The sequence below is a fragment of the Ruegeria sp. YTSC002 genome, assembly GCF_059609845.1.
In genome coordinates this window covers 1-56541 of the sequence record NZ_JBXWML010000011.1, presented here as the reverse complement: position 1 = coordinate 56541, position 56541 = coordinate 1, and the positions used below count along the sequence as shown (strand labels likewise).

Here is a 56541-nt window from a genome sequence, read left to right as displayed (position 1 = left end):
GATGCAGTTCAGCCTTTCGCGTTTCTTGTCATTGCCTTCGACGATGTACCACGGGGCCTCGGGAATATTGGTTCGGAAAAGCATATCCTCTTTGGCCTTCGTGTAGGATTCCCAGCGGATGCGGGATTCCAGATCCATCGGCGACAGCTTCCATTGTTTCATCGGATCGTGAATACGCATGAGGAATCGCAACTGCTGTTCCTCGTCCGTGATCGAGAACCAGTATTTCAGCAGAATGATCCCTGACCGCACCAGCATCCGTTCGAATTCGGGGACGTCCTGAAAGAACTGTTCAACCTGGTCCTCGGACGCAAAACCCATCACCCGCTCGACCCCCGCCCGGTTGTACCACGAGCGGTCGAACAGAACGATTTCTCCCGCCGCCGGCAGATGCGGTACATAGCGCTGGAAATACCACTGGCTTTGCTCGCGGCGGCTGGGTGCCGGCAACGCGACCACGCGCGCCACGCGCGGGTTCAGACGCTGGGTGATCCGCTTGATCACGCCCCCTTTACCGGCACTGTCACGGCCTTCAAACAGGATACAGACCTTGGCCCCGGTATGCTGTACCCAGTCCTGAACCTTGATCAGTTCAGCTTGCAGGCGCAGCAGGTTGCGGAAGTAAACCTTGCGATCCAACATGTCCGGATGCTGTTCCCGATAGATTTTCCGGACTTCCATCGACAGCATCGGCTCACTGAATTCTATCTCGAAATCTTCGTCCAGCGTATCCTCGAGCTCGGCTTCCAGCCAGTCTTTGGGGGCGCCAGTTTTTTCGTTGTCCAAGGTCAGCTCCTTCTCGGTCTTCGGGTTCGGACCATATCGGGCCCGTGTAACCACCTGATGTCATCAGATAAATTGATGCGAGGGTCACGAGTCCTGCGGCTGTTGTCACGCCTGCAAATCAGGTCCAGCGCGGGTATACGGTCTTTCCCCTGAATTTGTACATCTGGCCCGCGGGATACAAGCGTCTGAATTGACGCAATGCATTGCGCTTCACCATGGCTGCTTGCATTGCCTCGTTTTGGTGCGGCATCACGGGGTGCGTGAAACAGATGAGACGATTGTGACATTCCTTCTTTCCGCGTTGCTCGCGATCTGGCCCTGGCTTGTTCTGATATCAGCGCAATTGATGGCGCTGGCCCGGCGGACAGGCATCGGCTTGTCGTTGCTGGTTTTGTTCATCAGCATTGCCTCGGTGACAGGATTGATGTCACCCGGGGTGATCGCTGCCAGCCTGCTGTTCGGACTGGCCCATTTCGCCGGAGGTCCGGCGCTCGTGGGTTTTGCTTCCATTCTCGGGCTGGCCTGCGGATTGGGATACTATGCAACCAGGCGCCTGTGGGTACCTGTTGCGATGCATTTCGGCTTCAACCTGACCCACCTTTTTTTGTTCACCTATCCCGGACCTTTATGACAATCAGACGGGCAAGGCAGTGGTCTTGAACACGGTACGCAGGGCAAACGAGCTTTGCATTTGCGCCACCCTGGGCAAGCGCGACAGGTATTGGCGATGGATGCGGGCGAAATCTTCGGTGTTTTCCGCCACGACTTTCAGAATGTAATCCGCCGTACCGGCCATCAGATGGCATTCCAGCACATCCGGGATCCGGGCCACCGCTTTTTCAAACGCATCCAGAACCTCTTCGGCCTGACCCTGTAGCGTGATCTCGACAAAAACCGTTGTCGGCACGTTCATCTTCCGCGCATCCAGCAAAGCCACGTAGTTGCGAATGTAGCCTTCAACCTCCAGCCGCTGAACACGCCGGTGGCAAGCGGACGGAGACAGGTTGACCTGTTCAGACAATTCCGAATTCGACATCCTGCCGTTTTTCTGAAGTGCCGCCAGAATCTTTCGATCAGTCGCATCCAAGCTCATTTATGCAAGTCCTTTGCAAGATTTCGACACGTTACGCGAAATTCTTCCAAAGAAAAACGTATTGACACGTTTTCTTTCACAGAAATTGCGCTGCGAAATGCACATAATTTAAGCAGTTTAGGAACGGAGACCCCCATGAAAATCGGTTGCCCCAAGGAAATCAAACCCCAGGAATTCCGCGTCGGGATGACGCCCAATGCTGCTCAGGAAGCTGTTGCACGTGGTCACGAAGTCCTTATCGAATCCGGTGCAGGCATCGGCGCAGGTTTCGACAATGACGCCTATGTCGCGGCAGGCGCGCATATCATCGACACTGCGGAAGAAGTATTTGCCACCGCCGACATGATCGTGAAGGTCAAGGAACCCCAGGCCGTGGAACGCAAGATGCTGCGCGAAGGGCAGCTGCTGTTCACTTATCTGCATCTGGCTCCGGACCCGGATCAAACGCATGACCTGCTGGAATCGGGTTGTACTGCCATCGCCTATGAGACCGTAACCGACGCGAACGGCGGCCTGCCTCTGCTGGCACCGATGTCCGAAGTCGCCGGTCGCCTGGCCCCTCAGGTCGGGTCGTGGACACTGCAAAAGGCCAATGGCGGGCGCGGCGTTCTGATGGGTGGCGTACCCGGTGTCGGCCCTGCCAAAGTGGTCGTTATCGGCGGCGGCGTCGTAGGAACCCATGCGGCGAAGATCGCTGCCGGAATGGGCGCGGATGTCACCGTTCTGGATCGCTCCTTGCCGCGGCTGCGCTATCTGGATGACGTCTTTGGCGGAACCTTCAAGAACCAGTATTCGACCGCAGGCGCCACGGCCGAGCTGATCCAGGATGCAGATATGGTCATCGGTGCCGTTCTGATCCCCGGCGCTGCGGCTCCGAAACTTGTCTCGCGAGCTCAGCTGTCGACGATGAAACCCGGTGCCGTACTTGTCGATGTTGCCATCGACCAGGGTGGGTGCTTCGAGACGTCAAAAGCCACCACCCATGCCGATCCGATCTACGATGTCGATGGCATCATGCACTACTGCGTTGCCAACATGCCGGGCGCCGTTGCGCGCACCTCGACCATCGCCCTGGGCAACGCCACGATGCCGTTCATGCTGTCTCTGGCGGATAAAGGCTGGAAACAGGCGTGTCAGGACGATCCGCATCTGCTGGAAGGCCTGAACGTCCACGCTGGCAAGCTGACCTACTATGCGGTCGGCAAGGCCCTTGGTATCGACGTTGTTTCACCCAACGTGATCGTCAAGTCGTGAACACTCCCGCCCCTGAAATCGCTTTTGAAAAGCGATTTCCAGCGTTGGGCATAGCGCCACGCCGCAGGCGTGGCGCGGTCGGACTCGAGGCGACGGTTTGAACAAAGAAAAGGGCACCGCGCCCTTGCGCGGTGCCCGGCCCAACGGGAGGAGGGCATTTTCGAATGCCCGATCGACGGGCGGGAGCCGTCACCCCTGTTTCTGGATCTCCACCGAATGGGGATAAGGGATCGAAATACCTTTGTCGTCAAAGGCTTCCTTGATCGTTTTCGTCAGCTCGAATTTGACATCCCAATAGTCTGGTGCCGAGCACCACAGCCGTGCCGTCAGATCCACCGAACTGTCACCCAGGTTCGTAACCCGAACCCATGGTTCCGGGTCGCTGTGAATGCGACTGTCCGCTTTGGCCACATCCAGAATGATCTGCATGGCTTTGTCCGCGCTGTCCCCGTAGTCGATTCCGAACACCAGATCGACACGGCGCGTGTCATGGGCAGAGTAGTTCGTGATGATCGAACCCCATGACTGACCGTTCGGAACGATGATCTGCACATTATCAGGCGTCACCAGCTCGGTCGTGAACAGGTTCAGGTCCTTTACGGTGCCCGACGTGCCGCCGATATCAACAAACTGACCCAGCTTGTAGGGCCGGAAGACAACCAGCATCACACCGGCGGCCAGATCGCTGAGCGTGCCTTGAAGCGCCAGACCGATGGCCAGCGATGCGGCACCCAGAATGGCGACGATGCTGGTGGCTTCAATTCCGAAGATACCCAGAACGGCAACCAGAACCATGGCGAGAATGGCCCATTTGACCAGGCTTGCCGAAAAGTTCCCAAGCGTCGGATCAATATGCGGCGTCGAATTGATCCGGCGGCGAACCATGCCGCCGATTGCACCAGCTACGATCCAGCCCAGGATCAGAACGACAAGCGCCTTGACGGCACTCATGATCAGCGGGGCATATGCTCCCACCTGTGTTACGACCTCATCCACGCCCATCTCCTTTCAACAGCAAGAAACCCGCGAGGTTTTCGCGGGGGTCACCAGATTGTGAGCCAAGTTTGATTTCCGGTCTAGGTGCCAGTTTCACTGGAATTCCCCTCTGTTCGCCAGAAAACACGGCCTGACCGGAAATGCACATTGCAAAGGGCTTAATTTAATCAGGCGTGGCCCCTAGCTTTTACACAGACACCCAAACAGGAGCCCCCAATGCTGGACAACAACCCTCATCCGATCATGGCGCGTTGGCCCGCGCAATCCCCGGACAGGATTCAACTGTATTCCTATCCGACTCCAAACGGCGTAAAGGCGTCGATCATGCTGGAGGAAACCGGCCTGCCCTATGAGCCCCATCTGGTGACGCTATCGGATGCGGATGTCAAAAGCCCCGCGTTTCTGTCGCTGAACCCAAACAACAAAATCCCCGCCATCATCGATCCCAACGGGCCGGACGGTAAGCCGCTGACCCTGTTCGAAAGCGGAGCGATCCTGCTGTATCTGGCCGAGAAATCAGGCAAGTTGCTGGGACAAAGCGCAGCAGACAAGCATCGCATTACACAATGGCTGATGTTCCAAATGGGGGGCGTGGGACCAATGTTTGGTCAGCTTGGCTTTTTCTACAAATTCGCAGGCAGCGAAATCGAAGACCCCCGACCGCGCGAACGCTATATCAACGAGGCCAAACGCCTTCTGAACGTGGTCAACATGCAACTGGACGGGCAGGACTGGATCGCAGGCGATTACTCCATCGCCGATATCGCTCTTGCCCCCTGGCTGGATGCTTTGGACTTCTATGGCGCGAAAGAGGTTGTTGGCTGGGACGACTACGCCAATGTCGTCGCCTATGTCGACCGTTTCATGCAGCGCCCGGCGGTGCAGCGCGGCAAGACCATACCCGCACGCGCTTAAACGGTTTCGCGATAGGAAGGGTGCCAAAGCTGGCACCCTCTTCGCAAAGCTCAGCCCGGCAGTGCGCCCGTCAGCACATACCGCAGGATTTCGACCACCTGCGCGGGCTTTTCCGCCACGGCCAACGCGGCCGCATCAACTTCTTTCAACGCGTGCTGATGGTCGGGACCGTGCAGCACGATGATGGATTTGCCCAGCGCTGCGGCATAACCCGCATCAAAAGCCGCGTTCCACTGTTTGTACTTGTCGCCAAACCGTACAACCACAACGTCAGCATCCGAAATGCCCTTGCGGGTCCGGATCGCGTTGACCATCGCACCCTTGTGGTCATGCCAGTATTTGTTCGGCTCTTCCCCCAGAATGGCAACGCCGCAATCGTCGCTTGCCGCGTGGTCCGTCACCGGGCCGTTGAAGGTGATATCCAACCCCTGTGCGCCGTCGATGATCTGTTCGCGCCAATCGGTATGGATTTCGCCAGAGAGGTACACGTTCAGCATCTTTCGTCCTCCGTAAACACGCAAAAGGGCGCCACCGCCCCTTCATCTTTTCTGAAATACTCCCGCCGGAGGCGGCCCTGCATCAGCCCCGCAGAACACCGCCGGTCGCCTTGGAGACTTTGGCGATGATCTTTTCGGCCACCGCTTCGATGTCCTTTTCCTTCAGCGTCTGGTCCGTGGGCTGCAAACGTACCGTGATGGCCAGCGATTTTTTACCTTCACCCAGGCTGCCACCGATGAATTCGTCAAAGACACGCACATCTTCGATCAGCGCCTTGTCGGCGCCTGCCGCCGCGTTCACCAATGTCAGCGCCTCGACGTTTTCATCAACGACAAAGGCAAAGTCACGTTCGACCGCTTGCAAATCACGCAATTCCAATGCGGCACGTGTGGCACCGGACTTGCGGGGCAAGGGAACCTCGTCCGGCCAGATCGCAAAGGCCATTGCCGGACCCTTGATATCCATCGCCTGCAACACGCGCGGGTGCAGCTCACCCAAGACACCCAGCACCTTTTTCGGCCCCAGGCAGATCTTGCCGTGACGACCCGGATGCCACCAGGCATCGCCGTCGCGCAGAATCTGTGCCTTGGCCGGTGCTCCGATCGCCGCAAGAACGGCCTCGGCATCCGCCTTGGCATCAAAGACATCCACCGGGCGCGAGGCCCCGTGCACATCCTTGGGGCCGTTGCGGCCAACCAGCAGGCCGGCGATCTGGGTTTTCTGGTCGCCGGGTTCGCCATCATGGAAAACGGGGCCGACTTCGAACAGGGCGACATCGGCGTATCCGCGTGCCTGATTGCGGGCCGCGGCCTGCAACAATCCGGGCAGCAGATCGGGGCGCATGTGGCTCATCTCGGACGAGATCGGATTTTCCAGCATGGTCGCATCGTCACCGCCACCGAACAAAGCAGCCGAAGCCTGATCGATGAACGTATAGCTGACGCATTCGTTGTAACCCAGCGCGGCGCAGGTGCGGCGCGCCATGGACTGGCGGCGTTGCATCGGTGTCATCACCGGCTTGGGAATACCATCGGTGACACGCGGCAAGGGCTTGCCCTGCAATTTGGTCAACGAGGCGATTCGTGCGACCTCTTCCACCAGATCGGCCTCACCCATGATATCGGGGCGCCAGCTGGGCACGTGGGCCATCTCGCCCTCCAGACGGAAACCCAGCCGGGTCAGCGTCTGACGCTGTTCGCTTTCGGGAATGTCCATCCCGACCAGAGACTGCACCCGTTCGGCATCCAACTTGTACGCGCGCGCGTGGTTCGGCGCTTTGCCCGCCTCGACCACTTTGGACGCTTCACCGCCGCAGATGTCCAGAATCAACTGGGTTGCGTGCTCAAGCCCTTCCAGCGTGTATTCAGGGTCCACGCCGCGTTCGAACCGATACCGCGCGTCCGAATTGATCTTCAGCGCCCGACCCGTCAGCGCGATCTGCACATGATCCCAGAACGCGCTCTCCAGGAACACATTCACAGTGTCCTCGGTGCAGCCGGTTTCCTGACCGCCCATGATGCCTGCGATGGATTCCGGCCCTTTGTCATCGGAAATGACCATCATGCCGGGCTGAAGCGTGTATTCCTTTTCGTCCAGCGCCACCAGGGTTTCACCGCCTTTGGCGCGATGAACGCGAAGGTTGCCCTGCACCTTGTCCGCGTCAAACACATGCAGCGGGCGGTTATGGTCAAAGGTCATGTAGTTGGTGATATCCACCAGCGCCGAAATCGGACGCAGCCCAATCGCCTTCAACTGATCCTGCAACCACTGCGGGCTGGGGCCGTTCTTGACACCCTTGATAAGGCGGCCCGTGAAATGCGGGCAACCATCCAGCGTATCCTCATCAATCGATACTTTGATCGGGCTTTCGAAATCGCCCGGCACCGGCACGTAGTCGCGCTGTTTCAGAGTGCCGATCCCACGCGCCGCCAGATCACGCGCGATGCCTTCCACGCCCAGCGCATCCGGCCGGTTCGGAGTGATCGCGATCTCGATCACCGGATCGATCTTGGCGGGGTCGTTCTCGGCAAGCCAATCAACGAATCTGTCACCGACCTCGCCCGAGGGCAACTCGATGATGCCGTCATGTTCGTCCGACAACTCCAGCTCGCGCTCGGACGCCATCATGCCAAAGCTTTCGACACCGCGGATCTTGCCGACGCTGATCGTCAGGTCCAATCCGGGGATATACATGCCCGGCTTGCAGACGACGACGGTGATCCCTTCGCGGGCGTTGGGCGCGCCGCAGATGATCTGCAATTCGCCTTCATCCGTGTCCACCTTGCAGACGCGCAGCTTGTCGGCGTCGGGGTGTTTTTCCGCGTGTTTCACATAGCCCAGCGTAAAGTCCTTGAGCTTGTCAGCCGGGTTGATGACCTCTTCGACCTCAAGGCCAAGGTCGGTCAACGCCTCAGTGATCTCATCAACCGACGCATCGGTATCGAGGTGGTCTTTCAGCCAGGACAAAGTGAATTTCATTGCTCGGGGCCTTTTTTGGCAAACATCCAGTCGGCACAGGCAATGACAAAGAATGCGCCAAGGTGCAAGCGCTGCGGGTCACGGATAGGTGGGGGTGCGGCCCAAAAGCTCGTCCAGTTGCCGCCCGATCCAGCCATGGGGGATGAAATGCCCACCCGGATGGGTGTCCAGCACCACCTGCCCCTGCACACAATCGGTCCATTCCACACGGCTGAGCGTCAGAAAGGGCTTCACGCTCCAATCCCCTCGCGGGGTTGCACCGTTGCAGTTGTATTTCTCGCGCCACAGCGCCACCGGATAGGTCTTGTCGCCGCCCGGCCCAAAGGGGAAATCCATCACCGTGTCGTCCAGCCCGTGCACATGGCGCACCTCGCGCGGGGCTTCGGGGCAATCTTCGGTCTGGCGGATGCTGCCCGCAACGGCCAGCAAGGCGGAGATGTCATTGCCCGACTGGCAGACATAGCGCCACGCCATCGCACCGCCATAAGAATAGCCTGAGACATAGATGCGATCGGGATCAATCGGATAGCGCTTGGCGACATCCTCAATCACCGCATCGGCAAAGGGCACATCGCCGGTCTCCGACGTCCAGAAATCCCAGCTTTTGCCCAGCCCGTTCGGGGCCACCAACAGCACACCCCGCAGCTTGGTCGCGCCCGCGATGCGTTCGTGGTTCACCACAACGGTCCCCTGCCGCGCCCAGCCGTGGAAATGCAGCAACACCGGCAGAGGCGTTTCGCCATCCCATCCATCCGGTTCCAGCACATGGTAAGAGCGGTCGCCGACTTCACAGGCCGTATCGCCATGGCAATCCGACTTCCATGGTCCCATGGCGAAAGCGGGAGTTGCGGTCAGCAGAAGAAAAAGCAGTCGATGGATCATGCGCTTGACCCTACCCAGCCTGAGCGCCAAGTCACGTCACAACCCTGTGGGAACCTGTAACAAGCCGCGCTGTCACCCGTCTGTCAGGCTAGATAACAAGCCGCGCCATCGCCAGACCGCGGGATGGCGATCTTCGGGGAGTGGTGGGCAATTTATGCTGGCCAAATCCGTGTGCCGTTCAAACGGAGAGCTAACGGAGACAAATCGCCAGCCCGTGCGGACCGGACATCAAGCGAAAAGCTTGAAAACAATCTGAAATAGATAAGCAACTCCAAAAAACATGAGAGCGGCTATCAATGTGTTGATCCACCATGAAAAGCGACGAACTGTCCAAAATGGAACTTCATTTCCTATGCACTCAGCACATTTAACAGATGCGACAAAGGCCGCCCGTTGGTTTAAGTATACGCAATCGACAATAACCAACTCACGAGGGGCCATTTGCGGTATCGTGACCAAGCAATGTCCTTTTTCGACATTTTTGTATTCTACATTTCGCGGTTGCCAAACTGAGATGTCCGCTGGAAAATCCGACAACACAAACTCCACGTTTGTAGCTGGCTTACTTCCAACATTCTGGAGAAAAAACTTTTCAGTATAGATTTCTGTGTGGTTGCCGTTGCTGGTGTTATCCTCCGTTGGCACAGAAATGATATTGCGGGAGTTATTGGCGCGCCCATAAATCAGTTTCACGCGCGGCCTAAACAAGAATAGCACGCAAGCGGCCAATAACGTGAAAGCTAGCCCGATTAGTTCGTCGTGAATTGGATCAAGAGTCGCCCAGATTGACGAGGCTACTTCAATCACCGCGACAAACCACCATGCAGGTTAGGCATATCCAGCGCCGCAAACCCATAGTGCCTCAACCAGCGCAGGTCGCTGTCAAAAAACGCCCGCAAATCGGGAATACCGTATTTCAACATCGCCAGACGGTCGATGCCGATGCCAAACGCAAAGCCCTGATAGACCTCGGGGTCGATCCCTCCGGCGGCGATCACCTTGGGGTGGACCATGCCGGAACCCAGAATCTCCATCCAGTCGTCACCCTCACCAATCTTCAGCTGACCGTTATCCCACGAACAGCGGATATCAACCTCGGCCGATGGCTCGGTGAAGGGGAAGTGTGAGGCGCGGAAGCGCAGCTCGACATCGTCGACCTCAAAGAACGCCTTCACGAACTCTTCCAGAACCCATTTCAGGTTCGCCATCGAGATGTCCTTGTCGATGGCCAGCCCCTCAACCTGATGGAACATCGGCGTGTGGGTCTGGTCATAATCGGCGCGGTACACGCCGCCCGGGCAGATCACGCGGATCGGCGCGCCCTGTTTCTCCATCGAGCGGATCTGGACCGGAGACGTATGGGTGCGCAGAACATGCGGCGGGCGATTATCGCCCTCGGCGCGGTGCATGTAGAACGTGTCCATCTCGGCCCGCGCGGGGTGGTGTCCGGGGATGTTCAGCGCGTCAAAATTGTACCAATCGTCTTCGATCCGCGGCCCTTCGGCCACCGAGAAGCCCAGTTCGGCAAAGATCGCGGTCAGTTCCTCGGTCGCCTGGCTGACCGGGTGGATCGAGCCCTGACGGCGCGGGCGTGTCGGCAGGGTGACATCCAGCCATTCGGTGCGCAGACGCTCATCCAGCGCGGCATCGGCCAGCGCCGCCTTCTTGGCGGACAGGGCCGAGTTGATCTCATCCTTCAGGGCATTCAGCGCGGGGCCTGCCACCTGGCGTTCCTCGGGCGTCATTTTACCCAACTCGCGCATCTTCAGCGCGACTTCGCCTTTTTTGCCCACGGCGGCGACGCGGATCGCCTCAAGCGCGTTCTCGTCGCCTGCCTCGGCGATTTGGCCCAGATATTTTGCCTTAAGATCGTCCATGACGCCCTCTGAATTTGGTCGCCAACCTGCTATCGGGCCAGCCCCGCGAATGCAAGCGGGACCGGGCGGATCAATAGCTGTATTCGGGGAAAATCCGGGTCAGATCACCGTTCCAGTCGCCGTTGTAGTGTTCCAGCAACTCATCCGCAGGCACTTTCCCGCTTTGGATGCTGTCCTTGAGCGCGTTGAGGAAATGGGTCTCGTCCGGCACCAGTCCACCGGCCCCGGGATAGGCGCGGGCTTTCAGGCCGGACTCGGAGATCGCAACAACCTCACGCGCCAGATCGTGCATGTTGATGTTGCCGACCTGTGCCTGAAGCCCGTCCTTGGCCGCCGCGACACGCAGCGCCTCGCGGGTCTCGGTGTCCCAGCCTTTGACCAGATCCCAGGCCGCGTCCAGGGCCGTCTGATCGTAAGTCAGGCCAACCCAGAAGGCGGGCAAGGCACACAGGCGCCGCCATGGTCCACCATCGGCCCCGCGCATTTCCATGAATTTCTTGATCCGTGCTTCGGGAAAGGCGGTGGTCAGGTGATCGGCCCAATCGCTGAGCGTGGGTGTTTCCCCCGGCAAGGCGGGCAGTTCACCTTTCAGGAAGTCGCGGAAAGACATGCCCAGCGCATTGATGTACTGGCCGTCGCGATAGACGAAATACATCGGAACATCGAGCGCGTATTGCACGTAACGTTCGAACCCAAAGCCGTCTTCGAACACGAAAGGCAGCATGCCCGTACGCGCATCGTCCAGATGCCGCCAGATGTAACTGCGCCAGCTTTTCTGGCCATTTACCTTGCCTTCGAAAAAGGGCGAGTTCGCAAACAACGCCGTTGCCACCGGCTGCAAGGCCAGCGCCACGCGCAGTTTCTGCACCATGTCGGCCTCGGACCCGAAATCAATGTTGACCTGAACCGTGCAGGTCCGCCGCATCATGGCGCGGCCCATGGTGCCGACCTTTTCCATATAGTCGTTCATCAGCCGGTAACGCCCCTTGGGCATCAACGGCATTTCCTCATGTGTCCAGGTCGGTGCCGCGCCCAGACCGATGAAACCCACGCCGATCTCATCTGCGATGTCTTTCACCTCACGCAGGTGGGTGTTCACCTCATCGCAGGTTTCGTGGATGGTCTCGAGCGGAGCACCCGACAGCTCCAGCGCGCCGCCCGGCTCCAGGCTGACATTGGCGCCGTCCTTTTCCAGACCAATCAGATGACCTGCTTCGCGGACTTCAGCCCAGCCATGGCGATCCCGCAGACCTACCAGCACGGCCACAATCGAACGGGTGCCCTCGTAGGGCAACGGTTTCAGCGTGTCCTTGCAGTAGCCGAATTTCTCATGCTCGGTGCCGATGCGCCAGTCTGCCTTGGGCTTGCAGCCCGACTCCAGATATTCGGCCAATTGCTCGTGGCGTTCGATCGGACCGCCGCCGGACTGAGGGATGGACATGAACCGTGCTCCGATCCTGATGTGTCTGTCTTTTGGCCAGTCGTGGGGGCAAACCGCGCCGGTGTCAATGCAGCCGAAGGTGTGCAGGGCGCGAGGGCGTACGCTCCCAGATAACGACCTTATGCGGCGATCTGCCGTTGAGTTCAGACAGCATTTGTTCGGTTTTCAAGCCCGGCAGGCTTGAGAAAACGTCGAACAGAGCTTCGGCTCCTTCAGCGTTCACAGGAATGTGAAGCGTCGGTTGCCCAGGCTGATCCAGAACCCAATGCGCCGGACTGGAGGTCGGATCAAGTGCAAGCCGTTCGATTTCTCGTGTCGCAACAATGCCGCCATCCAGAGGGCCGAGATAAGTGATTTGCCCTTCATCAACCGTAACGACGCCCTGCCCGCCTGCGCCGGTTCTGAACCGTGCGCGCTGTATGCCGATCACGGCCAAAGCCGCGGACACGACGATCAGGAACCAACCGACCCAGGCCAGCAACCCACCCGGCCCGCTGACCCAACTGACGCCAAGGATCAGGACAAAAACCGAGACCAAAACTTCACGCCAGCGCCAAAGTGCCAGTTTTGCCTCGGGTCGAAAAAAGCTCATTGAGCGGACTCCGTTTGATCGTTGAACAGAACCAGTGAGACCGAACCGGCCGGCATGAATCCAATCGCTATGTAAGCACGAGCGGCCGCATTTGAAGCGGCAAATAAGACGGCTCGGTTCACACCTGCCTCGCGCGCCTCTTTCAAATGCAAAGCGACAGCGGTGCGCGCATAACTTCGCCCGCGCAGCTCGCGAGGGGTAAATACACCACCTACCTGAACGACATCCGAAAGCGCCGAATTGAAGCCTGTCATCGCAACCGGCTGTCCTTTGTAGATAAGGGCTCTGTGACTGTCGCGCTCCAGATAACGTTTCAAGTCTTCTCTGGCCTGCTTGTCCAGTTCCTTGTGAAGCAAACCCGGCGTTTCCTGAAGGTATTGCCTCCGCCAGGCAATCACTTGATTGCGATCCACTCCGGCCAACGGAACAAGGCGCACATCTTCCATTTGAGGAACAACAAGGTTGTTCAGGTTAAGTGAGAATGCCGGTTCATCGTCATTGAGACCCGTCAGCCTGTCTCGCCAACCTGCGATTTTGACGAAGTCTCTAACCTGCGCCGTTTCACCGATGATTCCCGAGACAGCTCGGTTTTGGATCAAATCCCAGGCGGCAAAAAGCTCTGCACGCTTCACGTTGGGGCATTGCGGAAAGACCATTCCTTCATTGGTGATACCCAAGACACCGCGCAGCGGTTTACCCAGCAACCAAAACGACATGCCCCGAGGATGGGAACCACCCAGACCGAAATCTTCCAAATTGCCCAAAGGAAACATCGAGCTTTGGAGGTGGAGGCGCAAAAACCGCTGAACTTCTGGAACATCCTTCTGTAGTGCTGCGCGCCACATTACGCCCAATCCCCCAGCGCCTGCTGCCACATGGTCAGTGCAGCGACTGCCGCCGTGTCGGCCCGCAGGATACGCGGACCAAGACTGACGACATGCGCGAATGGCAACCCTGTCAAACGCGCGCGTTCCTTGTCAGAAAACCCGCCTTCCGGGCCGATAAGAATCGCCCACGGGTAACCTTTTTCATTGGCGGCCAATCGCAAGGCCGATCCAACCTCAGCTTCGTTGCAGAACATCAGTTGCCGATCTTCGGGCCATGCATCCAACAGCCGATCCAACCGCTGCAAATCGGCGACCTCGGGCACGAAGGTTCCGCCGCATTGCTCGGCCGCCTCGACGGCATGGGCCTGCAACCGATCTTGTCGGATGCGTTCGGAATTGGTGAACTCGGTCTGCACCGGCATGATACGCGCCGCGCCCATTTCGGCGGCTTTTTCCACGATGAAATCGGTGCGGGCCTTTTTGATCGGTGCAAACAGGAACCACAGATCGGGCGGCATCTGCAACGGTTTCGTCTGCTCAAGGCAGGTCAGCGTCCCGCCGCGTTTTCCCGCCTCCGAGACTTCGGCCAACCACTCTCCGTCCTGCCCGTTGAACAGGGCGACCTGCCCTTTGACCGCAAGGCGCATGACACCAAACAGATAGTGCGCCTGGTCGCGCGTCAAAGGAACCGATTGCCCCTGACCCAAGGGCTGCTCTACATACAGTCTGATCTTCGCACTCATGAGACCCTACATATGCAAGGCAATGCCCCAACACCAGATGGTCAAGTCGCTGATGCCGTCAGTGGCAACTGGGTCGACACCCGTGCCCCGGCCTTTGCCCGCCCCTATCTGCGCCTCAGCCGCGCGGACCGGCCCATCGGGACATGGCTGCTGCTGATTCCCTGTTGGTGGGGGCTGGCGCTGGCGATCCTTAACGACGGTCAGCCACGTTGGGAAGATCTTTGGATCGCCATGGGATGCGCATTCGGGGCCTTTCTGATGCGGGGCGCCGGTTGCACCTGGAATGACATCACGGACCGGGAATTCGACGGGCAGGTCGAACGCACTCGCTCGCGCCCGATTCCTTCGGGTCAGGTCAGTGTCCGGCAGGCCGCGGCGTGGATGGTCCTGCAATGCATTCTGGCGCTTGGCATCCTTCTCAGCTTCAATCAGGCGGCAATCGCCATGGGCGTATTGTCCCTGCTGCCCGTGACAATCTATCCGTTTGCCAAACGGTTTACGTGGTGGCCTCAGGTGTTCCTGGGGCTGGCTTTCAACTGGGGCGCCCTTCTGGCCTGGGCGGCGCATAGCGGTTCCGTGGGATGGCCAGCGGTGACGCTGTACCTGTCTGGAATCGCGTGGACCCTGTTCTACGATACCATCTATGCGCATCAGGATGCCGAGGATGACGAACTGATCGGCATCAAATCAACCGCCCGGCTGTTCGGAGCCGATACAGCGCGGTGGCTGAAGTATTTTTTGGTGGCGACCGTGTCGCTGATGGGGCTGGCCATCGTCGATGCAGGGGTGCCGGATGCCTCGATGCTGGCATTGGGTGTTGCGCTCTGTGGGCCTTGGGCAATGGGCTGGCACATGATGTGGCAACTCCGCGCGCTGGACATCGAAGACAATGCCAGGCTGTTGCAATTGTTCAGGGTCAACCGCGACACTGGCTTGATTCCGCTGATCTTCCTCTGCGTCGCCCTGTTGCTCTGATTGCACCTGCTGAACGGGGCCTGTAAAGATCGGCCCAACCGCCTGAGGAGTGTCAAACCCAAATATGCGTCTGCCGTATTTTATCGTTGTTTCCCTGATCTTTCTTGTGTCAGCCGGGCTGTCGCTTTTGGCAGCCAGCTATGCCGTCACAAAGATCGAAGAGACATCGGAATTCGCCGTGCGCCGGGCGCTTGACCTCAAAGGGCACGACTGGGCCGAGGTTGAATCCGATGGCTTGCGCGTGGTCCTGACCGGGATTGCACCGGATGAGGCGACACGGTTCAACGCACTGACCGCAGCCGGAACCGAGGTCGATGCGTCCCGCGTAATCGACGAAATGGAGGTCGAAGCGACCTCTGCCCTCGCGTCACCACGCTTTTCGGCAGAAATTCTGCGCAATGATCACGGTATCTCGATCATCGGTCTGATCCCCGCCAGTGAAGACAGGGACGACCTGATCAGACGGCTGAGCAATCTCGACCGCAACATCGCGGTCTCGGACCTGATGGAAACGGCGGATTACCCCAAGCCCGACGGTTGGGATGCAGCGATATCCTATGCCATCGAGGCTTTGGCCAGCCTGCCGCGTGCCAAAATTTCCGCAAGTGCGGACTTGGTCAAAATCACCGCCATTGCGGACAGCCAACAGGAAAAACAACGTCTCGAACAAGATCTGACCCGCGCCGCACCGCCCAGCCTGCGGATCGGGCTGGCGATTTCGGCCCCCCGGCCCGTCATTACGCCCTTTACGCTGCGTTTTCTGATCAACGAAGACGGTGGGCAATTTGACGCCTGCTCGGCACAGGATGCAAAAGCGCGCGACCGGATCGTGACCGCTGCGCGCGATGCCGGCTTGACGGGGCCATATTCCTGCACCATCGGTCTGGGCGAGCCCTCGCCACGCTGGCCCGAAGCCGCCGAGAAGAGCATTCGGGCACTGGCCAGAATCGGCAAAGGCTCGGTCACGATGTCGGATGCGGACATCACCCTGGTCGCGGCACAAGGCACCGATCCAGCCTTGTTTGACCGGGTTGTAGGTGAACTTGAAACAGCGTTGCCTCAGGTCTTTGCCCTGCATGCCGTGCTGCCGGAACCTGAAACCAGCGAACAGACCGGGCCCATCGAGTTCTCGGCGACCCGCAGCCCCGAAGGACTTGTGCAACTGCGAGGGCGTCTGGGGGATGAAACGTTGCGGGACATGGTCGACAGCTATGCCCGCGCGGCCTTCGGCTCGGATCAGGTCTATACCGCGACCCGCATCGCGCCGGGGCTTCCGGCAGATTGGCCGGTGCGTGTTCTGGCCGGCCTGGAGGCGTTGGCCCAGCTTCACAACGGGGCCCTGACCGTAACACCAGGCTCGGTCGAACTGACTGGCCTCAGCCATGAAGAGGATGCCAAGGCCCGGATCGCAGGTCAGTTGTCGGACAAGCTGGGCGAAGGGCAGGAATTCACCCTGACGATCACTTATCAGCCGCCGCCAGAGCCCGAAGACGCGCTGCCCGATCCTGAAGTCTGCGAAGCGCAGATCGCCGAAATCCAGACCGTCAGCAAAATTGCGTTCGAACCCGGATCGGCAACGATCGCATCCGACTCGCGCGATACGGTGAACCAGATCGCCGACATCCTGCGCGACTGCGGGCCGATCCGGCTGGAGATCCAGGGCCATACGGACAGCCAGGGCCGCGAAGAGATGAACCAGCAGCTCAGCCAGGCACGGGCGCAATCGATTCTGAACGAGCTGCGCGGGCGGCGCATTCCCACCAGCAGCTATACTGCCGTCGGGTACGGTGAAACACAGCCCATTGCGGATAACGACACCGAAGAAGGCCGCGAGGAAAACCGGCGGATCGAGTTCCGGCTGATCCGCCCCGAGCCTGTCGAGGCCTCGGAAACAGGTCTCGAAGCGCTTGAGGCTGAGGCCGAGGCTGACGCGCCTGAAACGGATCAGACCGAAACGACCGCACCTGATGCGGATGCAGAGGACCAGTAAGTTGAACAGAACCGAATTCATCATCGCCACAGCCGTCATTCTGTTTGCGGCCTTCTGCATGGGTTGGTTTGCCAACTGGCTGGCACACCGCCTGTCCCGCGTCCGCCAAAGCGACGTCGCTGATCTGGATCGCATGAGCCAGGAACTGCACGAAGCGGAAGAAACCCGCGATCAGGCCATAACCTACCTTCAGCAGCGCGAAGCCGAGCTGACCAATCAGCTGACCCAGACAGAGGCAGAACTGGCCGCAGCCATGGACGGTCTGCGCGCCGCGCGGCAAGAGGCCGAGGAAATGCGCGGTCGGATCAACAACGCCGACTGAGCAACCGCTGTCCCGGACGGCTCAAGGACCTGCGCCAAATCCGCAATCAGGTCTTCGGGGTCTTCCAGACCAACCGACAGCCTAAACACATCATCCACTGCGCAATTCCCATAACGTGCCAATTGCGCCCCTTCCAATCGGAAGGACGATTGCATCAAAGCTTCGGTTCCCATCCAGAATATCAGACTGCGATGGTGGCCAAGCGACACGGCATAGTGAACGATCCGGAGTTTATCGATCATCTGCCGGGCAAACGCACCGCTGGTCGGGGCCAGGCTTTTTCCGAATGAATTGTCTGTGTCGCAAGGCCTTAGTGATTCAATCCGTGGTGCTTGCCGCCATCCTATCGATCCATTTTCACGGATTTGGTGCAGGCTCGTGAACCGGCGTTCAGAGAAGAATTGAAACCGCTCGGATCCCAGAACCACCGCGGTGGCCGCGCGACGCTACCAGCGGGTCAGAGCGTCTTCGTCCTGATCTTTGGCCGCAACCCATTCGGCGCCGGAACGGGTAGTTTCCTTTTTCCAGAACGGCGCGCGGGATTTCAGGTAGTCCATCAGATATTCGGCCGCCTCGAACGCGTCCTTGCGATGGGGCGCCGCCGTGGCCACCATCATGATCTTGTCACCCGGTGCCAGACGTCCAAAACGGTGAATGACCAGCACATCGCCCAATGCCCAACGCGCCTGCGCCTCTTGGGCGATCTTGGTCAGGGCACGTTCGGTCATACCGGGATAGTGCTCGATCTCCATCACATCCAGATCACCGCTTGCAAGGTCACGCACAACGCCGGTGAAAGTAACGATGGCCCCGTTGGCATCATCCCCGGCGGCAAAGGCATTGGCCTCGGCCCCCAGATCAAATGCCTCTTCCTGAACCGCGATCCGCATCGGTCAACCGCCCGTCATAGGTGGGAAAAACGCAACTTCCCGAACACCTGCCAGCGAAGCATCGAAATCTGACAGTTCCTGATCCAACGCGACGCGAAGGGCGGACAAATCGGCAAACGCCGCGGCATAGCGATCTTCCCGAGCGCTCAGTTCAGCCACCAGGTCGCTGACCGTGGCCGCTTGCGTTTCGACCTTTTCTTTTGGCAAGCCGATGCGTTCGCGCACCCAGGCGAAATACAGAACATCCATCGGTTAGCTCTCCTTCAGATGAGGCATGGCTTTACGTAGATAATCATAGCCGGTGATCAATGTAAGCGTTGCTGCGATCCACAACAGCCACAGCCCGACCTGACCCGCCCAGTACATACCATCGACATTCAGGCGCAGGTGGTTCACGTCTTCGACCTGCCCCGCAATGATCTGCTCGACCAGCTCGGCATCCATGCCAAAACTCGCCATCACGGCATAGTGTTCAAAGATACCCTGCGAAAACAGAACCGCGATGGCGACCATCTGGGCCGTGGTCTTCCATTTCGCCAGTTTGGTGACTTTGAGCGTGCCGGCCACATCGCCCAGGTATTCCCGCAGGCCCGAGACAAAAACTTCGCGAAACAGGATCACGGTTGCAGGAAGGACAAGCCACGGTGTCCAGTGCTCGGTCGAATAGCCCACAAGGATCATAAGCGCGATCACTACCATGGCTTTGTCGGCGATCGGATCCAGCATCGCTCCGATTTTGGTCTCCTGCTTCCATGCGCGGGCCAGATACCCATCAAACCAATCGGTAATCGCCGCTGTCAGGAACAGGATCAGTGCAAACCAGTCCGCATAGGGACGGGTGAAATACAGAAACATTACAGCCAGTCCGGGCGCGGCCAGCAGGCGCAGCACAGTCAGGAGATTGGGTAAATTCCACTTCATGGCTTGGACCCTATATTGCTGGTCCGGAACAGAAAAGCCAATCAGGCAAAAAACTTCATCACTCACAATCGCTTGGTCAAAGCGCCGCAGGCCTGACGTCTCAGAACAGTACCTCTTGGCCTTTCCCGGCTTTGCGGTCAGATTGCCGCGCAAGCCCAGCCGGAAAGCACCAGATGACAGCGCATATTCAAACCGACACACGGTCAAACATGATCGGCAGCCTCTGGATGGTCGCCGCGATGGCCGGTTTTGCGCTGGAGGATGCGTTGCTGAAAGCCGCCTCAGCCGCGCTGCCGATCTGGCAGGTTCTGGTTCTTTTCGGCGCGGGCGGGTCCGTGGTATTTGCCGCGGTGGCCCTGGCGCGCGGGCAGCGGCTGCTGCACCCTGACGTTCTGTCCGGCCCGATGAAAATTCGGGTGCTGTTCGAGGTCTTTGGTCGGTTGTTCTATGTTCTGGCCATCGCACTGACTCCGTTGTCTTCGGCCACTGTGATTCTGCAAGCCACGCCTCTGGTCGTTGTTGCAGGCGCGGCGCTGTTCTTCGGCGAGACAGTGGGTTGGCGGCGCTGGAGCGCCATCTTTGTCGGCATGATCGGCGTCGTCGTCATCCTGCAACCCACCGGAGACAGTTTTTCGCTAATGTCGATATTGGCAGTGCTGGGAATGCTGGGATTTGCCGGGCGTGATCTGGCCAGCCGCGCAGCACCCGCCACGCTTGGAACCGAAGTCCTGGGGTTTTACGGCTTCCTCAGCATCATCGTGGCCGGCGTGGCCTATCGGTTTTGGGAAGGCGCGCCGATGGTTTCACTCAGCGTGCACACAAGCCTGCACCTGACCGGCGCGGTGCTGATGGGCGTAATGGCCTATGCGTCGCTGATGAAGGCCATGCGCACGGGTGAAGTGTCTGCCGTGACCCCGTTCAGATACACCCGGCTGTTGTTCGGCATCGGGTTGGGGGTGGCCATGTTTGGTGAAAGCCTGGACCCTACCATGTGGATCGGCAGCGCGCTGATCGTCGCGTCGGGCCTCTATATCCTGTCGCGGGGTCGGCGCGCCTAGCCCTTGTCGTGGAAGAAGTCGTAAACCTTCTGCGCCAACCCGGCCGAGATCCCTTCGACCGCTTTCAGATCGGCCAGATTGGCCCGGCTGACGGCTTTGGCGCTGCCGAAATGGGCCAACAGAGCACGCTTGCGCGCAGCCCCTACCCCTGGGATTTCATCCAAAGGCGTAGCACCCACGGCCTTGGCGCGTTTCGCACGATGGGTGCCGATGGCGAACCGGTGCGCCTCATCCCTTAAGCGTTGAATGAAATACAAAACAGGATCGTTGCGTTTCAGCGCAAAGGGGCGCTGGCCGATCCGGTGGAACTCTTCCTTGCCGTGATCGCGGTCGACCCCTTTGGCAACGCCGACCATGGGAATGTCTTCGACCCCATGTTCGACCATGATCTGATGCACCGCGCTTACCTGCCCGGCACCGCCATCGATCAGCAGAAGGTCGGGCCACAGCCCTTTGTCGCGATCCGGGTCTTCCTTTTGCAATCTGGTGAAGCGGCGGTTCAGCACCTCTTTCATCATGCCGAAGTCGTCACCCGGTGTCAGGTCATCACCGCGAATGTTGAACTTGCGGTAAGCGTTCTTCATGAATCCCTCGGGGCCCGCAACGATCATGCCGCCGACAGCATTGGTGCCTTGGATATGAGAGTTGTCGTAGACCTCGATCCGTCCCGGCGGACCGTCCAGTTCGAACGCCTCGGCCAGCCCGCGCAGCAGCTTGGCCTGCGTGGCACTTTCCGACATGCGGCGGGCCAGAGCCTCGCGTGCGTTGCGCAAGGTACCGGCAACCAGTTCCTGTTTTTCGCCACGCTGCGGCACAAGGATTTCGACCTTGCGCCCGGCTTTTTCGGCCAGCGCCTGCTGCATCAGATCCACGTTTTCGATTCCGTCCGACAGGATCAGCTGCCGCGGCGGTTCCTTGTTGTCGTAGAACTGGCCCAGAAAGGCCTCCATCACCTCGGCAGGTGAAACATCCGGCCCGACGCGCGGATAGAAATCCTTGTTGCCCCAGTTCTGGTTCGCACGGATGAAAAACACCTGCACGCAGGCCTGACCGCTGTCCATATACAGGCCGATCACGTCCGCCTCGGCCACACCGCGCGGGTTGATGCCCTGAGAGGTCTGCACCTGCGTCAGCGCCCGGATGCGGTCACGCAGACCGGCGGCGCGCTCGAACTCCATCGCCTCGGATGCGGCCATCATCTGCTCGGCCAGTTCCTCCTGTACCTTGGTCGAGCGACCCGACAGAAAGCGTTCGGCGTCCTTCACGCTTTCACGGTAATCCTGCTCCGAGATCAGGCCGACACAGGGCCCGGAACACCGTTTGATCTGATACAGAAGGCATGGCCGCGTTCGGCTGTCGAACATCGAATCCGAGCAGTTGCGCAGCAGGAACGCTTTTTGCAACTGGTTCAGCGTCCGGTTCACCGCACCGGCACTGGCGAAGGGGCCGAAATAGGCACCTTTTTCCTTCTTCGCCCCTCGGTGTTTCTTGATCTGCGGAAAGTCATGATCCTTGGCGACCAGTATGTTCGGAAAGCTTTTGTCGTCCCGCAACAATACATTGTATTTCGGCTTGAGCTGCTTGATCAGGTTCTGCTCCAGCAGCAGGGCCTCGGTCTCGGTTCGCGTGGTCAAAAACATCATCGAGGCCGTCGCGGCGATCATCTTTTCGATCCGCCCCGAATGACCCGGCCGTGTGTAATTCGACACCCGTGCCCTGAGATTTCGGGCTTTGCCGACATACAGAACCCGGCTGTCTGCATCGAGCATGCGGTAGACACCCGGAGAACTGTCCAGCGTTTTCACATAGCGCTGAATGCAGGCATAGCCGGTAGGGGATGATTCGCTGTCGCTGGTCATGATCCTGAGATATGATTCTCTGGCAATGGCTGCAATCTCATGCCTTTCAGATCAAGAGAAAACAAATCCACGGTTTCTGTGGATAAGTGTGAAGATAAAATTCCGGAAGATCGGAAATCCCCTTGTTTCCTTGCCCTTTCCTTTACTTGCACAAAAAATAGGCAACTTATCAAGGACTTGTTTTTAAAGGATATTTTTTTGCATACTTAGCAAGTGTATGAAAAAAAAGACATTTTTGTAACGCACATGTAACAGAATTGAGAGCGGTGCAAAACTTGCAGCAAAATTGCTTATTCAACACCCAGAACATCCGGAGTTTTCCAACCCAGATGCTGACCGCCGTCCACACATAAAAGCTGTCCGGTGACCGCGTGTGCATCCAGAAAATACCCAAGCGCTGCGGTTATGTCAGACGGGTTGGATCCCCGTTCCAGAACGGTATTTGAACGCTGTGCCTGGAAATGCTCTTCGCTTTGGCGGTGGCCCTGCATCGTGGGGCCCGGCCCGATCGCATTGACGCGGATCGTCGGAGACAATGCCTGCGCCGCCGTTCGGGTCAGTGCCCACAAACCCATTTTTGCGATGGTGTATGACATGAACTCGGGTGTCAGTTTGCGCACACGCATGTCCACCATGTTGACGATGAGGCCGGTTGCAAGCGGTTCGCCATTCTCATCTGCGCCAGCGCTCAGCCCCTGATCTGCCATGGCCTGCGTCAGCACAAAGGGCGCGCGCAGGTTGCTGTCGAGATGTCGATCCCAGCTTTGCCGGGTTGCCGTGCGGATGTTGTCGTATTCGAAGATCGATGCGTTGTTCACGAGACAGGTGATCGGCCCGCCCAGCGCCTCGGCCGCTTTGGGCAGCAGCGCCTGAACCTGAGCTTCATCCAGCAGATCGGCCTTCAGGGTCACGGATTTTCGGCCCAGGGCCCGTACCTCGGCCGCTGTCTTTTGCGCCGGGCCTTCGGATGAGGCGTAATGCACGGCCACATCGAAACCACGATCCGCCAGATACAGTGCCATGGCCCGGCCCAGACGAATACCGGCGCCGGTGACTAAAGCTCGGGTCATGCTTCACCTCGTTTGGTCAGATCACACCAGCAATACGATGACATAAAGCACATAGAGGAAAGTCAACACCAACCCCCAGACGCGCGAGATGTCGCGTTTGAGGAATACAAACGGAACCAGCAGCAGCGACGAGCCCAGCATGACCCACAGGTCGAACCGAAGGAATTCCGGATCGACCGGAATGCGTCCGAACCAGGTTGCGATCCCGATGATGGCCAGAAGGTTGAACATGTTCGAACCGATCACGTTGCCCAGCGCGACATCGGCCTGTCTGCGCAATGCCGCCATAAGCGTCGTCGCCAGTTCGGGCAAAGAGGTTCCAACCGCGATCAGGGTCAGGCCGATGACCGTTTCGCTGACCCCATAGGTTCTTGCGATGACGGTCGCGTTGTCGACAAGTAAGTGCGCACCCATCGGAAGCCCCACCAACCCCAGGATCAGGTAAATCGATACCTTCCAGTAGGGCATGTCAGGGTCGGCTTCCTCCAAGCCTTCAAGCTCGTCGTCATCCGCGCAAGCCTCACCACAGGCCTTGCGATGTGCTTTTGCCTCACGAAAGGCAGTCATCAGGACAAGACTCAACGCCGCCAGCAGGATCAGACCGCTGAAGAAGGTGAATGTTCCGCAAAAAGCCAGCCCGATGAACAGAACCGTCGCCATCAGCATGAAGACGTAATTCCTGCGGCTGTCACATTCACTTGTGTGAAGCGTTGCCAGCAATGCGGGCAGTCCAAGAACCAACAGGATGTTGGCCGTGTTCGATCCGACAACGTTGCCCAGCGCAATACCGGGCGCGTTCTCTTTCAATGCGCTGATGGCGATCAGCAACTCGGGCGCAGACGTGCCGAAGGCCACAATCGTAAGGCTGACGATCAACGCCGGAACACCCAGACGCAGGCTCAGGTTTACAGCACCGCGCACAAGCGCATCGCCTGCAAGCAGCAGGATCAACAGCCCAAGACCAGACAGCAGCCAAGTGGTGATCAAGTCCGACCTCCTTTTTCGCAGGCGCAGGGGCCTTTGCCTATGCGAAACCGTCCGCAGCGCGGACACTTGGCGGAACTCAGTTTCTTCTGCCCCGGAAAGCGCAGTTTGCCGAACATCGCCAGGACACCCATGCCAATCAGAAAAAGTGTGACAGCCTTGATGATCACGTCACAAACCAAAACGCGCGTAGGCCGCACGCTCCTCTAATCCGGCGATGGCATCCTGTGCCAGGTTGGCCCCGAACCGCGACCAGATTGGTTTGCGCAAGCCATAACGGCGGAACTTGACCTTGTCGCCAAAGCGTTCCTGCATTTTGGGTTTCAGATGGGCGATACCATCGATCAAACCCAGTTCATGCGCGCGACGCGCCAGCCAGACTTCACCCGTGAACAGATCGGCACTGTGATCCAGCTTGTCACCTCGGCGGGCTTTGACATGCGCGATGAAGTTTTCGTGGATGTCACCCAGCAGCCCTTGCAAGCGCGCCACATCCTCTTTCTTTTCCGGCGAAAAGGGATCCAGCATCGATTTCGATTTGCCCGCTGTATGGACGCGCCGCTCGAACCCCTGCCGCGCCAGGAAGACATGCGCGCCAAAACCTGCCGAAATGACTCCGATCGAGCCAAGAACCGAACTGTCGTCGGCCCAGATCTCATCCGCGGCGGCCGCCAGCCAATACCCTCCGGATGCCGCAACATCTTCGACAAACCCGATCACGGGCACGTCCAGCTCTTCCGACAAGCGCCGAATTCGGGCGCCAATCAAAGAGCTTTGTACAGGCGACCCGCCCGGAGAGTTGATCTCGAGCGCGACAGCCGCAGGTTTACCCTTTCGAAACGCCTTGTCGAGAACCGGGGCCAGGGTGGTATCGTTCAAGGACCCGCGACCGGCCATTCCAATGGAACCGGACAAACGGACAACGGCCACGCAAGGGTGCTTTTTTACGAACGGCAGGCTGAGCTTCATGGGTGCCGATGTAGAGTGCCCCCAACCCGTAAACAAGGGACTCTGCCGGCGTTAAACGCGACGTGAACCAAATTCCCACACCCGGCGGGCAAAAATGCAACGCCTTGGCGAGGGTCAGCTGCGAATGCGCCAGCCGGTTTTGAATATCCAGCCGATGACCGCCAGGCACAGCCCTGTAAAAGCGACGATGGCAACAAGGCTGAAAACGATCGGCACATCTGCCAGCCCGTAAAAGGACCAGCGGAAACCCGAAATCAGATAGACCACGGGATTGAACAGCGTGATGGTCTGCCACAATGGGGGCAGCATAGAAATCGAATAAAACGTACCCCCCAGAAAGATCAGTGGCGTTACCACCAACTGCGGCACCAGCGACATCTGTTCGAAGTTGCTGGCCCAGATACCGATGATGAATCCCAGCAACGAAAAGCTGAGACAGGACAGGATCAGAAACGCCGCCATGGCGAATGGATGCTCGATCCGAATATCGACAAAAAACGTCGCTGTGACCAATATCACCAACCCAACAAACAACGCCTTCGTTGCGGCGGCACCGACATATCCGATCACGATCTCGATGAAATTGACCGGAGCGGACAACAGCTCGTAGATGGTGCCCAGAAACTTGGGAAAATAAATCCCGAACGACGCGTTCGAAATCGACAATGTCACCACCGACAACATGATCAGCCCCGGCACGATGAACGCACCGTATGAAACGCCCTCGACCTCTTGGATACGGCTGCCTATGGCGGTGCCAAACACCACGAAATAAAGCGAAGTTGACAGAACCGGCGACAGAAAACTCTGTGCCAGAGTGCGAAAGAAACGGGCCATTTCGAACCGGTAGATGGCAGCGATCGCGGTCCAGTTCATGCGGCCTCTCCGGATACCAGATTGACGAAAATCTCTTCCAGGCTTGATTGCCTGGTCTGCACGTCGCGCAACACCAACCCGGCCTCGGACACGTCATTCAGCAAGGTCGTTATGCCGGTACGATCCGCATGGGTGTCGTAGGTATAGATCAGGCAATCCCCCGCGCCATTGAGGGCAAGATTGTGGCTGGCCAGACTGTCGGGGATCCGATCGATGGGTTCGGTCAGCATGACTTCGATCTGCTTTTTACCCATCTGCGACATGAGTGTGGCCTTGTCCTGCACCAGCAAAAGCTCTCCCTTGTCGATGACGCCAATGCGATCCGCAATTGCTTCTGCTTCTTCAATGTAATGGGTGGTCAGAATGATGGTGACACCGTCCCGTTTCAGTTCCGCCACAAGCTCCCACATGTCCTTGCGCAACTCGACATCCACTCCGGCAGTTGGCTCGTCCAGAAAAAGCACCCGGGGTTCATGGGCCAGGGCCTTGGCGATCAGCACCCTCCGCTTCATGCCGCCGGACAATTCCTTGATCGCGTTGTTGCGCTTGTCCCATAGGGACAGCTTGCGCAGAATCTCTTCGATCCGCGCGTTGTCCTTGCCAAGGCCGAACAGCCCGCGCGACAACCGAACCGTGTTCCAGACCTTTTCAAAGGGTTCCAACGCGATCTCTTGCGGTACAAGCCCGATCATCCTGCGCGCTGCGCGATAGTCGGACTGGATGTCATGTCCACCGACCGTGACCACCCCCGAAGTCGGGTTTGTTATCCCGCAAATCGTCGAAATCAGGGTTGTCTTCCCGGCGCCATTTGGTCCCAGAAGCGCAAGTATCTCACCCTCTTCAATATCCAGAGACACACCCTTCAGCGCCTCGAACCCATCGGCGTAAGATTTGCGAAGATCATTGATGGACAAAATGGTCGTCATATCCGTTCCCCGTTCCGACCGAGACCCTATCGCGCGGAACCAGCCTGTAACAGGGCAATTCCGCACAACGTGCTGCGCATTTTCTAGTGGTTGTCAGAACCATGCTCAATTCCAACTTGCAATCCGTCAACCCACCCGCAAACTCTGCCACAACGGAGGGCGCTGATGCTGAATGGAATACGTATTGTCGAAATCGAAGGGCTGGGCCCCGGCCCGTTTGCCGCCATGCAGCTTGCTGATCTGGGCGCCGACGTCATCACGATCCATCGCAAAGGCCAGGCAGTAACACCGGGCATGCCGGACCGCTCGCTTCTGGACCGCGGCAAACGATCGATCGCGCTTGATCTGAAGGATCCCGAAGATCTGGCGACCGCCCGCCGCCTGATTGACACGGCGGATGCACTGATCGAAGGCTTTCGCCCCGGTGTGATGGAGAAGCTGGGTCTTGGCCCGGATCTTTGCCTGACCCGCAACCCAAAACTGATATACGGCCGCATGACAGGCTGGGGGCAGGATGGTCCGCTGGCCGACACGGCAGGACATGACCTGAATTACATCGCCTTGTCCGGTGCGCTCTGGTACGCCTCTCTCCCGGATCAGCCGCCTCAAACCCCGGCAACCCTGGTCGGCGATATCGGCGGAGGCGCCATGTACCTTGTCGCGGGCATCCTGGCAGGTTTGATCAACGCGCAAAGAACCGGAAAAGGCACCGTGGTTGACGCCGCCATCTACGACGGCTCGGCCCATATGATGAACCTTCTGATGACCATGCGCCAAACCGGCAACCTGTCCGAGACCCGCGGCCAAAGCCTGCTGGACGGCCCGCATTGGAGCCGAACCTACGCCTGCGCGGATGGTGGATTTGTTTCGGTCCAATGCCTCGAACCAAAATTCTACGCCCGATTTCTGGAAATCCTGGGCCTGTCCCATGACCCGGCGTTCCAACAACAATACACCCGCAAGTTCTGGCCCGACCTGACCCGGCGCCTGGCCGAGATCTTCTCATCCAGACCGCGCGACCATTGGGCCAAATTGTTCGACGGGTCAGATGCCTGCGTCGCCCCGGTTCTCAGCCCCGACGAGGCCGCAGCCCATCCGATGAATGCGGCCCGTCAATCCTGGCGCAAGACAGACTGCACCCTACAGGCCGCCGCCGCCCCACGCTTCTCCACACACCGGTGGCAACCGAAGCCCAGCCCGGCTCGCGGCCAGCACACAACCGAGATCCTGAGCGACCTCCAAGCCCCCGAAAGCACCTGACGTACGCTTCATCTGGCCGGAAATATCCCGGGGGTGAATTGGCCAGCGGCCAAGAGGGGGCTGGCCCCCTCCCACGCGCCCTACCCGCCGCGCACCGTGTCGATCATCAGCTGAACATTCTCAGGATCTGCATCCGGTGTGATCCCATGGCCGAGGTTGAAAATATGCGGCCCCTTGGAAAATGCGCGCACGATGCGCCGGGTCTCATCCACCAGCGCCTGCCCGCCCGTAACCATGTGCGACGATGCCAGATTGCCTTGCACACAGCCATCAATCTGCACCTTCTCAGCTGCCCATTCGGGCGACACGGAATTGTCCAGCGCCACGCAATCCACGCCGGTCGACCTTGCAAACCCTATGTACCCGTCGCCTGCTTCCCGCGGAAATCCAATCACGGGGATGCCGGGATGGCGCTCCTTGATGGCGTGCGTGATCACCCGGCACGGCTCGACCGCGTATTTGCGGAAAGCTTCGCCCTTCAAAGACCCCGCCCAACTGTCAAATATCTTGACCACCTCGGCCCCGGCGTCGATCTGAGCGGACAGATATTCAATCGTTGCCGCGGTGATGCGATCCAACAGCGCCTCGAACAAAGCAGTATTACCTTCGCGCAGCGCATGGGCGGGACCCTGATCCGGCGTGCCGCGCCCTGCGATCATGTATGTGGCAACTGTCCACGGCGCGCCTGCGAATCCGATCAAGGTGGTCTCGGACGGCAATTCCCGCGACAGAATGCGCACCGTTTCGTAAACCGGTGACAATGTCTCGTGAATCGCGTCAACCGGTTTCAACGCATCAAACTCGGCCTGCTGCGTGATGGTAGACAAACGCGGGCCTTCGCCGGTCACGAACCAAAGGTCAGCCCCCAGCGCCTGTGGAACCAGCAGGATGTCGGCAAACAGGATCGCCGCATCGAACCCATATCGCCGAATTGGCTGCAAGGTAACTTCTGCTGCCAGTTCAGGATTGTAACACAGTGACAGGAAATCCCCGGCCTGAGAACGTGTGGCCCGGTATTCCGGCAAATACCGACCCGCCTGACGCATCATCCAGATCGGCGGCACATCCTGTACTTCGCCCGCCAGCGCCCGCAGCAGTTTCTTTGTCTCGGCCATGTTCGCCCCCAGCATTCAGGTTTTGGCAACGGGTCGTCCTTCGGCGGCAATTTGTCAAGCTCAGCCCCCATTGTCAGGGCAATGTGACGCGACTAAAGCTGTGCACATGACTTTGACCCTGCCCACCCCCGCATCGCCCCTCAGAATCGGCACCCGTGGTTCGCCACTGGCTCTGGCTCAGGCCTATGAAACGCGCCAGCGCCTGAGCGATGCGTTCGATCTGCCACAGGATGCGTTCGAAATCGTAGTGATCAAGACGACCGGTGACAATCGCGCCATGATCGACGCGGATCGCCCGCTGAAGGAAATCGGCAACAAGGGCCTGTTCACCAAGGAAATCGAAGAGGCGATGCTGCGCGCCGAGATCGACATCGCCGTGCATTCAACAAAGGACATGCCCGTTGAACAACCCGAAGGGCTGGTCCTGGACACGTTCTTGCCGCGCGAGGATGTGCGCGACGCCTTCATCTCTCCGCGATTGGGCTCGATCCACGATCTGCCCGAAGGCGCCATGGTGGGCACCTCGTCTTTGCGACGCCGTGCGCAGCTGCTGAACCGGAGGCCGGATCTGAAAGTGGTCGAGTTTCGCGGAAATGTGCAGACACGGCTGAAAAAGCTTGAAGACGGAGTTGCCGATTGCACGTTTCTGGCAATGGCAGGCATTCGCCGTTTGGGAATGGATGAGGTTCCGGCCAGCGCCATCTCTCCTGACGACATGCTGCCGGCAATCGCGCAGGGTACCATCGGCATCGAACGGCGCAGCAACGACATGCGCGCAGCCGAAATGCTTGAAGCGATTCATCACACCGAAACGGGATACCGCCTGGCGGCCGAACGCACATTGCTGGCTGCGCTGGACGGGTCCTGCGAAACCCCGATCGCCGGCCTTGCCGAACTGGACGGCGACACCCTAAGGTTGCGGGGCGAAGTGCTGCGCCCGGACGGAACGGAAACCGCCAGCAGAGATATGACCGGCCCCGTCAAGGATGGGCCTGAGATGGCCCGCGAAATGGCTGCGGAACTGCTTGAACAGGCGGGACCTGATCTATTCGATTGGAAAAATTCAAAATAAATTTGCTTAGTGTGAACTTGATCACTGTAGCAGGCGGAACAATCAGGCATTAATGTGACATACCGAAGAGGAAGTCGGGCCAGTCTCGAAAGTATCGAAAAGTTTTCAGATTGCCGGTGTTTTAATCAGTATTCGAGGGGGCGAGACTGACCCCCGGCTTCCAAAGGTAGAGGGTCGCTGTTGGGTTCAACAGCGACCCGTTTACGTTGTACCAGATTGCGTTGTGCCAGACCCGCGTTCAGGAAATCGCGTCAACGGCGTGACGAACGGCCTCTCTGGTCTGATCCAGATCCGCTTCGGTAACCGCCAGCGACGGGTACAGTTTGCCCGGAGCCTTGAAGACCCCATGCGCCCGCAACGTTGCATTGTAAGTGGCGTTGCGCTGCGGGTCATCATGGTTTGCGCTGCGATAATCCCGACATTCGGCCTTGGTGAAATAAATGTCGAACAAGGTCTCGTCACCGCAGATGCGATGGGCAATGCCTGCCTCGTTCAAAGCGTCCGATTGCATCTGTTGCAACTGCTTCCCAATCGAGCGCAGGTGTTCATAGGTGCCTTCGCGCCGCAAAACCTCCATCGTCTTCAGCCCCGCCGCTGAGGCAACGGGGTTGCCGGACAAAGTGCCCAACTGCATCAGCCAGCCCTGTTCTCTGACTTTCGATTTGTCGAAATGCTTCATGATCTCGGCACTGGCGCCCAGCGCGGCCAGAGGAAAGCCACCACCGGTGATCTTGCCAAGCGTGCAGATATCCGGGGTCACGCCATATCGCTCTTGTGCGCCGCCGTAAGCCAGTCGGAACCCGGTGACGATCTCATCAAAAATCAGCAGCACACCAAATTTGTCGCACAAGGTCCGCAAGCCCTGCAAAAACCCCGGTTCGGGCGGGATGATCCGCTGCAAGGGTTCGACCATGATGGCTGCGACATCGTCATGCTCATCCAGCAACGCTGCCACCGCCTCAAGATCATTGAAAGGCGCGATCAGCATCTGCTCGGCCACGCTTTGGGGGATACCGGCACTGTCGGGAACGGCCTGAGGGAAATTGACCCGACGGCTGGGGGCCAGGCTCATCTGCGCCTCGGCGCTCATACCATGATACCCCCCTTCGAACTTGAGGATCTTGTCGCGCCCGGTATAGGCGCGCGCCAGCCGCATGGCGTACATGTCTGCCTCGCCCCCAGAGGCAACAAAACGCACCTGCTCGCAACAGGGAACGGCTTCGATGATGGCCTCGGCCAGTTCGATGCCCTTGCTGTTGTTGGCGAAGAAGGTCATGCCTTTGGGCAGTTGTTCCAGCACCGCTTCCATCACCTCGGGGTGGCCATGGCCCAGCAACATCGGACCGGACCCGATCAGATAGTCGATATATTCGTTCCCGTCCTCGTCCCAGACATGGCTGCCCTCGCCACGGGCGATGATGATACCCGGATCGAAGTTGCCGAAACCGCCGGCAGGCAAAACTTCGTTTGCACGCGCTATCCACTCGGACTGTGTCTGGATCTTCAGCATCTCAATCAATCTCCAAAATCGGGGCGCCAAGAATTTCGAGGTCAGGTGTCACACCTAAACCCGGGCCTTCGGGCGGGGCAATCCGACCGTTTTCACGGTTTGGTGCGTCAGGGCACAGGCGCGGAGCAACGTAAGAGGACAAGTCGCAAGTGTTCATCAGCGATCCATGCGGGGTTGAAGCAGCAAAATGCGACGAGGCCGCCGTGACGATATCCGATCCCCAGGTGCATTCTGCACAAATCTCGGCACCCAGCTGCACGGTCAGATCGCGTGCACGGCGCATTGCCGAAAGACCGCCGAATTTCGACAGTTTCAGCGCCACCGCGTCCATGCAACCCAACTCATGCGCCCGCATCAGCGATGCAAGATCAAAGGCGTTTTCGTCGATCTTCATTGGCAGACCCGTCGACTGACGAACAGCGGCGCAGTCTTCCAGTGTTTTGCAGGGCTGTTCCAGCATCACATCCAGATGCGCCACCGCGCGCCCGGTTCGCGTTGCCTGAAGGCGCGATGCGCCGCAGTTCCAGTCGCCATACACAAGCGGTCCGGTTCCCACGGCTTCGCGCACTTTGATCAGCCGCTCGGTATCGGCTTGCCAATCACCCTCGACACCCAGCTTGACCTGGAATTGCCGAATGCCCGTCTGAAAGGCTGCCTTGGCGATGCGCGCCATTTCGTCCGGCGCGATACATGTGATCGAATGATAAAGTGGCATATCTGCCCGTGTCCGCCCGCCCAGCAACGCGTAAACCGGCACCCCCGCCGCGCGGCCGAACAGATCCCACAGTGCAATGTCGACGATCGATTTCGCGTAGCTGTGGCCTTGCAGAAATCCGTCCAGCTTTCGCATCGGTGCGTCGACCCCAATTGGCGAAATCCCGAGAATCTCGGGTCCCATTTCAGCGATTGCCCCCGGTACTCCATTTGCAAAGGCGGGCAGATAATGCGGGATCGGGCAGACCTCACCCCAACCTGTCAGACCTGTATCCGTCTCAAGGCGCAGGATATGAGACGTCACGGTCGCACAGGTCTTGCCGTCAGCCATGTGATAGGTTTCATGGCTGGTCAGTTCGACGGACCAGAGCGTTATCTTGTCAATTCTCAAGCATATTCTCCTACTGGATCACCCAATGCGGCTTCGTCCGGATGCACGCCCAGCCCCGGCGCCTCGGGCAGATGCAGATGGCCATCGACGTTGCGGGGCCCGCGGCCGCCTGCAACATCAACCGTAATCATGTCCTGACAGGCCCAGACCGCGTGGCAGTGGTCATCCGGGATCGTGGCGGCCAGATGCAGCGCTTCGGTATCGGCCAGAACCGTCCCGCCGGTGGCCATCACGAACATGTCTATCCCATGGGCCAGCGCGATATCGCGCATCCGCGCGGCCTTGGTCAGTCCACCCACGCGATTCAGCTTGATCCCGAATATCTGGGCCAGACCATCGCGGGCAATCCGGGCGGCATCCTGCAAGGTCACAAGGGACTCGTCCACAGACACTGGGGATGCATGAAGCCCCGAGATCGTCGCGATATCATCCAGTGTTTCACAGGGTTGCTCGAACATCACGTTCAGGTCTTCGCAGGTGCTCATCACCCGCAAGGCCTGCTGGCGCGTCCAGCCACGGTTGACATCATACAGAACAATCTCTCCGGGCTGCCGGATGCTTTCCACATCCCGCACACGCGCAATGTCCCGCTCGACGTCACCGCCGATCTTCACCGAATGCGCGATATAGCCGCGCTCGCGATATCGCTCCATGACCTCGCGTGTTTCCTCGACGGTTTTTGCCCCGACCGAGGACGCAATCGGGCGCGGTGTCCGCGATCCGCCGCCCATCAGATCGGCAATCGGCAGGCCCGCCGCCTGACCGGCAATATCCCAGCAGGCCATATCTATGGGGCTTTTGGCATAGAGATGCCCGGGCAAGGCAATATCCATGGCCCGTTCCACGTCCAGCACGCGACGCGGATCAAGGCCGAGGATGAAGGGGGCCATCGTTTCGATCCCGGCCCGGATACCCGGCCCGTGCGCGGGTACATAGGTGTGCCCCCAGGGCGTACCCTCGCCCCAGCCGACCAGACCGGTATCGGTTACGAGCTTGACCAGCGTCGCATCAAGCGTTTCGAACTTCAAACGCCCACCGGACAGCCAATAGGGATGCTCGAGCGGCAAATCGACCTGAAAAACGGTAATGGTTTCAATTTTCATGGAGCATACTCCGCCACGGGTGCGCCGAGGCTTTCAAAACCAGGGGTTACACCCAATCCCGGCAAATCGGCTTCATAAAGCGTTCCGTCTTTCGCGACAGGGCCGCCATTCCCGGTAGATCGCGTGTTGTAGTTCATCAGATCCGTTGTGTTCTGAAGGTATTCAGGCGGGGTCGACGCCGAGAAACGGGCCACAACCGATGCGATGGCAGTTTCAATAACACTGTCCGCACCCCGGACATACGCACTGCCAGCATAGGGAAGTCCGGTCTGGTAAATTCGGATGCCTGTGGTTTTCATGCGGCGTCCATTCTGGGCAGGTCGCCCATCCCTTCGCCGCGCCACAGGACAAAGGTCAGGATCGGTTGGTCCGTCGTGGTCATAGCGTGGCTTTGCCAGCTTTTGTGCTGTCGTGTCTGGTTCGGGCCGACGAAGGTTTCATCCTCGTCGCTTCGAAAAACCGCTCCGCCCGCCAGGGTCAGATACAGCTCTTCCGCCTGATGGCTGTGCCAGTCATAATCCAGACCAGCGCCCCAATATCCCACGTAGCCGCGCAATTGGGTCGAGTGGAAATGCCCGGTCGGTCCGAACAGTTCGTAATACCCGTACCGATTCAGGAAATCCGCGCCGACTTCCTCTGCGGTGTATGTGTGTTTCCATTGCGCCAGATGCGCGCTGGCTTTGATCGCCGCGACCAGATCATGGGTTGGCGCCACGCCATCAAGGCCAAAATCGCCCACCAGATCGGTCGCCGGCATGTACGCAGGCTGCAAACCCGTCGGTGTCAGATCGTCCGGCCATGATGCAAACGCGGCAAGGTCAGGATGCGCCTGATGCAATTGGCGGGCCGCCTCGAGAACATCATCCAGCGTCATGGCACCACCACGATGTTGCCGGTATGCTGTTTGGCGATGAAGGCGGCTTGCGCTTCCCGCAGCTCTTCCAATGGGTAGGTCGCAGCCAGCGCCGGTTTGATCTCACCCGCTTCGATGTATTTCACAAGGTTCTGCATCACCTGCGGGTCAATCACGGTCGAACCGGTGAAGGTCAGATCGCGCAGATAGAACGTCCGCAGGTCGAGTTCGACCATCGGACCTGCAATGGCACCCGAACAGGTGTAGCGCCCGCCGCGCTCCAGTACGTCGATCAGGTTCGGCCAGTAAGGGCCACCTACCACATCGGCGACCACGGTGATCTTCTCGTCGCCCAGCGCCGACCGCAGATCTTCAGGTGCGCGGGGCAAAACCAGATCAGGGCCAAGATCGGCCACGTCGGCGTGTTTGGATTCGGATGCCATCGCAATCACACGCGCGCCACGGCGTTTGGCCAATTGAACCAAGGCACCACCCACCCCGCCAGAGGCCCCGGGCACAAGAACGGTGTCTTTTTCCGTCACGTTGGCACGCGACAGCATCCCTTCGGCGGTAGAGTAAGAACAGGAGAACGTGGCCAGTTCGGCATCCGACAGGTCCGAAGTGATCGGCACCGCATTGACCGCCAGAGTCGTGGTATATTCGGCGAACCCGCCATCGCGTTCCGACCCGAAGTACCCTGTCTTGTTCATGTTGCCGGGATCAGCCGGATCTCGCAGCCAGCCATCCGTGATGACACGCTCGCCGATACGAGCGCCGTCTACGCCCTCGCCAACGGCCACGATACGGCCGCAGACATCTGCGCCCTGAATGCGCGGGAAGGTGATCGGGTTGCCGCCCCATGTCGGGTCTTCTTCACCGACTTCCTCGAATGCGCCACCGGTGGTCGCATCCTTTACGGTCTTGGAATACCAGCCGGACCGCGTATTGACGTCGGTATTGTTCAGGCCGCAGGCTGCGACCCTGATCAGAACTTCACCGGCAGCGGGTTCGGGGCGCGGCCAGTCTTCCTGCAACACCATCTGTTCCAGTCCACCATGGCCCATCGTGACCATGGCTCTCATCGTATCGGGCAGGCTCATCACGCGGTCTCCAGTATGGCGTCACTGCGGGGCAGCAAACTGTCGGGATCGTAGGCAGGTTCACCCAGAACGCGGGCGGCACGGGGTTGGCCATGGATCACGACCTCCAGCTCTGTCCCGGCTTTGGCCGCTTCGGGCTTGAGGTAAGCAAAGGCCAGGATTTTGCCGACGGTGTGGCCATAAGCGACCGACGCCGTGGACCCGACGACGCGCCCGTCCAGCAGCACCGCCTCTCCGCCATGGCCATCAATCTCTCCATCCGGTTCAATTGAAAGATAGGCACAGATCCAGGGCAGATCGGTGTTGAGCGTCTTGTCCTTGCCCAGATAATCCTTGTCGGTGCGCGCAAAACGCAGCACGTCGGCCTCGGCCAGAGTAACCTCGTTGGTCAGCTCGCCCGCGCCTTTGAAGCCCTTCTCCATCCGCATCACGTTCATGGCAAAGCTGCCATAGTCGGTGATGCCATACGCCTCACCCGCGGCCCAAAGCGCGTTGTAGACGTCGAGGCAGGCGGTGTTGGGCATGTGCAGCTCCCAGCCCAGTTCCCCGGCATAGGACATGCGGAAAGCCCAGACCTTGTGACCGGCGATGTTGATTTCCTGCGCGGAAAGCCAGCGGAACCCGGCATTGGTCAGATCGGCATCGGTGCAGCGCGCCAGCACATCCCGCGACCGGGGACCGTTCAGCGACAGGGCCGACCAGTCTGCGGACAGGGCTGTTACCTGCACATCCTCATCCGCGCATTGCTGCGCCAGATGATCCAGCAGGCGCTGTTCGAAGAAGGCCGCACAAACCAGATAGAAGCGGTCGTCGGCCATGCGGACAATCGTGGTCTCCAATTCGATACGGCCACGACGGTTCAGCATATGGGTCAGCGTGATCGAACCGACCTTTTGCGGCATCCGGTTTGCGGTCAGCCGGTCAAGCAGGGCATAGGCCCCCGGTCCCGAAACCTCGACCTTGGTGAAGGCGGTGACGTCCATGATGCCGACGCTTTCGCGCACCGCTTTGACCTCGGCCGCGACCATGTCGTCGGCAGGTGTGCGACGGAAGGAATAGTGATCGCGCTGTTCCACGCCGTCGCGGGCGAACCAGCGGGGGCGTTCGAAACCATACACTTCTTCATGCACTGCGCCCTTGGATTTCAACAGCTCATGCAGCGGCGACGGCTTGATCGGTCGCCCGGCCAGACGGTTGAAATGCGGAAAGGGAATTTCATGGCGCAGGCAGTAGTCTTCCTCGGCCTTGATCACCTGCCAATCCTTCGTGGCATAGCTGCCGAACCGGCGCGGATCAAATTCGCGCATCGAGATATCGGCGGCACCATGCACCATCCACCGCGCCAGTTCGCGGGTCAGACCCGGCCCCCAGCCGATGCCGATCTGTGTCCCGCAGCAGCACCAATAGTTCCGAACACCCGGTGCTGGTCCGATCAGAGGGTTGCCATCCGGCGGATGCGAGATCGCCCCGTGAACGTCGCGCTGAATACCCAGTTCGGCAAAGATCGGCATCCGGTTCAGGCTTTCCTCAAGCCACGGCATCACCCGGTCGTAATCCGCGTCGAACAGCCAGTTTTCGTATTCCCACGGGCAATGGTCATGCCAGACCGAGTTCGGGTTCTCTTTTTCGTAAATCCCGATCAGACCGCGCTGCTGCTCCATCCGGATATAGCCCGAGACCTTGCGGTCGTCGCGGATCACCGGAAGTTCTTTGTCCAGGTTCTGGAATTCCGGCACCGGTTCGGTCACGAAATAATGGTGCGTCATCGAGGTCATCGGCAGTTGCAGCCCCGACCACTCGCCCATTTGCCTTGCATAGGTTCCGCCTGCGTTCACTACATGCTCGCAGGTGATCGTGCCCTTTTCGGTTTCAACAACCCACTCACCGTTCCCGGCCTGCGTGATGTTGGTCGCGCGGCAGCTGCGAAAGATGCGGACACCCTTCTGACGCGCGCCGGTCGCCATCGCCATCGTCACATTGGTCGGATCGACATGGCCGTCATCGGGTGTGTGCAACGCGCCCAAAACACCTTCGAGATTGTAGAACGGATGCAATTCAGCCACCTTTTCGGGGCCGACAAGCTCGATATTGAAACCCAGCGACCGGCCCACCGACAAGGTGTGGCGCAGCCAGTCCATCTCATCCTCGGTATAGGCCAGACGGAACGATCCGCAGCCATGCCATGTGACCGGTTGGCCGGTTTCGGCCTCCAACCGGCCGGAATACAGCCCGATGTTGTAATCCACGCATTTTCCCAGCCCGAAGCTTGAGGTCGAATGCGTGATCTGTCCCGCTGCATGCCAGGTGCTGCCGCTGGTCAGCTCGGCCTTTTCAAGCAGGACGGTATCAGCGCCCCACCCTTCATGCGCCAGATGATAGGCCAGACCGACCCCCATCACGCCGCCTCCGACAATAACCACGCGGGCGTGTGACGGCAGTTCGTTCCCGGACATGATTTTTCCTCTTCCCGAGTCGCGTTTCTGCTCGACAGGCTAATTCCACAAATGTACCATCGTCAATCATGAATGACACAAATGTATCATCAACCGTCCTCGACCGCCTGAGCCGGGAATGGGACGCCCTCACCCCCGAGGCACAGAAAGCAGCGCGCTACGTGTTGGAGAACCCAACGGATGTTGGGGTCTCGACCGTGCGCGAGATTGCCGAGGCGGCCAAGGTCAAACCCAATACTTTCGTGCGTATGGCCCGGCAGGTGGGCTTCGAAGGATACGAAGATTTCCGGGCCCCCTTCCGCGAAGCGATTCGACGGGGCAACGTGTCGTTTCCCGACCGCGCACGCTGGTTGCAAGAGATCGGCAAGTCAGGTGAGCTGGGTGGGCTTTATGCCGATATGGTGGGTGCGGCGATCCGCAATATTGAAGACACCTTCGCTGGAATTGATGAAACGAGCCTGAAATCCGCCGCCGAGGATATCTGGAACTGCCGCCAGATCTTCACGCTGGGCGTTGGCGTCAACAATTCGAACGCGCGCAATTTCACCTATCTTGCGTCAACCGGGATGAAGCAGTTCCACGCGATTCCCCGCCCCGGCTCGACCCCGGTGGATGATCTGGCCTGGGCCGATGAACAGGACGTGCTGATCGCGATCACCTGCCACCCCTATCGCACCGAAGTCATCGAGGCGATCAAGCTGGCACGGCAACAGGGTCTGACCGTCATCGGTATTTCCGACAGCCCGGCCAGCCCGGTGATCCTGAACGCCCATCACGGTTTTGTCGTTGCCGCCGACACGCCGCAGTTTTTTCCGTCATCCGTTTCGACGATTGCCTTGTTGGAAACACTGCTGTCCTTCGTGATCGCCGTGTCCAGCGATGAGATCGTCGAGCGGGTGGAACGGTTTCACCAACGCAGACACCAACTTGGCCTCTACGCGGAGGAGCCCGAATGAATGCACCCCTGACCCACTCATTGGACGCGCGATACTATACCGACCCTGCGATTTTCGAGCAGGAAATGCAGGGGCTTCTGGCCCGAACGTGGCAGTTTGCGGGCCATGTCGCGCAGGTCCGGGAAGCAGGGGATTACTTTGCGTTTGAGATCGCCGGCCAGAACCTGTTCTGCATTCGCGGCCGCGACGGCGAAATCCGCACCTTCTACAACGTCTGCCAGCACCGGGCGCATGAGATGGTCACCGGCGCGGGCAACACCCGCGTCGTTGTCTGCCCCTATCATGCGTGGACCTATGAATTGACCGGACAGCTGCGTGCCGGGCCCAATATCAAATCGGTCCCCGGCTTTGACCGCAGTGCGATCTGCCTGACCTCGGTCCGAACTGAGGTGTTCAACGGGTTCATCTTCGTCAACCTCGACGATGAACCCGCCCCCATGGATGAATGGTTCCCCGGTGTGCGCGAGGAAATCCGCGCATTCGTCCCGCATATCGACGATCTGGAACCGCTGGAATGGGTCGAGATTCCCGAAAACTGCAACTGGAAGGTCAGTATCGAAAATTACTCGGAATGCTACCATTGCCCGACCAATCACCCGACCTTTGCCGAAGGTGTGGTCAAGCCCGAGACCTATGACATTCAGCCGGATGCGGGCGGCGGCTATGTGCTGCGTCACACGACGGAATGCCAGAGCCTTGACAAGATGACCTACCCCATCGACCTGTCGGTACCGCACGCGGGCGATTACCAGTCATGGTTCCTGTGGCCGATGTTTTCCTTCCAGTGTTATCCCGGCAATGTGCTGAACACCTATCACTGGCGCGCGGTTGATGCCGATCACTGCATCGTCTGGCGCGGTTGGTACACCGAAGGCGGCTCGGACAGTGCGGTCATCCGGCAACTGGCGGTCCAGGACCGCGAAACGACGGTCGAGGAAGACATCCGCCTTGTGGAATCCGTTCATCGCGGGCTCAAGTCGCGGGGCTATCGCCCCGGACCGCTTGTTCTGGATCCGGGCTGCGGCGTGATGTCGGAACATTCCATCGCGCGGCTTCAGCAATGGATGCGCGAGGCTGTGGATTAGTGGCCGAGGTTGCACGCTGATGCTGATGCCTGAAGTCTGGCGCCCGGAACACAAACTGTTCCGCCATCAGGTCGGGTTCACCTGCCCGCCGTTCGATTTTGACGCCGCGCCCTCGGATTTCCTGCGCATGTGCCCCGAAACGGTGGGCGTGCATGGCTGGATGCTGCACGTGCCAGACTATGCGCACGGGCTGGATCAGCGGAGACAGAACTTTGGCATGCTCGAAGACTTCGTGCACTGCATGTCCCGCAACGGCGTCGATGTCTGCGGTCAGGTCGGTTCGAACTGGGTCCATGCCTGCGGGCTGGGCGTGGAAGGCGTCCGGCAACACTGCGAAGACCTGTCAGACAAATATGGCACCCGCTTTCACATGGCCGGATATGCCATGGTCGAAGCGCTGCGCGACATGAACGTCGAAAAGGTTGCCCTGAACGCCGCCTATCATTGGCCGGAATGGTGGCAGGGCACGGTCGGTTTCTTGAAAGAAGCCGGGTTTGATGTGGTCTGGGCCGGGAATTTTTACGATCAGGGCTGGTTCGACAGTCAGGAAGCCGTGAATGACTGCCGCTGGGTGTTCGATGGTGATCTGGCACTGAAAAGCTTTGAATATGTGGCCGACAAGGCACCCCGGGCCGAAGCGATCCTGATCAATGGCATGTGCAATTTCCGGACCGGGCCCGGTGGCTTGCCCCAGCGCCCGCTGCATCTGGCCGATATGCTTGAAGACGCGCTGGGCAAACCGGTGATCGGCCACGACATCGCGCTTTACTGGCGCATCTTCAAATCCCTCGGTATCGCGCCCGGTACACCGCACGGGCAATTGTTGAAACGTCTTTAGCTATTCGAGAGGTCATGACCATGCCCAAAATCCTCGCGCTCTGGGCCGTACCAAGGTCCACGTCAACCGCGTTCGAGTGGATGATGCGGCAACGCGGTGATCTCGACTGCCTGCACGAGCCCTTCGGCGAGGCGTGGTATCAGGGTGAAGACCCGCTTTGGCATCGGTTCCAACCAGGGGACGTGACAACGCCAGGCCTGACATTGGACAGCGTGTGGCTGGACATTCAGCAGCGGGCGAAACGGGGGCCGGTCTTCCTCAAGGACTTTCCGCATTACATCAACCACATGTGGGATGCCGAGTTTCTGTCGCATTTCACCCACGCCTTCCTGATCCGGGACCCGGCCAAGACCATCACTTCGATGTACAAGCAATGGCCGGACTTTGCCGAAGGCGAGGTTGGCTTTCCCGAACAGCGTGCCCTGTTCGATCTGTTGACCGCACTGAACGGAACTCCGCCGCCGGTCATTGACAGCGATGACCTGCTGGAAGACCCGCACGGCATGACCCGGGCCTTCTGTGACGCGGTGGGAATTCCGTTCATCCAAGAGGCGCTGAGCTGGGAACCGGGCGGTGATCCGTCCGCCCTCAGTTGGTGGGACGGCGGGTCGTTCCATGGCAACCTGGCGAAATCGACCGGGCTTGCGCCGCAGACCCGCACGCATATCGACATCGCGGACGCGCCAGACCGTGTGAAACAGGTGCACCGAAGGATGAAACCGCATTACGATCACCTTTACAGACAACGCCTGACATACTGACACACCGGAGACCCGCAATGGCCGACATTTTCGACGAAGACCTGTTTCTGAAAGGATTGGAGCAAAGGAAGAACACGCTGGGCGCAGAGTATGTGGAGAAAAACCTTGCTGCCGCCGACGACTTCACCCGCCCGTTTCAAGAAGCCATGACGGCCTGGTGCTGGGGTTTTGGGTGGGGCGACGACGTGATCGACGCCAAGACCCGGTCGATTATGAACCTGTCGATGATCGGTGCGCTGGGCAAGATGCATGAATGGGAAATCCACTGCCGGGGCGCCATCAACAACGGGGTTTCAAAGGAAGAAATCCGCGCCATCATCCACGTGGTCGGGATTTATTGCGGTGTTCCTCAGGCGCTGGAGTGTTTTCGCGTGGCCCGCAAGGTGTTGGAAGAAGCCTGACGACCCGTCACAGACCAGCCGCCGACAACAGCCGCACGCCTTTTTCGTAGTGTCGCCTGTTCTTGAAACATCCGGGCCAAGCCCAGCGTTCGGCCGTAAAGCCCGGCTGCAATTCCAGAATCTGTCGGGCATGTCGACGCGCCAGGGAATGGTTCCCGGCGGCGGCGGACAGCATGCACAGCACCACCCTGGGACGAACGCGCCCGGGGTCAACCCGCAACACGTTATGGGCATGCTGCCACGCGGCCTTGTCCCCGGTCATCATCATTGCGATTGCCAGATTTGCTTCGATCCAAATAGGGGGATGCGGCGTCAACGCCAACGCTTTCTTGCAGACTGAAACGCCTTCTTCTGCCCGGCCATCATACACCAACAGGATGCCGTAATATCCCAACAATTCAGGGCTTCCGCTGAAACGTTCCACGACGGCAAGCATCAAGCTGCAAGCCTCTGACGTGTTGCCGGCAACACTGTGGGTGAAGGCATGGAGGGCCGAGCAATACGGGTCAGTCGGGTTCAGATTGCGCAGTTTCTTGCATTCGGCCTCGACCATTGCCAGCGTCTCGGCCGGGTTTGCATCCATGCCCAGGCGGATCATGTCCAAATGACAGAAACCGATCGCCACACGGGCCGGCAGGTATCCCGGGTCGAACTCGAGACAGGCGCGGTATTGGCGGATGGCATCCTGCAACCCGTCTTCCGTTGCCTGACTTTCCAATATACGCGCTTTCTGGAATGCAGACCAGGCCTCGGTCGAAGTCGCGCGACCTGACCAGATTTCAGACCAATACCCGTCGCGCAATCGCAGTTGGAGCGCCTCGACGACCTTCATGGCGATTTCTTCGACCGCGTCGAATGTTTCCTTTGCGCGAAAGCGGAACCGCTGTGTCCACAGGCAAACCTGATCCGCGGTTGACGTCAATTGAGCGGCCACCCGCAGGCCTTCTGCGCCGACCACGCTGCCGCTGAGAACATAGCCTTCAACCGGGCCTTCCTGCCTGCGCGCGTCACGCAGTTCGATCACGTCGGACATTGTGCCCAGAAGAAACATGAGTTCGTCTCGTATGGAGGAAGCAGCGATGCTGATATCCGGCGTTTCCCCGACAACTTCAAAAGGCTCAACCACAACCGCTGGACGCAAACGCCCCCAATGCACCGGCAAACCGCGGCCCGCCAGAACCGGACCGTCTGACTCTGTATCGATGTCCCAATAAGCCTGCCGCTCAACCGTCAGCCATGCCTCGAACTCGGGATCGGCAACGTCCAACCCCTCCAGCAACTCAGCGCGGTCGGAACTGAGTTGCTCGTCAAACAGATCAACCTCGACTTCTGCCAGATTGATCGACACCGTTTCACGGGTGACTTCAAGAACATCAAGTTTTTGCTTGGAAAAGTGTTTGCTGAGTACGCTCAACTCTTTGCGCAACGACGCCGCGCCTTGTGCGGGCGAACTCTCGCTCCAGAGCTTGTCCTGCAACCAAGCCCTGCTGCGTATCGCGTTTTTCGACAGAAGCACCAAAGCAAGAAGAGCTTTCGCTTTGGTGCCCCGAGGCGTCACATCCTGACCGTCGTCACGGATAATCTGAAACGGTCCGGTCAAAAAAACCTTGGTTTTTGCCTCAGTCACTAACGGCCCTCAAAAACGTTCGGGGGTTGTCGTTAACCGCTGCATCCAAATATGACGATACCGCCCATCGCTTCATAGGCCAGTTTGCAGCACCATGACTCGTGATCGGGGTTCGGATCCGGCTTCTTGTCACTCAGGTCCGGAACAACGATATGAACCATATCCTTGGTATCATAGACAAACCTGATCTCTGGGTTACCACTGTCCGCAAGGATTTCTTGAATCTTGCGTTCCGCCGCGTCCTGGTCATCTTGCGACCCAAGCGCACGGCCGCGCGCGGCATTCAGAACTTCACACCCCAAGTCTTTCAACGAATAATTCGGGTTGATTGTCAAACGAGCCATGTAAAATCTCCTTCTCAAACAACAATGCCCACTTGTATACCGCGTTACATGCTTATCCGGAAACGAAAATGCCCGACACGTTGATTGAACGCGCTGAAACTGCTCGGCTAGTTTCCGAACCCTCGTTTGCCGAATTTCCCAAGGGTGCGCCGATCCACGCGGCTTTTCGCTTGATCGAGCTGCGCAACGGGACTCTGCCCCCCAAAGGCGGGATGGGCCATCGCGTGTCTTTCGGCACAGGCCGCACGGCGGAGGAGGCGGCGCGGCTGGCCGGGTTTGAGGCGATTGAGCGCTATGCCTTGCAATACAGTGCCGAAGCACCACAAGCCCGCGAAAGCCTGATCGCGTCGGATGGCGCATCCCATGTGATGCCAAACGACGCGCTTGCACTGGGTGTTCCGGGCAGTGACGGAAAGGTCACTTCAAAAGGTGCAGCAGCCGGCCCGACACACGAAGCCGCCGCCCTTTGGGCGGCGCTGGAGTGTTTGGAACACGCTCTTGGATCGCAGGGGTTTGACCACCTGGCGCCGGAGCCTGCACTGCCCCACGATTTGACGCAGTGGCTGAATGTTCAACTGCGGCAACTGAGTATTCACACCCTCGAAGTCCCGGGCATCGGCCTTCTGCTGCACGCGGTTTGCGCAGACGCGGATGGCGGCAGGCCGACCTATGGATCGGCGCTTTCCGCAGATCTGGCGCAGGGCGTCTGGCACGCAGCGTCCGAGGCGGTGGTGTCCTGGCGCAACATGGTGATGCTTGAACACAACGGTGTAACGGATCACGGCATGGATGCCGAACAGGCGCGCTTGTTCCGGCTTTATCGTGGCGCGCAAAATGACCGGCCTGTTGCTCCGACGCGGGTGTTCGACACGCAGGCGTGGGACAGCCCGAACCCGTCGCTGACGACTGTATTGACGGCCGCAAGCCGCGCTCTCGGTCGTCCGGTTGCGGTTTTTGACATGACGGCACCTGAAATTCCCCTGCCGGTGGTCAAAGCCGTGCCAGTCTGAGCACCTGTCAGGATCCGTCTCTGGGAAAGCGCGTCGTGTCGTCGTTGGTCTCTGCCTTGCAACGGTCCGCGAATTCCAGAAGCTGCCTGCAACGTTCGGTCTCGGGCAAGCTGCGGACAACCCGCCCTGGATCAACACGCGGAATTTCAACAAATTCGACACGGGTGATCACGCGTGGCCTGGCGGCAACTGTGATCATGGGGCCGACGTCGATCAGGCTGGCAAGGGTATAGCCCGAGACCGGGCGCGCCGATGGGCCTGTTCCCAGCGTGATATCATCCAGAAACCGGGGATCGTCGTCGGCAGGCCCGAACTCAAGGCGCATGTGCATTCCCGGCGCGCCGCGCCTGAACCGGACCCAGCCCCGAGGCACCCTGCCCGCACCCACAAACAGTTGTGATGTATGGAATGCCCGAATATACAGCCCAAGCGGATCAGAGAATGCCATCGCCTGGCCCGCAGGAGACTTGCCACATTTCCTCCCCGCAGCCAGTTCAAACGTATCGCTCACCAAGCGGACCCCTGCATGCCCGCTGTACTGATCCTGCCGGTTCGCGAAATCAAGAACTTCTTCAAGCCGGGCGCGCCGCCTGCTCTCGCCGTCCTTCACGAGATACGGGAAGGAAGAAAAATGCATGGTCTGGATCAGATCGGTCAAACGGTTCGTACCCTTGGCCAGAAACAGGGCATGCTGGATATTCAACGGATGTTCCGGCGCATGCGCGTGATCCGTACCCACCAGCCTTTTGTGAAAGCGGGCCGCGCGCTCGGAAACATCCATCGACGTCCAATCCGACCGTGAGACTTCAAACAGGTCGTTGCAGGAGTAGAAGCGCCCGGTCACCGATGCGACCACCGACAGGAAGTGATCGAGATCGAACACCGCCATGAACTGCCACCACTCCGCAAACTCGGTTGTGGCAACAAAACGCTTCGGGCGCAGTCTGCCACCGGCATCGGGTCGCATTACCAACGTGTATTCAAGATATTCATTGTGCAGCTCAACCCTGCCGGGCCAGCCTTGGTCAGAGACGCGCGCCGCCAGCTCATCACCCAGACAGTCCCGCGGTTCCCGGGGATCGGCGCGCCATCTGAACCCATTCGAAGGCTGGCCCGCCTCGATGTCACGCGGATCCATGACCAGAAACGGGCTGACGCCTTGCACGTCGAATATGTTCTGAATGGTTGAATTCCACGCTGATCGGGTGGCTTCGTTCACGCCTTGATCAGCAAGTCCCGGCGATTGGAATACAGACATCAAAGAACACCGTTGGGCTTCAGAGACACTGGAATGGAAAGTCAGCGGTCGATGCCCGCAGGGTTTCAATTCCGACGGGGCGATCGCCGAAGGTGACGAACAAGGAAGCATCATGAAAATCGACCTGTCACGGGGCCTGATACCTTCATCCTGCCCATCCCGCCTGTTCGGGCAAATGACGGGTCCACCACAATTCGGGCGTACTGTTCACAATGTGGATTTCACTACCGCAAGAACGACCGCCAAGGATGTTGAGGCGATCTCCATCAAACGTTTCGAGCGACATTTTCGCGGCAACCCGGAGATTCGCCATCTGTTCCGCCAGAATGCCCACTGCAACGCGTTCACCCATTCGGATACTGTCGAAATAGTCGCTGTAGAAATGTACCCCTGCAAAACTGCGCCCGATCGCGATATTCGCAGCCAACTTGTTCAGCTCGCCATTTAGCGTCAGCTTTGCCGCGCTATCCTCTGGTCGCACGGACTCAACCAGTGTCCTGCCACCCGGAGCCGGAACAAAGACGCGCGGCATACCCGCCTCTGCCAAAGTTACCCGGGACCCGTCCGGCGCATGTGTCCTGAAGAACGCCTTGAGCAGCGTCGCGCATGCACCGGCAACTGCCCCATGGGCCGCCCCGTAGGACGGCTGCATTGGCGAGCCCTCGGGATAGGCAACAGGCAACAGCAGGTTGCGATCGATCTGCGGCAGCCCGTTATGAGAAAGCGCGCTGTGCGCGAACCGCCTGGTGGCTGGCGCGGCGGCAATGGCGTCCATCAGACTGAAGTCTTCGCAGGCGGCGCTTTCCAATTTCTCAAGATGGGCTGCGGCAAACGGTTCCGCTGCCCCAAGCACCGCACCGTGGCCATTCGCCACCAGAGTTGCAATACTGCCCAGCTTTTCAGGGCGGGCACGGTTGTGCACCTGAAAGGTCTGGCGTCGCACGGCCCGCATTGCCCTGGTCGCGGTTTCCGCCAGCATTGAAAGCGCGTGCGATCCGCCCCAATGGGCTCCGCCATCCTCCGCACGGGAATTCCAGACTTCGGGCAGACCGTTATCTGCTTGAATACCTCGGCCCAACATCAACAGGCAGGCATTGAAGAAAGCCTGATAGACCGTGTCGAAATGCACATAGGCAGCAAGGTCACGAGGTGTTTCGACAAATTTCGGGCCACAGGTCTCAAAGGCTTGTTCACCGGTCGCGTCTGCCCCGTTCTGAACGTCCAGCCACTCGGCCCAGTCCCGCAAATAGTCCACGCCAACAGCCTGAGGAGCAACCCTTTGGTCAAGCCGCAATGCACCAAATGGCATTGCCTTTGATGCTGTAGTTTTTGCCAACCACCGCCCTTGCACATGCGCCGCGCCCGAGGGCAGCGGGTCGTACCCCTGCAAAAGGAACTGCGACACGTAGGGCCCGTCCGAACAGCCTGGGCTCGAGCCGCGGAACAAGGTTCGGGAAGACAGACCTTCGCCATCTCGAACCCGGCGCGCTGCCGGTACTTTCCCGATCGCGGCGCCACTGGCATCCTTTGGGCAACCGTCTTTGCGGAACCACTCCAACCGGCCAAGGGCGCCAAGTACCTTGTCGGTTCCTTCGGCACCATCCCGAATGGTATCGAAGGGCACATCCCGCAGACAGGCCATCGCATAGAGTTCGGCCATCTCTGCCGCCAATTCATCTGACCCAAGCCTGGGCGCCGGGGCAATACCCAAACCGCCGGCGTCCAAACCATTGAACCCCAACCGATGACCCAGGATAGGCCCTTCCCACGCACGCCATCTAAATTCACCACCCTCTGATGGCGCGGTGCGGAAGGGCCCGGAATAGGCTGGCGTGTCAAACAGCGTCAGCCTGTTTCCTTGATTGTCGGTGCAGGTAGGGTCAGCCACTTCTTCCAGAAATTCGGTATAAACCTGCGCGTCGACAATGCCGTTTTCGTCATGCCGCAAGCCCTTAGAAAAGCTCGTGGGCCAAGTCCCGGCAAACAGGTCTGCTTCGCCGTTATGTTCTTCGGCCGCCCTGTCTCGGGCACCAATCGGCGCATTCAAATGACACTGATCCCGGTTCAATCCGCGATTGGGCTTTTCCAGGTCCTGCCAGGGTTCAGACGGAACGATATGTTGCGGCATGTTGTTCTCCCGATCGACGGAAACAACGATTCGCACGACTCCGTTACCGGATCGTGACCGGTCATTCCGGCCGGCTTTTTGCCCTGTTCTGCAACACATTGAGAATACCCAGCATAGAAAGGGCTTAGATCGTGCTGGACACCAAGCCCCGCCGCTGCTTTCCGATCTGTCGAGAAATTGCAGAATCTAATGCAAAACAGGATATCTGGGGCCCAGCCATCTTCGAGCCGCATCCCACCGGACAGAAAGATAAAGAAAATTGGATGGCGGAGACGAAGTCAGCATAATTAAGCCTACAAGCTTATGTTAAATATATAATTTATTCAGACCTTTAGAAAAGAAACCACAATACATACCACACAAAGCCGGATATCAAGCGCGGATAGCGCAACGTGTCATGCAACAGAACGTTGGTTAAACACTTATAGCTGACACTCACGCCGGTTGTAGCAAACGACTGCTTTGATGAAGATTTTCTGATGCGGGCCAGGGTGTGAGGTTTCGGCTTGGCCTGACGGTGGCCCGCGTTGGAAAATCTCTCAGGGAGGAAGCCGCGGGGGCTTGGTGGTGTCTATGGGGAAAGTGCGATTCCGGTTGGGTCTGTGGCCGTTTCGGGCGCGTTGCTGGGAAGATTGAACAGGTTGCAAGCAGTCGCGTCCCCGTTCCACTGGAGGGTTTGCCTTGGATTTAACCCTGATTGCTGGCGGTTTGCGCCTTTTGCGCGATTTGCCGGACCGCTGCGCACAGGGGGTTTTGGCCGGTTAGGCGGGGCCAACCGGTCTGCAGTGGATGGGATGATTGGGCACTTGGTCATGCGGCCTGTTCCCTTGGTGGAGCGCGGGATCGGGGAACCTGGCCACGCCGGAACGTTTCAATGATGCGCATCGAGCCACCGCAACAGGGGCACGGCTCGCGCAGGGTAAGTGGTACAGGATCATCCTCGGGCGGAGGTTCTTGCTCTGGTGTGCTTGCCCCGATCAGGACGCGGACCTTTGCGATATTGACCTTGCGCTGTGCGGAAGCCAGCAGGCCGTAGTGGCGGATGCGGTGAAAGCCGTCAGGTAGGACATGCATGAGGAAGCGGCGGATGAACTCGTGTGTATCAAGCCGCATGACCTTCATTCGGTCTCCGCGTTTGATCCGGTAGTCCTTCCATCGGAACGACACGGTGTCGGCATCGGCGCTGATCAGGCGCTGGTTCGAGATCGCCACCCGATGGGTATATCGGCTGAGATAGGCCAGTACCGCTTCGGGTCCGCCGAAGGGCGGTTTGGCATACACCACCCATTCGGTTTTGCGCTGCGGAGCGAGATACGCGGCGAAGGCTTCCGCGTCAGCCAGCTTGGTCAGGCCGCCGAAGAAGGCAAGCTGCCCAGTTCGATGCAGCGCCATCAGCCCTTCGATGAACAAGCGTCGGAACAACCGAGACAACACTCGGACATGCAGGAAGAACCCTGGTTTGCAGGCGACCCACTTGGTGCCATCCGGCGATAGACCACCGCCGGGCACGATCATGTGGATGTGGGGATGGTGGGTCAGAGCGGAACCCCAGGTGTGCAGAACACTGGTTATGCCAACACGCGCACCCAGGCGCTTGGGATCGGCGGCGATGGTCATCACGGTCTCGGCCGATGCCTTGAACAGCAGCCCGTAAACCGCCCGTTTGTGCCAGAAGGCGATCCGCGCGACCTCGGCTGGCAGCGTGAAGACGACGTGGGAATACTCGACCGGTAGCAAGTCCTCGGCACGCGCCTCCACCCAGTCGCGCGCGGCCGGTCCCTGGCACTTGGGACAGTGCCGGTTCTTGCACGAATTATAGGCGATGTGCTGATGGCTGCATTTGGTGCAAGCGGCCACATGCCCGCCGAGCGCCTCTGTTCGGCAAGCCTCAATGGCCGACATCACCTTGAGCTGCCTCAGGCTGATATGCCCTGCATTGGCCCGCCGCCACGCGGGGCCATATCTCCGGGATATGTCAGCGATCTCCAGCTTAATGCGGGGCAAGGCCCGCGTCTCACCCCGGTCGCTTGTTGCGGGCCCGCAGGTTCAATTGCTTGAGCGCCTCGAACGGGCTGGCTGTGTCCCGGATCATCTTGGTGGCGACCTTGGTATATTGGGCGGTGGTCGTCAGTTTGGCATGACCAAGGAGCACCTGGATGACCCGCACGTCCGTGCCCGCTTCCAAAAGATGCGTGGCAAAGCTGTGCCTGAGTGTGTGCAGCGTCGCGGGCTTGTTGATCCCCGCCATACGTTTGGCCGAGGTGAAGGCGCGGTTCAACTGGCGGGGCGAGATCGGGTTGATCTTCGGCTTGCCGGGAAACAGCCAGCCCTCTGGCCGTGCTTCACACCAGTAGTCTCGTAGAAGATCGAGCAGATCGGGCGACAGCATGACATTGCGATCTTTCCACCCCTTGCCCTGCACGACATGGATGAGCATCCGGTCGCTATCGATATCGCTGGTCGTAAGATTGCAAACCTCGGAAGCTCTCAAACCTGCACCGTAGGAAATGCTGAGCGCGGCACGATATTTAAGCCCTGGCCCGGGTGCGACCGCCAGAAGCTCAGAAACTTCCTCGGCGCTGAGCGCCGCGGGCAGTTTGCGCGGCTGCGTGCGGAACTGCATGTATCGCTTCATCTCCTCGCGCCCGCAGGTCATCGAGAAAAAGAAACGCAGCGCGGTGATGCGCGCGTTGTAGACCGAGGGCGTGACCCCGGTATCCGTCATGTGAAGCTGGTATGCGCGAAGCTCTTCTGTCGTCGCCGTATCGGGTGACCGCCCCAGAAACCCAGCGAAATCCTTCACCGCCCGGATATGCGCTCGCTGAGATTGGTGCCCCAGACCCCGAATGCGCATATCCTCGATCATCCGCTCCCGCAGCGGTGTTGTTCTCTCCTCTGTCATTGGAACCTCCTCTGTCGACTGAGAAAGCCCCAATCGTCAGACAGGTCAGCCAGATCGCAAAACACGCAGGTCCATCAGATTGAGATCAACACCAGCCACAAGCGCCATTGCCGCGCGAGCGGCTTCGTCCTTGAGCCCAAAGCAGACAATCTCGGAACGAAATGATATGTTCGCAGAACTAGAGGCGCTCATACATTCAGGAACCGTACTTTACGGAGGACGGATGAATGATCATGCGTATTTTTCAGGTCGTGACACGGCCAGGCAAAGAGGAAGAGTTCAGCAAATTCTTCCATGAAACAGCTATCCCCTTGATGAGGGGTACCAAGGGCATCGTTAAAGTTTTTCCTGGTGCCGCACGTGCTGACACACCGCGAGAGTTCAGCTTTGTGATGATTTGGGAAAACCTGGAGTCACTAAAGGCTTTTGTCGGCGATAACTACCAGAGTCCGCATATCGATCCGGCGGAGGCCGAATTGGTCGAGTCGCGTTCTATCAAGCACTACGAACTTGTCCAATAAGGGCCATGGCTTGAATAAAGGGAAACAACTCGGGGGAAATAATGATCAAAGGGAAATGCGGCTGCGGAGCCGTAACGTATAAGATGACTTCGCCACCCATGTTCGTGCATTGCTGCCACTGTCGCGAATGCCAGCGACAAACCGGAGCGGCCTACGTCTTGAACGCAATCATTGAAGCTGATCGCGTGCAGTTTGAGGGGCCAATCACTGAACATGAGCTCTCTACTCCAAGCGGGAAAGGTCAGATCATTATGCGCTGTAGGGATTGTGGCGTCGCCGTTTTTAGCAGCTACATGATCCGCCTTGGCAAGCTAAGGTACGTGCGCGTCGGAACATTGAACAACCCGGATCAATGTCCTCCGGATGTACAGATTTTCACCAACAGCAAGCAGGCCTGGGTGCCACTCAGCAAAGACATTCCTATCTTTGAGGAATTTTACAAATTCGATGAGGTGTGGCCGCCCAATGCGTTGGACCGTTTGGAGATAGCTCTATCCTGACGGGTCAGTCGCTCGGGCCATAAGGTCCGCATTGTCCGCAGACCAGACATTCAAATGGTCTCTTTGCATCGCAGTGCAGCTAGCGGCGGCTTCCTGCGCATCTGGTGAATTCGCTGAAGCCTAGAACCTAGATCTGCGGCACATGATCGGAAAGCGGGCGGCGACTACAGACTTGTGAGGGAACATTCAAAGTCGGCTCTGGACCTTCCCTAGTGACGTTACGGGGTAAGATTAACGGTGATGCTGCTTCGCCTATGACGGCCTCGAAAAGCCCAAACTCCCGTGCTTCATCTACAACCCAAGGGCGTCAATCCGAGCAGTGATTGATCGTAAAGTATGCAATCAATTAAGAACATCGACCACTGCCCCTATTAGGTTCAGCACTTCGTGTGTCTCCCGGTTCACTTGGTAAACATAGTCTCCGGCACGCACATAGTAGCCGTTTCGCCGCAGGCCATATCGGCTAGGATTGTCGATGCGAACATACCCATTGTAGATGAAATCCCCAACTCGGTATCGTTTAGCTTGGCCGGGCGGAACGCATGGCACTGCTTTCTTGGCCAAACCCGGAGGACAGCTACCGGCTTTTGATTTCACGAAAACAGGCTGCAGTGCATTGTGCGACCCGATACTCTGTCCAAGATCAAGAGACTGGATGTCAAAACTCGCACCCGCAAAGGGCACGGCCTGCATAGTGAACACCGTCGCCGTGATTGCCAAAGCCGTTTTCATCTTTTCCGCCTCCTTTAACTGATCTTTCCAATTATGATCTCCTTCGGGATTTGACCAATGCATCGGCGGAGACTGGCTTACTGCCGAAGTCTTCTGCTGTGACGCTATGGTTCGCTTGGCACAACATTCTCATCTAACGACCTTTGAAACCGTCAAGTTGGAATGGGGCAATTGAAGGGGCGCCCGGCCAGACCAATCCTTTGTTCTTATTTCGTAAACAACATTAACCGAACATGAACAGTGTATTCTCATTAGGTTCAAACAACTTTGCGCATACTGACTAAGTTGGATCGAACGAGACGTATATCGTTTGACGGAAACAAGGGGAACAAAATGGTCAAACCTGCCTTTGTGACTGAAGATCGCAGCGCTGAAATTGCGATGCGGACCTCTAGCAAATCTGCTGAAGAGCGCCTTCAAACCGCGATGAATTCGAGCAATAGCCGCTTCCCTCCTATCGAAAATGCACTGACAGAGATCACAAAAAACAAGCGGCTATCCGAGGCTCACCAAAACGTCTGAAGGCAAATCGGCTGCCCCCCGAAAGTTCTCGATTTTCATCCTAAACATCTGAATTGTAACAAGAAATCGTCCCGGCTTGGGGCGAGGTTTTCTTGTTGCGCATCGCAATTATCAAGAGCTTGCGCCTAGCAGGCCGACTGAATCGACCTCCCAACTTAGTATCCGAAAGGCTTATCGACGCTCCAGCATTCAGTTCATCCTGAAGTGGAGGCTGGCGATGGCCGGGAAGCCTCAGGTCACAGCCCCAGCAGCGCTTTAACCTGTTCCTCAACTTCATCCGTAACAGGCTTGTTGGCAGCGGCTTCCAGTGCCTCACGTTCGGCCAGATCTTGCTCTTCGACAAGTTCAGTCAGCTCTTCCACCTCTTCAACGGCTTCATTGTATTCAATGGCTGCTTTTCTTTCGTCATTCAGAGTCTGGGCTTCATCAATCGAAGCGTCTAATTCGGCTTGGGCCTCTTTTAGCTGCGCTTCGATATCCGGATCACTACCGCCCGCGTCCTCCAAAGCTTGTTCAAGTTCTGCGACCGTGTCCCGGTTGGTTTGTACCTCACCTACTGCGACTTCCAAGTCATCCTCGATTTCTTGAACTGTCCGCTCTGGTTCTTCCAACCCTTCAAGAAACTCCAGCTGTTCTTCCAGTTCCTCCCGCAAAGGCTCTCCGGCCAGCACTGTGTCTCGGTACGTGGCAATTCTGCCAACCCGCGAATTGGGTGCTGCATTGGCTAGGGCCGTTGGGCTTGCATTGGCGGCGTTCAGTGCGCCCAACTCAGAGGGATGTGCACCAAGCAGCGCAGCCATACGATTGCCTTTTGTCCGGGAAACTGGGCGCTTGGACTCTTCTAAAATCACATTCTGGCGAACCTTTCTTTGCACCTTGGTCTTTTGCGTTCGAAGGGTTGTCGTAGCAACCCTTGAGGTGGTTGCTGTATTGCGAGCTTTGCCTTTCCCGTTGAACAGATTTTTCAGAGAAAACCCTCCGCCTTTTTTCGTACCAGACCGAGCAGACTGCGATTTTGTTTTCCCCTGTCCGAATATCCCGGCCCTGGCCCCGCCACGGCTTTTGTCGGCCCCCTTCCCACGGCCACCATTCCCAGCCGAGCTGTTGTCTCCGCGATCTCCCTGGGCGCCGTTGCCATTCCCACCGCCGTTTCCATTGCCGCCGCCGTTGCCGCCGCCATTACCGTTACCACCGCCGTTGCCGCCGCCATTGCCGTTTCCACCGCCATTGCCGCCACCATTACCGTTACCCGGCTTGGCATAAGCAAAATCAGGAGCTGCGACGGTGGCTACAATGGCCGTGGACCCCAACAAGGCAATCGCGATCGTCGAAGCTTTAAGCAGTCCGCACTTGGTGGTTTTCATTTTCAATCTCCTCAAAACCTCCAGCAACGGCAATCAGCGCGCTGAGGTTGACCACGGTGTTTCGGCAGTCTGACTCGCAGTCGAATCAAAACCGTTGCCACTGATTTAACTTTAGGTCGCTTGAACGCAGGGCTAACTGCTTGTTCATCATCGGTTCATGTCTGGCCTAGTAGTCTTCGATGAAGGTGTTTGAGGGTGTTATGCAGGCCAAAGCGTTTTTTCTGGTTGCAGCTTTGCTGACTGTCTTGTCTGGTGGGCAAGCGGCGGCAGATGCACGCGAACTCAAACAGTCTGAACTGCGCATGGCGACGTTGTCAGGCAGTGCGATACGGCTGAACCGTGTGATCAAAGGCGTGAAGAAAGCATACGGCGGAACACCTGTTGATGCGCGCGCATTCAAAACAGACAAGATTTACTATCGTATTCTGGTCAAAAAGCCGGGCGGGAAAATCGTCAGCGTGATCGTGAACGCCGAAACCGGCACAGTCGTCTCGAACCGCTCAAGTACGGGGCGCGAGATTTCTGAAGCCGCACGCAATTCAACCAAATCCAAAAGCAACAACGCTCAGAGTGCCCCTACCACTCGTGGAAACAGTGCAGGCCGAAGCAATGCCGGCGGCAATGGTAACGGCAACGGCGGTGGCAACGGCGGTGGCAACGGTGGTGGCAACGGTGGCGGCAACGGTGGCGGCAACGGTGGCGGCAACGGCGGTGGCAACGGTGGTGGCAACGGTGGTGGCAACGGTGGTGGCAACGGTGGTGGCAACGGTGGTGGCAACGGTGGTGGCAACGGTGGTGG

57 protein-coding genes (1 of these 57 only partly in view) are annotated in these 56541 nt (G+C 58.7%); 18 read left to right on the top strand and 39 right to left on the bottom strand.

Going from position 1 to position 56541, the window contains the following annotated elements; genetic code table 11:
* Positions 1-786: the 5' portion of a polyphosphate kinase 2 gene (ppk2, locus tag AC2FFD_RS18000; protein WP_496873757.1), read on the bottom strand. The gene continues 132 nt to the left of window position 1, outside the view; only the first 786 of its 918 coding nucleotides appear in the window; its start codon is at positions 784-786; its stop codon lies beyond the left edge, outside the window.
* A 280-nt stretch (positions 787-1066) separates the two neighbouring features.
* Here ppk2 and AC2FFD_RS17995 point away from each other — a divergent pair, with 280 nt between their 5' ends.
* A complete protein-coding gene (locus AC2FFD_RS17995; RefSeq protein ID WP_425078991.1) occupies positions 1067-1417 on the top strand; it encodes a CPBP family glutamic-type intramembrane protease in 351 nt (116 codons plus the stop codon).
* 3 nt (positions 1418-1420) lie between these two features.
* Here AC2FFD_RS17995 and AC2FFD_RS17990 read toward each other — a convergent pair whose 3' ends face one another.
* A complete protein-coding gene (locus tag AC2FFD_RS17990; RefSeq protein ID WP_496873756.1) occupies positions 1421-1879 on the bottom strand; it encodes an Lrp/AsnC family transcriptional regulator in 459 nt (152 codons plus the stop codon).
* Positions 1880-2014: 135 nt separating this feature from the next.
* Here AC2FFD_RS17990 and ald point away from each other — a divergent pair, with 135 nt between their 5' ends.
* A complete protein-coding gene (gene ald / locus AC2FFD_RS17985) occupies positions 2015-3133 on the top strand; it encodes an alanine dehydrogenase (protein WP_170346284.1) in 1119 nt (372 codons plus the stop codon).
* A 189-nt stretch (positions 3134-3322) separates the two neighbouring features.
* On the opposite strand, the gene AC2FFD_RS17980 is transcribed toward ald, so the two are convergent.
* Entirely contained in the window at positions 3323-4135 is an 813-nt protein-coding gene (locus AC2FFD_RS17980) for a mechanosensitive ion channel family protein (protein ID WP_174818464.1), read from the bottom strand.
* Positions 4136-4345: 210 nt separating this feature from the next.
* On the opposite strand from AC2FFD_RS17980, the gene AC2FFD_RS17975 reads away from it, so the two are divergent.
* The gene (locus AC2FFD_RS17975) at positions 4346-5044 is read left to right on the top strand and encodes a glutathione S-transferase family protein (RefSeq protein ID WP_496873755.1); all 699 of its coding nucleotides are present in this window, start codon (positions 4346-4348) and stop codon (positions 5042-5044) included.
* Between the two features lie 50 nt (positions 5045-5094).
* On the opposite strand, the gene AC2FFD_RS17970 is transcribed toward AC2FFD_RS17975, so the two are convergent.
* From AC2FFD_RS17970 to AC2FFD_RS17930, 9 genes are all read right to left on the bottom strand, one after another.
* A complete protein-coding gene (locus AC2FFD_RS17970; protein WP_170346281.1) occupies positions 5095-5541 on the bottom strand; it encodes a YtoQ family protein in 447 nt (148 codons plus the stop codon).
* An 82-nt stretch (positions 5542-5623) separates the two neighbouring features.
* Positions 5624-8020, bottom strand: a complete 2397-nt coding sequence (gene pheT, locus AC2FFD_RS17965) for a phenylalanine--tRNA ligase subunit beta (protein WP_496873754.1) — start codon at positions 8018-8020, stop codon at positions 5624-5626.
* A 78-nt stretch (positions 8021-8098) separates the two neighbouring features.
* Complete coding sequence (locus AC2FFD_RS17960) at positions 8099-8902, bottom strand: CE1 family esterase (RefSeq protein WP_496873753.1); 804 nt, start codon at positions 8900-8902, stop codon at positions 8099-8101.
* Between the two features lie 228 nt (positions 8903-9130).
* Complete coding sequence (locus AC2FFD_RS17955) at positions 9131-9595, bottom strand: hypothetical protein (protein WP_171119771.1); 465 nt, start codon at positions 9593-9595, stop codon at positions 9131-9133.
* Between the two features lie 110 nt (positions 9596-9705).
* On the bottom strand, positions 9706-10779 hold the full coding sequence (pheS, locus tag AC2FFD_RS17950; protein ID WP_496873752.1) for a phenylalanine--tRNA ligase subunit alpha: 1074 nt from the start codon (positions 10777-10779) through the stop codon (positions 9706-9708).
* Positions 10780-10849: 70 nt separating this feature from the next.
* On the bottom strand, positions 10850-12220 hold the full coding sequence (locus AC2FFD_RS17945; protein ID WP_496873751.1) for a glutamate--cysteine ligase: 1371 nt from the start codon (positions 12218-12220) through the stop codon (positions 10850-10852).
* A 64-nt stretch (positions 12221-12284) separates the two neighbouring features.
* The gene (locus tag AC2FFD_RS17940; protein ID WP_496873750.1) at positions 12285-12812 is read right to left on the bottom strand and encodes a hypothetical protein; all 528 of its coding nucleotides are present in this window, start codon (positions 12810-12812) and stop codon (positions 12285-12287) included.
* Positions 12809-13657 (bottom strand): GNAT family N-acetyltransferase, encoded by an 849-nt coding sequence (locus AC2FFD_RS17935; protein ID WP_496873749.1) that lies wholly within the window; start codon positions 13655-13657, stop codon positions 12809-12811. Before AC2FFD_RS17935 ends, AC2FFD_RS17940 begins: the two co-directional genes overlap by 4 nt.
* Positions 13657-14382, bottom strand: coding sequence for a 16S rRNA (uracil(1498)-N(3))-methyltransferase (locus AC2FFD_RS17930; RefSeq protein WP_496873748.1), 726 nt, complete (start codon positions 14380-14382; stop codon positions 13657-13659). The genes AC2FFD_RS17935 and AC2FFD_RS17930 overlap by 1 nt, the downstream gene beginning before the upstream one ends.
* 12 nt (positions 14383-14394) lie before the next feature.
* Between AC2FFD_RS17930 and ubiA the strand changes: the two genes are divergently transcribed.
* From ubiA to AC2FFD_RS17915, 3 genes are all read left to right on the top strand, one after another.
* Positions 14395-15357, top strand: coding sequence for a 4-hydroxybenzoate octaprenyltransferase (gene ubiA / locus AC2FFD_RS17925; protein ID WP_480683531.1), 963 nt, complete (start codon positions 14395-14397; stop codon positions 15355-15357).
* A gap of 64 nt (positions 15358-15421) precedes the next feature.
* Positions 15422-17347 (top strand): OmpA family protein, encoded by a 1926-nt coding sequence (locus AC2FFD_RS17920; RefSeq protein ID WP_496873747.1) that lies wholly within the window; start codon positions 15422-15424, stop codon positions 17345-17347.
* A gap of 1 nt (position 17348) precedes the next feature.
* Complete coding sequence (locus AC2FFD_RS17915) at positions 17349-17669, top strand: hypothetical protein (RefSeq protein WP_117870533.1); 321 nt, start codon at positions 17349-17351, stop codon at positions 17667-17669.
* Here AC2FFD_RS17915 and AC2FFD_RS17910 read toward each other — a convergent pair.
* From AC2FFD_RS17910 to pgsA, 4 genes are all read right to left on the bottom strand, one after another.
* Entirely contained in the window at positions 17564-17911 is a 348-nt protein-coding gene (locus tag AC2FFD_RS17910) for a PLP-dependent transferase (RefSeq protein ID WP_496873746.1), read from the bottom strand. The genes AC2FFD_RS17915 and AC2FFD_RS17910 overlap by 106 nt on opposite strands.
* 204 nt (positions 17912-18115) lie before the next feature.
* Positions 18116-18559, bottom strand: a complete 444-nt coding sequence (locus tag AC2FFD_RS17905; RefSeq protein WP_496873745.1) for a molybdenum cofactor biosynthesis protein MoaE — start codon at positions 18557-18559, stop codon at positions 18116-18118.
* A gap of 3 nt (positions 18560-18562) precedes the next feature.
* Positions 18563-18808, bottom strand: a complete 246-nt coding sequence (gene moaD, locus AC2FFD_RS17900) for a molybdopterin converting factor subunit 1 (protein ID WP_010443581.1) — start codon at positions 18806-18808, stop codon at positions 18563-18565.
* A 3-nt stretch (positions 18809-18811) separates the two neighbouring features.
* The gene (pgsA, locus tag AC2FFD_RS17895; protein ID WP_170346269.1) at positions 18812-19480 is read right to left on the bottom strand and encodes a CDP-diacylglycerol--glycerol-3-phosphate 3-phosphatidyltransferase; all 669 of its coding nucleotides are present in this window, start codon (positions 19478-19480) and stop codon (positions 18812-18814) included.
* A 173-nt stretch (positions 19481-19653) separates the two neighbouring features.
* Here pgsA and AC2FFD_RS17890 point away from each other — a divergent pair, with 173 nt between their 5' ends.
* A complete protein-coding gene (locus AC2FFD_RS17890; RefSeq protein ID WP_496873744.1) occupies positions 19654-20538 on the top strand; it encodes a DMT family transporter in 885 nt (294 codons plus the stop codon).
* Here AC2FFD_RS17890 and uvrC read toward each other — a convergent pair.
* From uvrC to AC2FFD_RS17860, 6 genes are all read right to left on the bottom strand, one after another.
* Positions 20535-22397: an excinuclease ABC subunit UvrC gene (gene uvrC / locus AC2FFD_RS17885; protein WP_496873743.1), complete on the bottom strand. Its 1863-nt coding sequence runs from the start codon at positions 22395-22397 to the stop codon at positions 20535-20537. The two genes, AC2FFD_RS17890 and uvrC, sit on opposite strands and share 4 nt — an antisense overlap.
* A gap of 290 nt (positions 22398-22687) precedes the next feature.
* Entirely contained in the window at positions 22688-23467 is a 780-nt protein-coding gene (locus AC2FFD_RS17880) for an SDR family oxidoreductase (protein ID WP_170346266.1), read from the bottom strand.
* A gap of 21 nt (positions 23468-23488) precedes the next feature.
* Positions 23489-24451, bottom strand: a complete 963-nt coding sequence (locus AC2FFD_RS17875) for a calcium/sodium antiporter (RefSeq protein WP_496873791.1) — start codon at positions 24449-24451, stop codon at positions 23489-23491.
* 171 nt (positions 24452-24622) lie between these two features.
* Complete coding sequence (locus AC2FFD_RS17870; RefSeq protein WP_480683525.1) at positions 24623-25420, bottom strand: S49 family peptidase; 798 nt, start codon at positions 25418-25420, stop codon at positions 24623-24625.
* A 114-nt stretch (positions 25421-25534) separates the two neighbouring features.
* On the bottom strand, positions 25535-26296 hold the full coding sequence (locus AC2FFD_RS17865; RefSeq protein WP_170346264.1) for an ABC transporter permease: 762 nt from the start codon (positions 26294-26296) through the stop codon (positions 25535-25537).
* Complete coding sequence (locus AC2FFD_RS17860; RefSeq protein WP_496873742.1) at positions 26293-27222, bottom strand: ABC transporter ATP-binding protein; 930 nt, start codon at positions 27220-27222, stop codon at positions 26293-26295. Before AC2FFD_RS17860 ends, AC2FFD_RS17865 begins: the two co-directional genes overlap by 4 nt.
* 165 nt (positions 27223-27387) lie before the next feature.
* Between AC2FFD_RS17860 and AC2FFD_RS17855 the strand changes: the two genes are divergently transcribed.
* Entirely contained in the window at positions 27388-28482 is a 1095-nt protein-coding gene (locus AC2FFD_RS17855; RefSeq protein WP_257599893.1) for a CaiB/BaiF CoA transferase family protein, read from the top strand.
* 80 nt (positions 28483-28562) lie between these two features.
* Here the strand turns inward: AC2FFD_RS17855 and hemE are convergent, their stop codons facing one another.
* A complete protein-coding gene (gene hemE / locus AC2FFD_RS17850) occupies positions 28563-29597 on the bottom strand; it encodes a uroporphyrinogen decarboxylase (RefSeq protein WP_170346261.1) in 1035 nt (344 codons plus the stop codon).
* Between the two features lie 106 nt (positions 29598-29703).
* Between hemE and hemC the strand changes: the two genes are divergently transcribed.
* Positions 29704-30669: a hydroxymethylbilane synthase gene (hemC, locus tag AC2FFD_RS17845; protein WP_480683523.1), complete on the top strand. Its 966-nt coding sequence runs from the start codon at positions 29704-29706 to the stop codon at positions 30667-30669.
* 238 nt (positions 30670-30907) lie between these two features.
* Here the strand turns inward: hemC and AC2FFD_RS17840 are convergent, their stop codons facing one another.
* Genes AC2FFD_RS17840 through AC2FFD_RS17810 form a run of 7 tightly spaced genes read right to left on the bottom strand, consistent with a single transcriptional unit; the run spans position 30908 to position 38793 of the window.
* Positions 30908-32179: an aspartate aminotransferase family protein gene (locus AC2FFD_RS17840; RefSeq protein WP_496873741.1), complete on the bottom strand. Its 1272-nt coding sequence runs from the start codon at positions 32177-32179 to the stop codon at positions 30908-30910.
* Between the two features lies 1 nt (position 32180).
* Complete coding sequence (locus tag AC2FFD_RS17835) at positions 32181-33284, bottom strand: mandelate racemase/muconate lactonizing enzyme family protein (RefSeq protein WP_496873740.1); 1104 nt, start codon at positions 33282-33284, stop codon at positions 32181-32183.
* Entirely contained in the window at positions 33281-34387 is a 1107-nt protein-coding gene (locus tag AC2FFD_RS17830) for a mandelate racemase/muconate lactonizing enzyme family protein (RefSeq protein ID WP_496873739.1), read from the bottom strand. Before AC2FFD_RS17830 ends, AC2FFD_RS17835 begins: the two co-directional genes overlap by 4 nt.
* Complete coding sequence (locus tag AC2FFD_RS17825) at positions 34384-34686, bottom strand: hypothetical protein (RefSeq protein WP_496873738.1); 303 nt, start codon at positions 34684-34686, stop codon at positions 34384-34386. The genes AC2FFD_RS17830 and AC2FFD_RS17825 overlap by 4 nt, the downstream gene beginning before the upstream one ends.
* Positions 34683-35261, bottom strand: coding sequence for a dimethylsulfonioproprionate lyase family protein (locus AC2FFD_RS17820; RefSeq protein WP_496873737.1), 579 nt, complete (start codon positions 35259-35261; stop codon positions 34683-34685). Before AC2FFD_RS17820 ends, AC2FFD_RS17825 begins: the two co-directional genes overlap by 4 nt.
* The gene (locus AC2FFD_RS17815; protein ID WP_496873736.1) at positions 35258-36340 is read right to left on the bottom strand and encodes an alcohol dehydrogenase family protein; all 1083 of its coding nucleotides are present in this window, start codon (positions 36338-36340) and stop codon (positions 35258-35260) included. The genes AC2FFD_RS17820 and AC2FFD_RS17815 overlap by 4 nt, the downstream gene beginning before the upstream one ends.
* Positions 36340-38793, bottom strand: a complete 2454-nt coding sequence (locus AC2FFD_RS17810; RefSeq protein ID WP_496873735.1) for an FAD-dependent oxidoreductase — start codon at positions 38791-38793, stop codon at positions 36340-36342. The genes AC2FFD_RS17815 and AC2FFD_RS17810 overlap by 1 nt, the downstream gene beginning before the upstream one ends.
* A gap of 68 nt (positions 38794-38861) precedes the next feature.
* Between AC2FFD_RS17810 and AC2FFD_RS17805 the strand changes: the two genes are divergently transcribed.
* From AC2FFD_RS17805 to AC2FFD_RS17785, 5 genes are read left to right on the top strand one after another with little or no spacing between them, the layout of a single operon-like run.
* Complete coding sequence (locus AC2FFD_RS17805) at positions 38862-39749, top strand: MurR/RpiR family transcriptional regulator (protein ID WP_170346254.1); 888 nt, start codon at positions 38862-38864, stop codon at positions 39747-39749.
* Positions 39746-40834, top strand: a complete 1089-nt coding sequence (locus AC2FFD_RS17800; protein WP_496873734.1) for an aromatic ring-hydroxylating oxygenase subunit alpha — start codon at positions 39746-39748, stop codon at positions 40832-40834. Before AC2FFD_RS17805 ends, AC2FFD_RS17800 begins: the two co-directional genes overlap by 4 nt.
* 19 nt (positions 40835-40853) lie before the next feature.
* Complete coding sequence (locus AC2FFD_RS17795; RefSeq protein WP_496873733.1) at positions 40854-41672, top strand: aspartate racemase/maleate isomerase family protein; 819 nt, start codon at positions 40854-40856, stop codon at positions 41670-41672.
* A gap of 20 nt (positions 41673-41692) precedes the next feature.
* A complete protein-coding gene (locus tag AC2FFD_RS17790) occupies positions 41693-42433 on the top strand; it encodes a sulfotransferase-like domain-containing protein (protein WP_496873732.1) in 741 nt (246 codons plus the stop codon).
* A gap of 17 nt (positions 42434-42450) precedes the next feature.
* Positions 42451-42834: a carboxymuconolactone decarboxylase family protein gene (locus AC2FFD_RS17785; RefSeq protein WP_496873731.1), complete on the top strand. Its 384-nt coding sequence runs from the start codon at positions 42451-42453 to the stop codon at positions 42832-42834.
* 7 nt (positions 42835-42841) lie between these two features.
* Here the strand turns inward: AC2FFD_RS17785 and AC2FFD_RS17780 are convergent, their stop codons facing one another.
* Both AC2FFD_RS17780 and AC2FFD_RS17775 read right to left on the bottom strand, forming a co-directional pair.
* Positions 42842-44461: a hypothetical protein gene (locus AC2FFD_RS17780; protein ID WP_496873730.1), complete on the bottom strand. Its 1620-nt coding sequence runs from the start codon at positions 44459-44461 to the stop codon at positions 42842-42844.
* A 32-nt stretch (positions 44462-44493) separates the two neighbouring features.
* Entirely contained in the window at positions 44494-44805 is a 312-nt protein-coding gene (locus AC2FFD_RS17775) for a hypothetical protein (protein ID WP_170346249.1), read from the bottom strand.
* A gap of 68 nt (positions 44806-44873) precedes the next feature.
* Between AC2FFD_RS17775 and AC2FFD_RS17770 the strand changes: the two genes are divergently transcribed.
* Positions 44874-45815: a YcaO-like family protein gene (locus tag AC2FFD_RS17770; protein WP_496873729.1), complete on the top strand. Its 942-nt coding sequence runs from the start codon at positions 44874-44876 to the stop codon at positions 45813-45815.
* Between the two features lie 7 nt (positions 45816-45822).
* Here the strand turns inward: AC2FFD_RS17770 and AC2FFD_RS17765 are convergent, their stop codons facing one another.
* From AC2FFD_RS17765 to AC2FFD_RS17750, 4 genes are all read right to left on the bottom strand, one after another.
* A complete protein-coding gene (locus AC2FFD_RS17765) occupies positions 45823-47073 on the bottom strand; it encodes a DUF8225 domain-containing protein (protein ID WP_496873728.1) in 1251 nt (416 codons plus the stop codon).
* A gap of 145 nt (positions 47074-47218) precedes the next feature.
* The gene (locus AC2FFD_RS17760; protein ID WP_496873727.1) at positions 47219-49201 is read right to left on the bottom strand and encodes a phosphatase PAP2 family protein; all 1983 of its coding nucleotides are present in this window, start codon (positions 49199-49201) and stop codon (positions 47219-47221) included.
* An 810-nt stretch (positions 49202-50011) separates the two neighbouring features.
* The gene (locus AC2FFD_RS17755) at positions 50012-51205 is read right to left on the bottom strand and encodes an IS91 family transposase (RefSeq protein ID WP_496873726.1); all 1194 of its coding nucleotides are present in this window, start codon (positions 51203-51205) and stop codon (positions 50012-50014) included.
* 10 nt (positions 51206-51215) lie between these two features.
* A complete protein-coding gene (locus AC2FFD_RS17750; RefSeq protein ID WP_496873725.1) occupies positions 51216-52103 on the bottom strand; it encodes a tyrosine-type recombinase/integrase in 888 nt (295 codons plus the stop codon).
* Between the two features lie 227 nt (positions 52104-52330).
* On the opposite strand from AC2FFD_RS17750, the gene AC2FFD_RS17745 reads away from it, so the two are divergent.
* Together AC2FFD_RS17745 and AC2FFD_RS17740 are read left to right on the top strand one after the other, a co-directional pair.
* Complete coding sequence (locus AC2FFD_RS17745) at positions 52331-52624, top strand: antibiotic biosynthesis monooxygenase family protein (RefSeq protein WP_496873724.1); 294 nt, start codon at positions 52331-52333, stop codon at positions 52622-52624.
* A gap of 41 nt (positions 52625-52665) precedes the next feature.
* The gene (locus AC2FFD_RS17740) at positions 52666-53124 is read left to right on the top strand and encodes a GFA family protein (RefSeq protein WP_496873723.1); all 459 of its coding nucleotides are present in this window, start codon (positions 52666-52668) and stop codon (positions 53122-53124) included.
* A 342-nt stretch (positions 53125-53466) separates the two neighbouring features.
* On the opposite strand, the gene AC2FFD_RS17735 is transcribed toward AC2FFD_RS17740, so the two are convergent.
* Positions 53467-53856: a hypothetical protein gene (locus tag AC2FFD_RS17735; protein WP_496873722.1), complete on the bottom strand. Its 390-nt coding sequence runs from the start codon at positions 53854-53856 to the stop codon at positions 53467-53469.
* A 333-nt stretch (positions 53857-54189) separates the two neighbouring features.
* Between AC2FFD_RS17735 and AC2FFD_RS17730 the strand changes: the two genes are divergently transcribed.
* Positions 54190-54378, top strand: a complete 189-nt coding sequence (locus AC2FFD_RS17730; protein ID WP_425080307.1) for a hypothetical protein — start codon at positions 54190-54192, stop codon at positions 54376-54378.
* A gap of 236 nt (positions 54379-54614) precedes the next feature.
* Here the strand turns inward: AC2FFD_RS17730 and AC2FFD_RS17725 are convergent, their stop codons facing one another.
* Positions 54615-55742 carry a hypothetical protein gene (locus AC2FFD_RS17725; RefSeq protein ID WP_496873721.1) on the bottom strand — a complete coding sequence of 376 codons (1128 nt, stop codon included), beginning with the start codon at positions 55740-55742 and terminating at the stop codon, positions 54615-54617.
* Between the two features lie 576 nt (positions 55743-56318).
* The coding region (locus AC2FFD_RS17720) for a hypothetical protein (RefSeq protein ID WP_496873720.1) at positions 56319-56541 on the bottom strand (223 nt) is incomplete at its 5' end.

What these genes read in the sequence shown, in the direction of transcription:
- AC2FFD_RS17990 (WP_496873756.1), bottom strand. Translation starts at nt 1,879, where the DNA reads ATGAGCTTGGATGCGACTGATCGAAAGATTCTGGCGGCACTTCAGAAA.
- ald (WP_170346284.1), top strand. Translation starts at nt 2,015, where the DNA reads ATGAAAATCGGTTGCCCCAAGGAAATCAAACCCCAGGAATTCCGCGTC.
- AC2FFD_RS17980 (WP_174818464.1), bottom strand. Translation starts at nt 4,135, where the DNA reads ATGGGCGTGGATGAGGTCGTAACACAGGTGGGAGCATATGCCCCGCTG.
- AC2FFD_RS17975 (WP_496873755.1), top strand. Translation starts at nt 4,346, where the DNA reads ATGCTGGACAACAACCCTCATCCGATCATGGCGCGTTGGCCCGCGCAA.
- AC2FFD_RS17970 (WP_170346281.1), bottom strand. Translation starts at nt 5,541, where the DNA reads ATGCTGAACGTGTACCTCTCTGGCGAAATCCATACCGATTGGCGCGAA.
- pheT (WP_496873754.1), bottom strand. Translation starts at nt 8,020, where the DNA reads ATGAAATTCACTTTGTCCTGGCTGAAAGACCACCTCGATACCGATGCG.
- AC2FFD_RS17960 (WP_496873753.1), bottom strand. Translation starts at nt 8,902, where the DNA reads ATGATCCATCGACTGCTTTTTCTTCTGCTGACCGCAACTCCCGCTTTC.
- pheS (WP_496873752.1), bottom strand. Translation starts at nt 10,779, where the DNA reads ATGGACGATCTTAAGGCAAAATATCTGGGCCAAATCGCCGAGGCAGGC.
- AC2FFD_RS17945 (WP_496873751.1), bottom strand. Translation starts at nt 12,220, where the DNA reads ATGTCCATCCCTCAGTCCGGCGGCGGTCCGATCGAACGCCACGAGCAA.
- AC2FFD_RS17940 (WP_496873750.1), bottom strand. Translation starts at nt 12,812, where the DNA reads ATGAGCTTTTTTCGACCCGAGGCAAAACTGGCACTTTGGCGCTGGCGT.
- AC2FFD_RS17935 (WP_496873749.1), bottom strand. Translation starts at nt 13,657, where the DNA reads ATGTGGCGCGCAGCACTACAGAAGGATGTTCCAGAAGTTCAGCGGTTT.
- AC2FFD_RS17930 (WP_496873748.1), bottom strand. Translation starts at nt 14,382, where the DNA reads ATGAGTGCGAAGATCAGACTGTATGTAGAGCAGCCCTTGGGTCAGGGG.
- ubiA (WP_480683531.1), top strand. Translation starts at nt 14,395, where the DNA reads ATGCAAGGCAATGCCCCAACACCAGATGGTCAAGTCGCTGATGCCGTC.
- AC2FFD_RS17920 (WP_496873747.1), top strand. Translation starts at nt 15,422, where the DNA reads ATGCGTCTGCCGTATTTTATCGTTGTTTCCCTGATCTTTCTTGTGTCA.
- AC2FFD_RS17910 (WP_496873746.1), bottom strand. Translation starts at nt 17,911, where the DNA reads ATGATCGATAAACTCCGGATCGTTCACTATGCCGTGTCGCTTGGCCAC.
- AC2FFD_RS17905 (WP_496873745.1), bottom strand. Translation starts at nt 18,559, where the DNA reads ATGCGGATCGCGGTTCAGGAAGAGGCATTTGATCTGGGGGCCGAGGCC.
- moaD (WP_010443581.1), bottom strand. Translation starts at nt 18,808, where the DNA reads ATGGATGTTCTGTATTTCGCCTGGGTGCGCGAACGCATCGGCTTGCCA.
- pgsA (WP_170346269.1), bottom strand. Translation starts at nt 19,480, where the DNA reads ATGAAGTGGAATTTACCCAATCTCCTGACTGTGCTGCGCCTGCTGGCC.
- AC2FFD_RS17890 (WP_496873744.1), top strand. Translation starts at nt 19,654, where the DNA reads ATGACAGCGCATATTCAAACCGACACACGGTCAAACATGATCGGCAGC.
- uvrC (WP_496873743.1), bottom strand. Translation starts at nt 22,397, where the DNA reads ATGACCAGCGACAGCGAATCATCCCCTACCGGCTATGCCTGCATTCAG.
- AC2FFD_RS17880 (WP_170346266.1), bottom strand. Translation starts at nt 23,467, where the DNA reads ATGACCCGAGCTTTAGTCACCGGCGCCGGTATTCGTCTGGGCCGGGCC.
- AC2FFD_RS17870 (WP_480683525.1), bottom strand. Translation starts at nt 25,420, where the DNA reads ATGAAGCTCAGCCTGCCGTTCGTAAAAAAGCACCCTTGCGTGGCCGTT.
- AC2FFD_RS17865 (WP_170346264.1), bottom strand. Translation starts at nt 26,296, where the DNA reads ATGAACTGGACCGCGATCGCTGCCATCTACCGGTTCGAAATGGCCCGT.
- AC2FFD_RS17860 (WP_496873742.1), bottom strand. Translation starts at nt 27,222, where the DNA reads ATGACGACCATTTTGTCCATCAATGATCTTCGCAAATCTTACGCCGAT.
- AC2FFD_RS17855 (WP_257599893.1), top strand. Translation starts at nt 27,388, where the DNA reads ATGCTGAATGGAATACGTATTGTCGAAATCGAAGGGCTGGGCCCCGGC.
- hemE (WP_170346261.1), bottom strand. Translation starts at nt 29,597, where the DNA reads ATGGCCGAGACAAAGAAACTGCTGCGGGCGCTGGCGGGCGAAGTACAG.
- hemC (WP_480683523.1), top strand. Translation starts at nt 29,704, where the DNA reads ATGACTTTGACCCTGCCCACCCCCGCATCGCCCCTCAGAATCGGCACC.
- AC2FFD_RS17840 (WP_496873741.1), bottom strand. Translation starts at nt 32,179, where the DNA reads ATGCTGAAGATCCAGACACAGTCCGAGTGGATAGCGCGTGCAAACGAA.
- AC2FFD_RS17830 (WP_496873739.1), bottom strand. Translation starts at nt 34,387, where the DNA reads ATGAAAATTGAAACCATTACCGTTTTTCAGGTCGATTTGCCGCTCGAG.
- AC2FFD_RS17825 (WP_496873738.1), bottom strand. Translation starts at nt 34,686, where the DNA reads ATGAAAACCACAGGCATCCGAATTTACCAGACCGGACTTCCCTATGCT.
- AC2FFD_RS17820 (WP_496873737.1), bottom strand. Translation starts at nt 35,261, where the DNA reads ATGACGCTGGATGATGTTCTCGAGGCGGCCCGCCAATTGCATCAGGCG.
- AC2FFD_RS17815 (WP_496873736.1), bottom strand. Translation starts at nt 36,340, where the DNA reads ATGAGCCTGCCCGATACGATGAGAGCCATGGTCACGATGGGCCATGGT.
- AC2FFD_RS17810 (WP_496873735.1), bottom strand. Translation starts at nt 38,793, where the DNA reads ATGTCCGGGAACGAACTGCCGTCACACGCCCGCGTGGTTATTGTCGGA.
- AC2FFD_RS17805 (WP_170346254.1), top strand. Translation starts at nt 38,862, where the DNA reads ATGAATGACACAAATGTATCATCAACCGTCCTCGACCGCCTGAGCCGG.
- AC2FFD_RS17800 (WP_496873734.1), top strand. Translation starts at nt 39,746, where the DNA reads ATGAATGCACCCCTGACCCACTCATTGGACGCGCGATACTATACCGAC.
- AC2FFD_RS17795 (WP_496873733.1), top strand. Translation starts at nt 40,854, where the DNA reads ATGCTGATGCCTGAAGTCTGGCGCCCGGAACACAAACTGTTCCGCCAT.
- AC2FFD_RS17790 (WP_496873732.1), top strand. Translation starts at nt 41,693, where the DNA reads ATGCCCAAAATCCTCGCGCTCTGGGCCGTACCAAGGTCCACGTCAACC.
- AC2FFD_RS17785 (WP_496873731.1), top strand. Translation starts at nt 42,451, where the DNA reads ATGGCCGACATTTTCGACGAAGACCTGTTTCTGAAAGGATTGGAGCAA.
- AC2FFD_RS17775 (WP_170346249.1), bottom strand. Translation starts at nt 44,805, where the DNA reads ATGGCTCGTTTGACAATCAACCCGAATTATTCGTTGAAAGACTTGGGG.
- AC2FFD_RS17770 (WP_496873729.1), top strand. Translation starts at nt 44,874, where the DNA reads ATGCCCGACACGTTGATTGAACGCGCTGAAACTGCTCGGCTAGTTTCC.
- AC2FFD_RS17765 (WP_496873728.1), bottom strand. Translation starts at nt 47,073, where the DNA reads ATGTCTGTATTCCAATCGCCGGGACTTGCTGATCAAGGCGTGAACGAA.
- AC2FFD_RS17760 (WP_496873727.1), bottom strand. Translation starts at nt 49,201, where the DNA reads ATGCCGCAACATATCGTTCCGTCTGAACCCTGGCAGGACCTGGAAAAG.
- AC2FFD_RS17750 (WP_496873725.1), bottom strand. Translation starts at nt 52,103, where the DNA reads ATGACAGAGGAGAGAACAACACCGCTGCGGGAGCGGATGATCGAGGAT.
- AC2FFD_RS17745 (WP_496873724.1), top strand. Translation starts at nt 52,331, where the DNA reads ATGATCATGCGTATTTTTCAGGTCGTGACACGGCCAGGCAAAGAGGAA.
- AC2FFD_RS17740 (WP_496873723.1), top strand. Translation starts at nt 52,666, where the DNA reads ATGATCAAAGGGAAATGCGGCTGCGGAGCCGTAACGTATAAGATGACT.
- AC2FFD_RS17735 (WP_496873722.1), bottom strand. Translation starts at nt 53,856, where the DNA reads ATGAAAACGGCTTTGGCAATCACGGCGACGGTGTTCACTATGCAGGCC.
- AC2FFD_RS17730 (WP_425080307.1), top strand. Translation starts at nt 54,190, where the DNA reads ATGGTCAAACCTGCCTTTGTGACTGAAGATCGCAGCGCTGAAATTGCG.
- AC2FFD_RS17725 (WP_496873721.1), bottom strand. Translation starts at nt 55,742, where the DNA reads ATGAAAACCACCAAGTGCGGACTGCTTAAAGCTTCGACGATCGCGATT.